This window comes from Streptomyces sp. NPDC036813 (assembly GCF_055609245.1).
Genome location: NZ_JBVJPV010000002.1, coordinates 1 through 56752 on the forward strand (window position 1 = coordinate 1; position 56752 = coordinate 56752).

Annotated in this window: 46 protein-coding genes and 2 pseudogenes (1 of these 48 cut by a window edge); 29 read left to right on the forward strand and 19 right to left on the reverse strand. The window is 73.5% G+C overall.

Features of this window, described 5'->3' with window-relative positions; genetic code table 11:
• Positions 1–181: 181 nt before the first annotated feature.
• Positions 182–1768, reverse strand: a complete 1587-nt coding sequence (locus tag ACZ67Q_RS04060) for an acyl-CoA mutase large subunit family protein (RefSeq protein WP_471176074.1) — start codon at positions 1766–1768, stop codon at positions 182–184.
• Positions 1769–1870: 102 nt separating this feature from the next.
• Here ACZ67Q_RS04060 and ACZ67Q_RS04065 point away from each other — a divergent pair, with 102 nt between their 5' ends.
• Positions 1871–2557 (forward strand): TetR/AcrR family transcriptional regulator, encoded by a 687-nt coding sequence (locus tag ACZ67Q_RS04065; protein WP_471176076.1) that lies wholly within the window; start codon positions 1871–1873, stop codon positions 2555–2557.
• Between the two features lie 204 nt (positions 2558–2761).
• Complete coding sequence (locus ACZ67Q_RS04070; protein ID WP_471176079.1) at positions 2762–3157, forward strand: VOC family protein; 396 nt, start codon at positions 2762–2764, stop codon at positions 3155–3157.
• Here the strand turns inward: ACZ67Q_RS04070 and ACZ67Q_RS04075 are convergent.
• Positions 3154–4776, reverse strand: coding sequence for an amidohydrolase (locus tag ACZ67Q_RS04075; protein WP_471176082.1), 1623 nt, complete (start codon positions 4774–4776; stop codon positions 3154–3156). The genes ACZ67Q_RS04070 and ACZ67Q_RS04075 overlap by 4 nt on opposite strands.
• A 113-nt stretch (positions 4777–4889) precedes the next feature.
• Positions 4890–5513, reverse strand: a complete 624-nt coding sequence (locus ACZ67Q_RS04080) for a TetR/AcrR family transcriptional regulator (RefSeq protein ID WP_471176084.1) — start codon at positions 5511–5513, stop codon at positions 4890–4892.
• A 150-nt stretch (positions 5514–5663) separates the two neighbouring features.
• Here ACZ67Q_RS04080 and ACZ67Q_RS04085 point away from each other — a divergent pair, with 150 nt between their 5' ends.
• From ACZ67Q_RS04085 to ACZ67Q_RS04100, 4 genes are all read left to right on the forward strand, one after another.
• A complete protein-coding gene (locus ACZ67Q_RS04085; RefSeq protein WP_471176087.1) occupies positions 5664–7112 on the forward strand; it encodes a purine-cytosine permease family protein in 1449 nt (482 codons plus the stop codon).
• Positions 7109–8194 (forward strand): C45 family autoproteolytic acyltransferase/hydolase, encoded by a 1086-nt coding sequence (locus tag ACZ67Q_RS04090; protein WP_471176089.1) that lies wholly within the window; start codon positions 7109–7111, stop codon positions 8192–8194. Before ACZ67Q_RS04085 ends, ACZ67Q_RS04090 begins: the two co-directional genes overlap by 4 nt.
• A gap of 308 nt (positions 8195–8502) precedes the next feature.
• The gene (locus ACZ67Q_RS04095) at positions 8503–9561 is read left to right on the forward strand and encodes a right-handed parallel beta-helix repeat-containing protein (protein WP_471176091.1); all 1059 of its coding nucleotides are present in this window, start codon (positions 8503–8505) and stop codon (positions 9559–9561) included.
• A 48-nt stretch (positions 9562–9609) separates the two neighbouring features.
• A complete protein-coding gene (locus ACZ67Q_RS04100) occupies positions 9610–10638 on the forward strand; it encodes a methyltransferase (protein WP_471176094.1) in 1029 nt (342 codons plus the stop codon).
• Positions 10639–10711: 73 nt separating this feature from the next.
• Here ACZ67Q_RS04100 and ACZ67Q_RS04105 read toward each other — a convergent pair whose 3' ends face one another.
• Entirely contained in the window at positions 10712–11848 is a 1137-nt protein-coding gene (locus tag ACZ67Q_RS04105; protein ID WP_469931196.1) for a SchA/CurD-like domain-containing protein, read from the reverse strand.
• A gap of 190 nt (positions 11849–12038) precedes the next feature.
• Between ACZ67Q_RS04105 and ACZ67Q_RS04110 the strand changes: the two genes are divergently transcribed.
• Together ACZ67Q_RS04110 and ACZ67Q_RS04115 are read left to right on the forward strand one after the other, a co-directional pair.
• A complete protein-coding gene (locus ACZ67Q_RS04110) occupies positions 12039–14423 on the forward strand; it encodes a molybdopterin oxidoreductase family protein (protein ID WP_471176098.1) in 2385 nt (794 codons plus the stop codon).
• Positions 14420–14911, forward strand: coding sequence for a hypothetical protein (locus ACZ67Q_RS04115; RefSeq protein ID WP_471176101.1), 492 nt, complete (start codon positions 14420–14422; stop codon positions 14909–14911). The genes ACZ67Q_RS04110 and ACZ67Q_RS04115 overlap by 4 nt, the downstream gene beginning before the upstream one ends.
• Here ACZ67Q_RS04115 and ACZ67Q_RS04120 read toward each other — a convergent pair.
• The 5 genes from ACZ67Q_RS04120 to ACZ67Q_RS04140 all read right to left on the reverse strand — a co-directional run bounded on the left by ACZ67Q_RS04120 (position 14908) and on the right by ACZ67Q_RS04140 (position 18909).
• Entirely contained in the window at positions 14908–15426 is a 519-nt protein-coding gene (locus tag ACZ67Q_RS04120) for a hypothetical protein (protein ID WP_471176103.1), read from the reverse strand. The genes ACZ67Q_RS04115 and ACZ67Q_RS04120 overlap by 4 nt on opposite strands.
• Complete coding sequence (locus tag ACZ67Q_RS04125; RefSeq protein WP_471176106.1) at positions 15423–16229, reverse strand: SDR family NAD(P)-dependent oxidoreductase; 807 nt, start codon at positions 16227–16229, stop codon at positions 15423–15425. Before ACZ67Q_RS04125 ends, ACZ67Q_RS04120 begins: the two co-directional genes overlap by 4 nt.
• Positions 16222–16989 carry a polysaccharide deacetylase family protein gene (locus tag ACZ67Q_RS04130; RefSeq protein ID WP_471176109.1) on the reverse strand — a complete coding sequence of 256 codons (768 nt, stop codon included), beginning with the start codon at positions 16987–16989 and terminating at the stop codon, positions 16222–16224. The genes ACZ67Q_RS04125 and ACZ67Q_RS04130 overlap by 8 nt, the downstream gene beginning before the upstream one ends.
• Complete coding sequence (locus tag ACZ67Q_RS04135; protein ID WP_471176112.1) at positions 16986–17885, reverse strand: DMT family transporter; 900 nt, start codon at positions 17883–17885, stop codon at positions 16986–16988. Before ACZ67Q_RS04135 ends, ACZ67Q_RS04130 begins: the two co-directional genes overlap by 4 nt.
• 172 nt (positions 17886–18057) lie before the next feature.
• Complete coding sequence (locus ACZ67Q_RS04140; RefSeq protein ID WP_471176115.1) at positions 18058–18909, reverse strand: SDR family NAD(P)-dependent oxidoreductase; 852 nt, start codon at positions 18907–18909, stop codon at positions 18058–18060.
• A gap of 307 nt (positions 18910–19216) precedes the next feature.
• Here ACZ67Q_RS04140 and ACZ67Q_RS04145 point away from each other — a divergent pair, with 307 nt between their 5' ends.
• On the forward strand, positions 19217–20317 hold the full coding sequence (locus ACZ67Q_RS04145) for an MGDG synthase family glycosyltransferase (protein WP_471177661.1): 1101 nt from the start codon (positions 19217–19219) through the stop codon (positions 20315–20317).
• Between the two features lie 70 nt (positions 20318–20387).
• Positions 20388–21662 (forward strand): cytochrome P450, encoded by a 1275-nt coding sequence (locus ACZ67Q_RS04150; RefSeq protein WP_471176118.1) that lies wholly within the window; start codon positions 20388–20390, stop codon positions 21660–21662.
• A 163-nt stretch (positions 21663–21825) separates the two neighbouring features.
• Here ACZ67Q_RS04150 and ACZ67Q_RS04155 read toward each other — a convergent pair.
• A pseudogene (locus ACZ67Q_RS04155) lies at positions 21826–22221 on the reverse strand (AAA family ATPase); the annotation flags it as partial.
• Positions 22140–22625, reverse strand: a complete 486-nt coding sequence (locus ACZ67Q_RS04160; RefSeq protein WP_471176121.1) for a DUF1360 domain-containing protein — start codon at positions 22623–22625, stop codon at positions 22140–22142. The pseudogene ACZ67Q_RS04155 and the gene ACZ67Q_RS04160, both read right to left, overlap by 82 nt.
• A gap of 214 nt (positions 22626–22839) precedes the next feature.
• Between ACZ67Q_RS04160 and ACZ67Q_RS04165 the strand changes: the two genes are divergently transcribed.
• The gene (locus tag ACZ67Q_RS04165; RefSeq protein ID WP_471176123.1) at positions 22840–24075 is read left to right on the forward strand and encodes a polysaccharide pyruvyl transferase family protein; all 1236 of its coding nucleotides are present in this window, start codon (positions 22840–22842) and stop codon (positions 24073–24075) included.
• Between the two features lie 58 nt (positions 24076–24133).
• Positions 24134–25588 carry an FAD-dependent oxidoreductase gene (locus ACZ67Q_RS04170; protein WP_471176126.1) on the forward strand — a complete coding sequence of 485 codons (1455 nt, stop codon included), beginning with the start codon at positions 24134–24136 and terminating at the stop codon, positions 25586–25588.
• A 94-nt stretch (positions 25589–25682) separates the two neighbouring features.
• On the opposite strand, the gene ACZ67Q_RS04175 is transcribed toward ACZ67Q_RS04170, so the two are convergent.
• A complete protein-coding gene (locus tag ACZ67Q_RS04175) occupies positions 25683–27296 on the reverse strand; it encodes a right-handed parallel beta-helix repeat-containing protein (RefSeq protein WP_471176129.1) in 1614 nt (537 codons plus the stop codon).
• A gap of 218 nt (positions 27297–27514) precedes the next feature.
• On the opposite strand from ACZ67Q_RS04175, the gene ACZ67Q_RS04180 reads away from it, so the two are divergent.
• The 6 genes from ACZ67Q_RS04180 to ACZ67Q_RS04205 all read left to right on the forward strand — a co-directional run bounded on the left by ACZ67Q_RS04180 (position 27515) and on the right by ACZ67Q_RS04205 (position 34241).
• Positions 27515–28534, forward strand: a complete 1020-nt coding sequence (locus tag ACZ67Q_RS04180) for a sigma-70 family RNA polymerase sigma factor (protein ID WP_471176131.1) — start codon at positions 27515–27517, stop codon at positions 28532–28534.
• A 126-nt stretch (positions 28535–28660) separates the two neighbouring features.
• The gene (locus tag ACZ67Q_RS04185) at positions 28661–31012 is read left to right on the forward strand and encodes an MFS transporter (protein ID WP_471176134.1); all 2352 of its coding nucleotides are present in this window, start codon (positions 28661–28663) and stop codon (positions 31010–31012) included.
• A 366-nt stretch (positions 31013–31378) separates the two neighbouring features.
• Complete coding sequence (locus tag ACZ67Q_RS04190) at positions 31379–31621, forward strand: DUF397 domain-containing protein (protein WP_361638029.1); 243 nt, start codon at positions 31379–31381, stop codon at positions 31619–31621.
• A 548-nt stretch (positions 31622–32169) separates the two neighbouring features.
• On the forward strand, positions 32170–33069 hold the full coding sequence (locus ACZ67Q_RS04195) for a universal stress protein (RefSeq protein ID WP_471176139.1): 900 nt from the start codon (positions 32170–32172) through the stop codon (positions 33067–33069).
• A gap of 39 nt (positions 33070–33108) precedes the next feature.
• Positions 33109–33693 carry a CGNR zinc finger domain-containing protein gene (locus ACZ67Q_RS04200; RefSeq protein ID WP_471176141.1) on the forward strand — a complete coding sequence of 195 codons (585 nt, stop codon included), beginning with the start codon at positions 33109–33111 and terminating at the stop codon, positions 33691–33693.
• 50 nt (positions 33694–33743) lie between these two features.
• Positions 33744–34241, forward strand: coding sequence for a hypothetical protein (locus ACZ67Q_RS04205; protein WP_361638024.1), 498 nt, complete (start codon positions 33744–33746; stop codon positions 34239–34241).
• A 12-nt stretch (positions 34242–34253) separates the two neighbouring features.
• On the opposite strand, the gene ACZ67Q_RS04210 is transcribed toward ACZ67Q_RS04205, so the two are convergent.
• Together ACZ67Q_RS04210 and ACZ67Q_RS04215 are read right to left on the reverse strand one after the other, a co-directional pair.
• A complete protein-coding gene (locus tag ACZ67Q_RS04210) occupies positions 34254–36221 on the reverse strand; it encodes an N-acetylmuramoyl-L-alanine amidase (protein ID WP_471176143.1) in 1968 nt (655 codons plus the stop codon).
• Between the two features lie 425 nt (positions 36222–36646).
• A complete protein-coding gene (locus ACZ67Q_RS04215) occupies positions 36647–37792 on the reverse strand; it encodes an aminoglycoside phosphotransferase family protein (RefSeq protein ID WP_471176146.1) in 1146 nt (381 codons plus the stop codon).
• A gap of 253 nt (positions 37793–38045) precedes the next feature.
• Here ACZ67Q_RS04215 and ACZ67Q_RS04220 point away from each other — a divergent pair, with 253 nt between their 5' ends.
• Positions 38046–39542: a DNA-binding protein NsdB gene (locus ACZ67Q_RS04220; protein ID WP_471176148.1), complete on the forward strand. Its 1497-nt coding sequence runs from the start codon at positions 38046–38048 to the stop codon at positions 39540–39542.
• 100 nt (positions 39543–39642) lie between these two features.
• Here ACZ67Q_RS04220 and ACZ67Q_RS04225 read toward each other — a convergent pair whose 3' ends face one another.
• The gene (locus ACZ67Q_RS04225) at positions 39643–41067 is read right to left on the reverse strand and encodes a PP2C family protein-serine/threonine phosphatase (RefSeq protein ID WP_471176151.1); all 1425 of its coding nucleotides are present in this window, start codon (positions 41065–41067) and stop codon (positions 39643–39645) included.
• Between the two features lie 386 nt (positions 41068–41453).
• Between ACZ67Q_RS04225 and ACZ67Q_RS04230 the strand changes: the two genes are divergently transcribed.
• Positions 41454–43478, forward strand: coding sequence for a phosphocholine-specific phospholipase C (locus ACZ67Q_RS04230; RefSeq protein ID WP_471176154.1), 2025 nt, complete (start codon positions 41454–41456; stop codon positions 43476–43478).
• Here the strand turns inward: ACZ67Q_RS04230 and ACZ67Q_RS04235 are convergent.
• Together ACZ67Q_RS04235 and ACZ67Q_RS04240 are read right to left on the reverse strand one after the other, a co-directional pair.
• A complete protein-coding gene (locus ACZ67Q_RS04235; protein WP_471177663.1) occupies positions 43468–44493 on the reverse strand; it encodes a Gfo/Idh/MocA family protein in 1026 nt (341 codons plus the stop codon). The two genes, ACZ67Q_RS04230 and ACZ67Q_RS04235, sit on opposite strands and share 11 nt — an antisense overlap.
• Before the next feature lie 113 nt (positions 44494–44606).
• Positions 44607–45701, reverse strand: coding sequence for a baeRF3 domain-containing protein (locus tag ACZ67Q_RS04240; protein WP_471176156.1), 1095 nt, complete (start codon positions 45699–45701; stop codon positions 44607–44609).
• 148 nt (positions 45702–45849) lie between these two features.
• Here ACZ67Q_RS04240 and ACZ67Q_RS04245 point away from each other — a divergent pair, with 148 nt between their 5' ends.
• Positions 45850–46629: an alpha/beta fold hydrolase gene (locus ACZ67Q_RS04245; protein WP_471176158.1), complete on the forward strand. Its 780-nt coding sequence runs from the start codon at positions 45850–45852 to the stop codon at positions 46627–46629.
• Between the two features lie 33 nt (positions 46630–46662).
• On the opposite strand, the gene ACZ67Q_RS04250 is transcribed toward ACZ67Q_RS04245, so the two are convergent.
• Positions 46663–48258, reverse strand: a complete 1596-nt coding sequence (locus tag ACZ67Q_RS04250; RefSeq protein ID WP_471176161.1) for an alpha/beta hydrolase — start codon at positions 48256–48258, stop codon at positions 46663–46665.
• Positions 48259–48588: 330 nt separating this feature from the next.
• Between ACZ67Q_RS04250 and ACZ67Q_RS04255 the strand changes: the two are divergent.
• A pseudogene (locus ACZ67Q_RS04255) lies at positions 48589–49286 on the forward strand (chaplin).
• A gap of 773 nt (positions 49287–50059) precedes the next feature.
• On the forward strand, positions 50060–51520 hold the full coding sequence (locus ACZ67Q_RS04260; RefSeq protein ID WP_471176164.1) for a hydrolase: 1461 nt from the start codon (positions 50060–50062) through the stop codon (positions 51518–51520).
• A gap of 441 nt (positions 51521–51961) precedes the next feature.
• On the opposite strand, the gene ACZ67Q_RS04265 is transcribed toward ACZ67Q_RS04260, so the two are convergent.
• A complete protein-coding gene (locus ACZ67Q_RS04265; protein ID WP_471176166.1) occupies positions 51962–52402 on the reverse strand; it encodes an SPW repeat protein in 441 nt (146 codons plus the stop codon).
• Between the two features lie 197 nt (positions 52403–52599).
• Here ACZ67Q_RS04265 and ACZ67Q_RS04270 point away from each other — a divergent pair, with 197 nt between their 5' ends.
• From ACZ67Q_RS04270 to ACZ67Q_RS04295, 6 genes are all read left to right on the forward strand, one after another.
• On the forward strand, positions 52600–52677 hold the full coding sequence (locus tag ACZ67Q_RS04270) for a putative leader peptide (protein WP_352346049.1): 78 nt from the start codon (positions 52600–52602) through the stop codon (positions 52675–52677).
• Between the two features lie 218 nt (positions 52678–52895).
• On the forward strand, positions 52896–53450 hold the full coding sequence (ssuE, locus tag ACZ67Q_RS04275; RefSeq protein ID WP_471176169.1) for an NADPH-dependent FMN reductase: 555 nt from the start codon (positions 52896–52898) through the stop codon (positions 53448–53450).
• Between the two features lie 68 nt (positions 53451–53518).
• Positions 53519–54661 carry an LLM class flavin-dependent oxidoreductase gene (locus tag ACZ67Q_RS04280; RefSeq protein WP_471176172.1) on the forward strand — a complete coding sequence of 381 codons (1143 nt, stop codon included), beginning with the start codon at positions 53519–53521 and terminating at the stop codon, positions 54659–54661.
• Positions 54662–54805: 144 nt separating this feature from the next.
• Entirely contained in the window at positions 54806–55159 is a 354-nt protein-coding gene (locus ACZ67Q_RS04285; protein ID WP_471177668.1) for a YciI family protein, read from the forward strand.
• The gene (locus ACZ67Q_RS04290) at positions 55156–56343 is read left to right on the forward strand and encodes an RNA polymerase sigma factor (protein WP_471176174.1); all 1188 of its coding nucleotides are present in this window, start codon (positions 55156–55158) and stop codon (positions 56341–56343) included. The genes ACZ67Q_RS04285 and ACZ67Q_RS04290 overlap by 4 nt, the downstream gene beginning before the upstream one ends.
• A 69-nt stretch (positions 56344–56412) precedes the next feature.
• Positions 56413–56752, forward strand: the 5' portion of a protein-coding gene (locus tag ACZ67Q_RS04295; RefSeq protein WP_471176177.1) for an aldehyde dehydrogenase family protein. The gene runs 980 nt beyond the window's last position; 340 of the gene's 1320 nt are visible here — the first part of the coding sequence; it begins with the start codon at positions 56413–56415; its stop codon lies beyond the right edge, outside the window.

A 56752-nucleotide genomic window follows, 5' to 3' on the forward strand; every position in this document is an offset into this window, starting at 1 on the left:
CCCTTGGCGTGCTGTTTTTCGACGGCGCGCTGCGAGCCGGCGTGCGTCGCTTCCTCGATACGGCGCTGCAGATCCGCGAGCTTGCCCGCGGTCGTACGGATGTCGATGTCGTTCACTTCTCGCTCCACCAGGACTTTCTCTCGCTCCACCGGGTGCTCTCGCCGCACCGGGACTTCGCTGATCAGAACGTGTCGTGCGGGACGTGCACGCCCCACACGTCACGCAGGGCGTGCGACACCTCGCCGACGGTGGCGCGCAGCCGCAGCGCCTCACGCATCGGGGGCAGCACGTTGTCCGTGCCCCGTGCGGCCTCCCGCAGGTCGTCGAGGGCGCGCTCGACGGCGTCCTTGTCGCGCTCCGCGCGCAGCACCGCGAGGCGTTCGCACTGGTCGATCTCGATCTGCGGGTCGACGCGGAGCGGTTCGTAGGGCTCTTCCTCGTCGAGGACGTACTTGTTGACCCCGACGACGGTGCGCTCCTGGTGGTCGATCTCCAGCGCGATGCGGTACGCCGACTTCTCGATCTCCGACTTCTGGAAGCCCTGCTCGATCGCGGCGACCGCACCGCCGCGGTCCTCCACGGCCTGGATCAGCTCCAGGGCGGCGGCTTCGATGTCGTCCGTCATCGACTCCACGACGTAGGACCCGGCGAAGGGGTCCACCGTCTTGGTCACGTCGGTCTCGTAGGCGATGACCTGCTGCGTGCGCAGGGCGAGGCGCGCCGCCTTCTGCGTGGGCAGGGCGATGGCCTCGTCGTAGGAGTTGGTATGCAGGGACTGGGTGCCGCCGAGGACCGCGCCGAGGCCCTGGAGGGCGACCCGGACCAGGTTCACCTCGGGCTGCTGGGCGGTGAGCTGCACACCGGCGGTCTGGGTGTGGAAGCGCAGCATCTGCGACTTGGGGTTCTTCGCGCCGAACTCGTCCCGCATGATCCGCGCCCAGATGCGGCGGGCGGCGCGGAACTTGGCGATCTCCTCCAGCAGCGTCGTCCGGGCGACGAAGAAGAAGGACAGGCGGGGCGCGAAGTCGTCCACGTCCAGACCGGCCGCGAGCGCGGCGCGCACGTACTCCTTGGCGTTGGCCAGGGTGAAGGCGATCTCCTGCACGGGCGTCGCCCCGGCCTCAGCCATGTGGTAACCGGAGATGGAGATGGTGTTCCAGCGCGGCAGCTCCCTGTGGCAGTAGCCGAAGATGTCGCTGATCAGCCGCAGGGACTGCTTCGGCGGGAAGATGTAGGTGCCGCGGGCGATGTACTCCTTGAGCACGTCGTTCTGGATCGTGCCGGTCAACTGGTCTCCGGAGACGCCCTGTTCGGCCGCGACGAGCTGGTACAGCAGGAGCAGGGTGGAGGCGGGGGCGTTGATCGTCATGGACGTCGACACCTTGCCGAGCGGCAGGCCCTGGAACAGGGTGCGCATGTCGTCGAGGGAGTCGATGGCCACGCCGACCTTGCCGACCTCGCCGCGGGCGATCGCCTCGTCGGAGTCGTAGCCCATCTGGGTCGGCAGGTCGAAGGCCACGCTCAGGCCGCCCGTGCCCGCCGCCACCAGCTCGTGGTAGCGCTCGTTCGACTCCTTCGCCGTGCCGAACCCGGCGTACTGCCGCATGGTCCACGGGCGGCCGGTGTACATCGTCGGATACACGCCCCGGGTGAACGGGAACCGGCCCGGCGCGCCGAGCCTGTCGTCCGCGTCGGCCTGCGACAGGGCCGGTCCGTCGTAGACCGGCCGGATCGGCAGACCGGACTCGCTCTGTGCCACGGAATCCACGCCGGGACCTCCTCTGGTACTCGATATACATTAAACGGTACTCAGTACCGTTCCCGGGGGCAAGAGCCGTCCGGCCCCCGGGACGGGAGAGGATGTGGGGTCATGAGCAAGCCACCCGCGCGGATCCGACTCGCGGACGCCGCCTTCGCCCTCTTCGACGAGCGCGGATACGAGCAGACCACCGTCGACGACATCGCCGAACGGGCCGGACTGGGACGCACGACGTTCTTCCGGCACTACCGGTCGAAGGAAGCGGTGATCTTCCCCGACCACGACCGGCTGCTCGACCTGATCCGGGAACGGCTGGCGACCTCCAGCCACCGCACGGCGCTCGTCGCCGTCTCCGACGCGGTGCGCCTGGTGCTGCTGCACTACATCGAGGAAGGGGACCTCGCGCGGCGGCGATATGCCCTGACCAGCAAGGTATCCGCGCTGCGGGACCGGGAGATCGCCAGTGTGGCGCGCTATCAGCGGCTGTTCCGCGAGTTCATCGCGGACTGGATGGGCGACCCCACGACGGCGGCGTCACTGCGGGCGGAACTGATGGCGGCGGCCGTCGTCGCGGCCCACAACCACGTGCTGCGCCGCTGGCTGCGCGGCGAGTCGGCCGACCCCGTCGCGGAGATCGACGAGGCGATGGGCGAGGTGCTCGCCCTGTTCCCGGCACCCGCGACGGACGGGAACGGCCCCGAGGCGGGTACGACGGTCGTCGCCTTCCGCAGCGGACAGGACCTCGACGCGCTGCTGCCCGCGCTGCGGCGACTGGTCGAGGGCGGCCCGGTGAACTGACGAGGGGCCGTACCGCGCACACGGCAGCAGGCCGTCGGATCCGGCGCGATGAGCGGCCCGGTGCCATCGTGAGGCGCCGGAGCCGCTGCGCGGCGCCGGACGGTTGCTTCCCGATCAAGTCACTTCGATGTACTGGTCGAAAGGGTCCCGGAGGTGTGAGCGGGCGGCCTACGCTGAGCCCCGTCCGTACGATCTGGGGGAAGCATGACAAGCAGGTTCACCGAGTTGGTCGTCGACTGCCACGATCCGGAGAGGCTCGCGGCCTTCTGGTGCGAGGTCCTGGACTTCACAGTGATCGACCGGAGCGAGGACAAAGTCGAGATCGGCTCCTGGGTGCCCACCGCCGAGGATGTCCGGGCCCGCCAGATGCCGCCCACCCTGGTGTTCATCCGTGTGCCCGAGGGCAAGACCGTCAAGAACCGGCTTCATCTCGACGTCAGCCCGATCGACGGCAGCACCGAGGACGAGGTCACCAGATTGCTCGGCCTCGGCGCCACCAGGACGGACGTTGGTCAGGGTCCGGACCGGAACTGGGTGGTCATGGCCGACCCCGAGGGCAACGAGTTCGACGTCGTGCGCACCCTGATGCCGCTGGACTAGAGGTGCGTGCTCCGGTGCGTCGGACGGCCGTCCAGCACCGTGAGGACGACCGGCAGCTCCGGCAGGTCCGTGGCGGCCGTGGTGAGGGGGCTGTCGGCGAAGACCGTCAGGTCGGCGCGGTGGCCCACGGCGAGCAGACCGGCACTGTCCTCCTCGCCGGCCGCGTAGGCGGCGTTGACCGTCATCGCCTGGAGCGCCTCCAGAGCGGTGAGCGCCTGCTCCGGGCCGTGCGGCGGCTGGGTCAGGTCGCGGGTGGGGCGCCGGTGGCGGGCGCCGGCCATTACGGTCAGCGGGGGATAGGGGGCGATGGGCCAGTCGGAGCCGAGGACGACCCGCGCGCCGGCGTCCCACAGGTCGCGGCAGCGCCAGGCGCGGGCGGCGCGTTGCTCGCCGAGCCGGCGCGACCAGTTGTCGGTGTGGTCGGCGCGGGTGAAGTCGCAGCAGTGGGTGGGCTGCATGGAGGCGATGACGCCCAGCTCGGCGAAGCGGCGCACGGTGTCGTCCGGGACCGTCTCGATGTGCTCGACGCGGTGCCGTACGGCGGGGCCCCCGGCGGTGCGCGCCTCGCCGACGGCGTCCAGGACGTGCCGGACGGCGGCGTCGCCGATGGCGTGGGTGGCCACCGGCACCCCGGCGCGGTGCAGCTCGCCGACGACCCGGGTGTAGGCGGCGGGGTCCGGCCAGAACGCGTGCGTCGACTCGCCGTGGCAGTCGGGCTTCTCCAGCCAGGCGGTGCCGTTGTCGATGGTGCCGTCCATGAAGATCTTCACGCCGTCGACCCGCCACAGCCGGCCGCCGGTGCCCTGTTGTGCGATCAGCGCGCGCACCCCGTCCTCGTCCGTGCCGGGTTGGCACCAGGGCGCCACCCGCAGCCGCAGTGGCAGCTCACCGGACTCGTCCAGTTCGCGGTAGAGGTCCAGGCTGTCACCGCCCGCGTCCATGGCGTGGCCGCCGGTCAGTCCGGTTGCGGCCATCGCGCGCAGGGTGGCCGCGAGGCGGGCGCGGCGCTCTGGACGGGTGGGCTGCGGGGCGGCGCGCTCGACGAGTTCGCAGGCGGCGTCCTCCAGCAGTAGTCCGGTGGGGCGGCCCGAGGCATCGCAGACGACCTCGGAGGCCTGGTCGAAGGTTCGCGGCCCGTCGACGCCCGCGAGCTCCAGCGCGCGGCGGCTGGCCAGCGCGGAGTGCGCGTCGAAGAGCAGCAGCAGGGCGGGTACGCCGTCGAGGACGGGGTCGAGCGCGGCGGCCTCGACCGGACGGTCGCCGAAGACGTTCGGGTCCAGGCCCCAGGCGTGCAGCCAGGCCCCGGGCGCGAGACGGGGCACCTCACGGGCCAGGGCCGCGCGCACCTCGGTGAGGTCCGTGCAGCCGGACAGGTCCAGGCCGTGGGTGAGTTCGGCGCCGGAGACCGGGTGCAGGTGGCCGTCGGTGAGGCCGGGCGTGACCACGGCGCCCTTGAGGTCGATCACCGTGGTGGTGGAGTCCGCGAGGGCGCGGATCTCCCGGTCGTCCCCCAGGGCGGTGATGCGCCCGTCGGCCGCGGCGAGCGCGGTCTGCGGCAGGAAGGCGCCGGTGACCGGGTCGAGCAGACGACCGGAGAGCAGGACGAGGGACGTGCGCACAGCGGCTCCAGGGAGTACGACGGGCAGGCCGCCCCGGGGGCGGCGGACGGGGGATCGGGTTGCGGCCCGGAGCCGCGGTGGGACAGGACTGCGGGGTCCCGCAGACGCCAGGTTCAGCTCAACGCGCCGTGCGGGAGCCCGAGTTCGCGTTCCGCGGTCGTCGCGGCCAGGCGCACGATCGCGGCGGGCCGGTTCGTGGTGTCGGTGTTGGCGTGGGCGCCCAGGCCGTCGAGCACGACCAGGATCTGGATGGTGGCGACCAGGGGGTCGTCGGTGCGGAACTCGTCCGCGTCCACGCCCTGCCGGATCAGGCCGGCCAGCCGTTCGCGCCACGCGGCCTCCTGCACGGCGACCTGTTCGCGCAGCGGGGGCCGGTAGCGGCTGAGGTGGCGGGCGTTGATCCACAGGCGGCTGATGGAGTCGTAGTCCTCGCCCCTGGTGCGGGAGAGGAAGCGCGCCAGCCGCTCGGTGGGGGTGCCGTCCTGCGGCCCGTCGGGCAGCAGTGCGTCCAGTTCACCGGTCGCGGCGCCGGCGAACGCCTCGGCGACCAGGTCCTCCACAGCGGGGAAGTAGTGGCTGATCAGTCCGGGCCGGACGTCGAGCTCCTCGGCGATCCGGCGCAGCGTGATGGCCTCCAGCCCCTCGGACAGGGCGACCTCGGCGGCCGCCGTGACGATCTCCGCGCGCCGGGCGGCGGGGTCCTTGCGAACTCGTGTGCGCTGAACGCTTGACGGCATACCCCGGATGCTATTGAGTGTGCGACCAATAAGCAAGCGGTGGCCGGGCGAACAGGCCGCCGCACCTTCCGAGCGGTACCCGCGGCCTCGAAGCGGGCCCGCCCACGGCCCGACGAGCGGGCCCCGCACCCCAGCACGTGGAGTGACCTGATGGCCTCACTGACTCCCAGACCGTCCACGGACACCGACGACCGTCCCCACGACCCGGCCCCGTCCACCGGCCGCGTCGAGGCGCACGGCGTCGACCACATCCCCGACAGCGAGCGCCGCGGTCGCCCGCGCGAGCTGTTCCCGGTGTGGGCCGCGGCCAACGTCAACTACCTGTCCCTGCTGGTCGGCGGCGCCCTGGTGCTGATGGGACTGACCCTGTGGCAGGCCCTGGCCGTGATCGTCGTCGGCAACCTGTTCTGGGCCCTCACCGGCCTGCTCGCGGTGTCCGGGCCGGCCGCCGGCGCCCCCAGCGAGGTGATCACCCGCGCCCTGTTCGGTGTGCTCGGCAACCGCGTGAACAACGCGGTCACCGGCTGGATGATCTCGGTCTGCTACTTCGCGCTGAACCTTTCCTCCGCCGCCGTGGCCGCCTTCGCCCTCATCGAGAAGGCCGGCCTCACCGCGACCACCCCCGTCAAGATCGTGACCGTGATCGTCATCGCCGCGCTCACCCTCGCGATCAGCATCTACGGCCACGCCTTCATCCTGCGCGTGTATCTGCCGATCACCCTGGCCCTGAGTGCCGTCTTCGCCGTCGTGGCCGTCGGGGTCGTGCGACACACCGACTTCGCGTACACACCGCAGCAACCCCTCACCGGCACCGCCCTGTGGGCCACCCTCATAGGCGGTGTCACGATCATCGCCTCGGGCCCGCTGTCGTACACCACCAGCGCCGACTTCTCCCGCTACCTGCCGCGGGCCACCTCGGCCCGGGCCGTCGCCGGCTGGACCGCCCTCGGAGGCTTCCTGCCGAGCGTCGTGGTGTGCTCGCTCGGCGCGTTCGCCGCGACCGCCGTCGACATGAGCGACCCGCAGACGGGCCTGGAGGCGGTCCTGCCGGGCTGGTTCACGCCGGTCTTCCTGTGCGCCCTGGTGCTCGGCACCATCGCCATCAACGCCCTGACCGGCTACAGCGCCGGCCTCGCCCTGCAGGCGGTCGGCCTGCGCATCCGCCGGACCATCAGCGTCCTTTTCGACGGCACCGCCGCCGTCGCCCTCACCCTGTACGCGCTGCTGGTCTCCGACTTCCTCGACACCGTCAGCCAGGTCCTGCAGCTGACCGTCATCCTGCTCGGCCCCAGCATGGCCGTCTACGCCACCGACATCGTCCTGCGCCGCAACCGCTACGACGGGCTAGCGCTGATGGACGAGACCCCGGCGAGCCCCTTCTGGTACCGGGGCGGCGTCAACCGGGCCGGGGCCGGCGCCCTCGCCGCCGGCGTCACCGCCGGGGCCCTGTGCGTCGACACCCTGTACACCGGTCCCGTGGCCGGCGCCCTCGGCGGCATCGACCTGTCCCTGCCGGCCGGCATGATCGTCGCCGCCGTCGTCTACGGACTCGCCATGCGCCGCTCCGCCGGCGTGCGCGCCGCCCGGGAGGTGGCATGAACCGCCCCGAGGTCATGGACATCACCGGGGACACCCCCAAGCAGCGCGGTCATGACCGCGGTCGGCTGGCCCGCGCCGGGATCGCCCGCTCCTGGGTCGTCTACGACCGGCTCTTCACCACCGTCGCGGCACAGCACGGGCGCACGATCGACGTCCCGGCCCTCGCCGAACGCTCGGCCGAGGCGACCCGGGCCTGGGCGCCCGGCCTCGTCGAGGAGATGGAAGGCGTCGCCGAGGGCGCCGGAGTGCCGTTCCGGGTCGTCGCAGCGCTCAACGCGCGCACCGAGATCCTCGCCGAGGCCGGCGCCCCGCGCACCGGAGAGTGCTCCACGCTCGTCCGCACCGGCACGCCCACCACCGGAGGCCAGTGCTGGGACTGGCACGAGGAGCTGGCCGACGCCTGGCACGTCCAGACCGTCACCGGCGGCGCACACGGCTTCGCCGGCATCACCGAGCACGGCATCCTGGCCAAGATCGGCGTCAACGACGCAGGGGTCGGCGTGCTGTTCAACATCCTCGGCCACCACGACGACGGGGTCGGCGGCGTGCCCGTCCACCTGGTCGCCCGGCAGGTGCTGGGGGAGGCGGGCTCCTTCGAGGAGGCCCTCGCCCTGCTCGCGGACGCGCCCGTCTCCGCCTCCACCGCCCTCACCGTGGTCACCGCCGACCGGGCGGCATCCGTCGAGCTGAGCCCGGCCGGCTGCGCGGTCGTCCACCCCGACGCGGAAGGGTGGCTGGTGCGCACCAACCACTTCCTCGCGCCCGGCCCCGCCGAGGGCGAACTCCGCGGCCGACGGGAGCCGGAGACGTACGACCGCCACCGCGTCCTCAGCCGGCGCGTGCGCGGACGTGCGGCCCCCGCCGGCCGAGGCGAACTGGCCGAGCTGCTCACCGTGCACGGTGACGACGACGGCGCCCAGGTGTGCTGCCACGCCCCGGACGGCGGGGAGCTGGGCACCCGCTGGGCGACGCTGGCCACGGTCGCGCTCGACGTCGCCGGGCGGCGGCTGGCGGTGCACAAGGGCGGACCGTGCGGTGCGGGACCCGTCACCTGGACGTCGGTCACCGTGGCGACACGCTGACCGCAAGCCCCCCGGGTCGGCACGGGACGGGGGCGGCGCGACAGACGGCGTGGACGGGCGGCGGCGCGGGAACGGGCGGGCGGCGGCGCGGGAAACGGTCTGGGCGGGGACGGCGCAAGAAGCCGCGCCGGACGAACGTGGGCGTGACCGGCGGTGTCGGACGGACGGGAGGGGCCGGGAGACACGCCACCGGACGGGTGAACGGTGGTGCGGGACACGCCACCGGACGGGCGATCGGCGGGGCGGGACACGCCACCGGACGGACGAACGACCGGTCCCGCGCCCAAGTCGGTCATACCGTGCCACATATGATGAAACGCCACTTCTCCTACCTGGCCTGCACCGCCGTGCTCGCCGGTGCCGGAATCGGCGCGGCCCCGCCCGCGCCCCAGCCGCACACGCACGTGGTGCATCCCGGGCAGTCCATCCAGAAGGCCGTGGACACCGCGCGTGCCGGGGACACCGTGCTGATCGCCCCCGGCACCTACCACGAGAGCGTCACGGTGCGCACGGCCGACCTGACCCTGCGTGGCATGGGCCGCGACACGGTGATCAAGCCGGCCACCAAGAAGGCGACGACCAGCTGCGCCGCCAACGGCAACGGCATCTGCGTCATCGGCAACAAGAACCACAACCTCAAGGGCGTCACCGTCGCCTCCCTCACCGTGACCGGCTTCCCCAAGAGCGGTGTCTTCGCCATGGCCACCGACGGGCTGACGGTGCGCCGGGTCAGCGCCGTGAAGAACGGCGTCTGGGGCATCGCCCAGGAGCGTTCCGTGCGCGGCGTGTTCGTGCACAACACCGCCCGGGGCAACGGCGACGCCGGCCTGTTCCTCGCCAACACCATCACGCGTGAGGCAGGTGCGACGAACACCCAGGGCACGGTCGTCGAGTACAACCGGCTGCAGGACAACCGGATCGGCGTCACCGTGCGCCGGCTGCGCAACCTGACCGTCGCGCACAACGGCATCAGCGGCAACTGCGCGGGCGTCTTCGTCGTCGGCGACGAGAACAAGCCCAAGGCCGGCGACCTGACGGTGGCCGACAACCGCATCGCGCAGAACAACAAGTCCTGCCCCAAGACCGAGCGGCTGCCCGCCCTGCAGGGCTCCGGCATCGTGCTGACCGGCGCCGAGAAGGTCCTGGTGACCGGCAACGAGGTCACCGACAACTCGGGCGCCTCGCCGCTGTCCGGCGGCATCGTGCTGTTCAAGAGCATGGTGGGCGCCACCAGCGAGCGGAACACGATCCGGGACAACAAGCTGTCGGGCAACTCCCCGGCCGACCTGGTCAACGCCGACACCGCCAAGAACAACACCTTCACGGGCAACACGTGCGCGGCCTCCCGGCCCGCGGGCCTGTGCTGATCCCTGGACGCGACGCCCGGTGAATCCGGACAGGAAGGAAGGCGGCGCATGACGACCGCACAGACCGCCCCACCGCCGCCCATGCGGCTGAGGGAGCTCGTGTTCGGGGCGGCGTGCGCCGCCGCCCTCCGCGCGGCCGCCCGGCTGGGCGTCGCCGACGCGCTGGGGGACACCCCGACGGCCGTGGAGGACCTCGCGGCCGCCGTGAAGACCGAGCCCAAGCCGCTGCGGCGCCTGCTGCGGGCCCTGACCTGCTACGGCGTCTTCGCCGAGCAGGCCGACGGCACCTTCGCGCACACCGAGATGTCCCGGCTGCTGCGCGAGGACGACCCGCACAGCCTGCGGGCCATCACCCTGTGGTGCACCGAACCGTGGACCTGGGACGCCTGGCCCCTGCTCGACGAGGCCGTGCGCACCGGCCACAACGTCGTCGAGGAGCTGTACGGCAAGGAGTTCTTCACCTATCTCCACGAGGACGCGCCGGAGTCGGCGGCCGTCTTCAACCAGGCCATGACGACCTCCAGCCGCCAGTCGGCGCAGGACGTCACGCGACTCCTCGACCTGTCGGGGAGCACGTCGGTGGCCGACATCGGCGGGGGCCAGGGACACGTGGTCGCCGGCTTCCTGGAGAAGTACCCGGCGATGCGGGGCACCCTGCTCGACCTGCCGGGCGTGGTGGAGAACGCCGACCCGCGGCTGCGCAAGGGCGGCGCCCTCGCCGACCGGGTGGAGATCGTCGCCGGCGACTGCCGGGTCGCCATCCCGGTGAAGGCGGACGTCTACATCATCAAGAACATCCTGGAGTGGGACGACGAGAGCACCGCGCGGTGCCTGCGCAACGTCGTCGAGGCGGGCGGTCCGGGCGCCCGGGTCGTGGCGATCGAGAACCTCGTCGACGACACCCCGTCGATGCGGTTCAGCACCGCCATGGACCTGCTCCTGCTGCTGAACGTCGGCGGCGCCAAGCACACCACCGACAGCATGGTGCGCCGGCTGACGGCCGCGGGGCTCGTCATCGACGACATCAGCCCCGTCAACCCCTATCTGCACGCCTTCGACTGCACCGTGGCCGGCTGACCGGCGGGCCACCCGGCACACGACGGAGGCGGGACCGCTCGGGTCCCGCCTCCGTCGTCTGCGTCGGCCCGCGTCACTCCTGCGGCGAGCGGCGGTCCGTGATCGGCTCCATCCGGGCCAGCGCCACGACGTGCCGCAGGTCCACGCCGTCGGCCACGGCGCCCTCGCCGTCCAGCAGCGTCGTCAGATCCGCGACCTGCCGGGCGTCGGTGAGGCCGAGGACCCGGGCGGGGTCGGCGTCCAGACCGCCGCGCACGTCGAGCAGCCGTACCACGATCTCGTCGCGCTGGAAGATCGTGCTGCGCAGGACCGGGCTCTTCGGGTCCTCCGCCGCCGCCTCGTCCCGCTGCGCGAGCAGCTCGGCCAGCCGCATGCCCTCGCCGGGCCGCGCCGGGTAGTACAGCGCGTGCCGCTCACCCTCCGCCTCGCGCAGCCCCTGGTCCGTGGTGACATGATGGACGGCCGGCAGTCCGGCGCGGGTGAAGAACACCCGCGCGGAGTCCGGGTCGTCCAGGTCCCGGTCCTGCTCCAGATGCGGGTTGATGGCCTCCTCCACCGCGCGCACCTGCGGCTGGCGTGCCACGTGCCGCAGCGCCGCGAGCAGGTCGCCGCGCACCTCGATGGCGCGCACGACCCGGTTGCCGTGCATGAACAGGGACGTGCGGCACAGCCGGGTGGTGTCGTCCACGCGCGGCTCCGGCGAGGCGTAGTCGGCGAGGATCTTCGCGACGACCTCCTCGGTGCCCGGCTTGACCGTGAAGGTCAGCGCGTGCCGGATGATGCCGTCGCCGATCCGGGGCGAGGCCTGCAGCGTGGCCGTGGGGGCCGCGACGGCCGGCTCGGACCCGGTCTCGCGTACGACGTGGAAGCGCAGCGAGCGGGTGTCCCGGACGCAGCCGTGCAGCGGCCGCACCATCCGCACGTGCTCCTCGCTGTTGACCCAGGCGAGGAAGGGCGGGGCGCTCTCCCACTCGCTCGTGATGAGCCACTGCGAGGGGTTCTCGATCGACTGGCACAGCTGCTCGCTGACGTGCCCCGGCACGGACGCGACATGGCTGCACAGCTGCTCGTAGGCCTCCAGGAACTGCTGCTGGGCGCCGTCGTTGACGTCCACCAGCAGGACGACCCGCAGTCTGGAGCCGTCGAACACGGACTGGGAGACCCGCTGCGACACCTGCCGCGCCGGCGGTCGTTCTGAGGTGGTGGTCATCCTGCGCACGTCTCCTTCGCGGGACAGCGGAAAACGGGGAACCTGCGTCCGATCCTGGGCCGCTCCCACCGCCGCCGCGACTCGTGCGGACCACGCGGGTGAGTGCCCGGGGCGGCGTTGATCCCAAAGGTTGAGGAGAAGGTCCCGCAGGGTACTCGCCGCCCGTCCCACCCGCCCGCGGAGGTGTGCCGTGTCCCGACCCGCAGACCGTGTCCAGGACCCCTGGGGGGCCCGGACCCCCTACGCGCCCGGCAGCCCCTGGCCGCAGCGCACCGACCAGCACCTGGCCGACGGGGTCACCGAGGACCAGGTGGAACGCTGGGTGCCCGCGGCCTCGGTGCTGCACTCCAACGGCGACGCCATGGACATCGCCGTGGCCCGGGGCAGGATCGTCGGAGTGCGGGGCCGGACCGGTGACCGGGTCAACCGCGGCCGCCTCGGCCCCAAGGACCTGTACGGCTGGCAGGCCAACAACTCCGCGGACCGGCTCACCCGCCCCCTGGTACGTCAGGGCGGGCGGCTCGTGGAGTGCGACTGGGGCGCCGCGATGGAGCGCATCGTCGCCCGCAGCAAGGAGCTTCTGGACGACAAGGGGCCCGGTTCGATCGGCTTCTACACCACCGGCCAGCTGTTCCTTGAGGAGTACTACACCCTCACCGTGCTGGCCCGTGCCGGGATCGGCACCAACCACCTCGACGGCAACACCCGGCTGTGCACCGCCACCGCCGGAGAGGCTCTGAAGGAGACCTTCGGCTGCGACGGCCAGCCCGGCTCGTACGAGGACATCGACCACTGCGACACGCTCGCGCTGTTCGGGCACAACATGGCCGAGACGCAGACCGTGCTGTGGGCGCGGGTCCTGGACCGCCTGGACGGTTCGGCGCCGCCCCGCCTGGTCTGCGTCGACCCCCGCCACACGGCGGTGGCCCGGCGGGCCGAGATCCACCTCGCCCCGCGCCCCGGCACCAACGTGGCCCTGCTCAACGCCCTGCTGCACGAGATCATCCGCACCGGCCGCATCGACCGCGACCACCTCGAACGCCACACCGTCGGCTTCGAGGAACTGGCCGCCGTGGTCGAGCCGTGCACCCCGCGCTGGGCCGCCGGCATCTGCGACGTACCGGCCGCCGCCATCCAGGGCGCCGCCGAGATCCTCGGCGGCGCCGAACGCCTCACCTCCACCGTCCTGCAGGGCGTCTACCAGTCCCACCAGGCCACCGCGGCCGCCGTCCAGGTGAACAACCTCCACCTGATCCGCGGCATGCTGGGCCGCCCCGGCTGCGGGCTGCTGCAGATGAACGGCCAGCCCAGCGCCGAGAACACCCGCGAGTGCGGTGCCAACGGCGACCTGCCGGGCTTCCGCAACTGGCAGAACGACGAGCACGTCGCCGAGCTGGCCCGGCTGTGGAACGTCACCCCCGAGACGATCCCGCACTACGGGCCGCCCACCCACGCGATGCAGATGTTCCGCTACGCCGAGCAGGGTTCGATCCGGATGCTGTGGATCTCCGGCACCAACCCCGCCGTCTCCCTGCCCGAACTCGCCCGCATCCGCTCGATCCTCGGCCAGGAGCGGCTGTTCGTGGTCGTGCAGGACCTCTTCCTCACCGAGACCGCCCAGCTCGCCGACGTCGTCCTGCCCGCGGCGACCTGGGGCGAGAAGACCGGCACCCTCACCAACGCCGACCGCACGGTCCACCTCGCCGAGAAGGCCGTCGAACCGCCCGGCGAGGCCCGCCCCGACCTCGACATCTTCCTCGAGTACGCCCGCCGCATGGACTTCCGGGACAAGGACGGCGGCCCGCTGATCACCTGGCACGACCCCGAGTCGGCCTTCGCGGCCTGGCAGCGGTGCAGCGCCGGACGGCTGTGCGACTACACCGGCCTGAGCTACGACCGGCTGCGCGACGGGGGCATCCAGTGGCCGTGCACCTCCGACGCCCCCGACGGCACCGCCCGCCTCTACACCGACGGCTTCCCGTACGCCCACCCCGACGCCTGCGAGAGCTACGGCAAGGACCTGGTCACCGGAGCGTCCCAGGAGCCCGTCGAGTACCGCTCCCTCAACCCGGACGGCAAGGCGATGCTCAAGGCCGCCGAGTACGTCCCGCCGCACGAGGGCACCTCGCCGGAGCACCCGCTGCTCCTGATCACCGGGCGGACGGTCTACCACTTCCACACGCGCACCAAGACCGGCCGCGCCCCCGAACTCAACGCCGCCGCCCCCGACGTATGGGCCGAGATGAGCCCCGAGGAGGCGTCCCGGCAGGGCCTGGCCGACGGCGACCTCGTCCAGGTCACCACCCCGCGCGGCGCGATCCGCGCCCGGCTGCGCACCACCGCCATGCGCGACGGCACCGTCTTCGTGCCGTTCCACTACGGCTACTGGGACACCCCGCAGGGCCACCGCCCGCCGGACGACGGACCCGGCCGGGCCGCCAACGAGACGACGATCACCGACTGGGACCCCGTCTCCAAGCAACCGCTGTTCAAGACCGCCGCGGCCCGCGTCACCCTGGTCGCCCGCCGCGCCACCGCGGAGCGCGCCCGCACCGAGGCAGGGAGCAGGACATGACCGGCATCAGCGTGACGCTGCGCACCCTGCACAACGGGGAGCGCGACCTGGAAGAGGCCCTGCTGGCCGCCGCCGAACGGCACCGCACGGACCACGAGTTCCACCATGTCGCCATCGACTGCGCCCGCTGGTCGCGCGAGCACAGCACCCGGCTGGCCGCCCTCGGCCACCACTACGGCCTGGACCTGCCCGGCCCGCACGACCACCCCACACCCGGCGCCCTTGCCACACTGCGCGAGAAGGCCGCCGAAGCGCTCGGCCGGCGCCCCGAGACCGGGCTGCTGCTCCTGCACGACCTGCGCGACCTGCACCTGGCCGCCGGCCGCAACTCCGTCCACTGGGAAATGCTCGGGCAGGCCGCACAGGCAGCCCGGGACGAGCGGCTGCTCGAACTCGTCTCCTCCTGCCATCCCCAGACGCTGCGTCAGATGCGGTGGACAAACACAATGATCAAGGTGCTGTCCCCACAGCTGCTGCTGAGCACCTAGTCGGTACGTCCACGCGTGAAGGTCTCCCCGGTCTGCCGGGCGCGGAGGTCCTCCAGGGTGCGCTGCTGGCGGGCGGCGCGTTCCAGGAGTTCGTCGAGCCGGGCGGCGTCCAGGCGCGGTTCGACGTCCGTGAGGCGGCGCAGCGACTGCCAGCCGGACGCCTTGCCCTCCACCGCCAGCCGCAGCAACTCCAGCTCCAGCAGGGTGCTCAGCGGGGAGCGGCGCACCAGGCGGCCGTTGGTCTTGAGCCGGCCCGCCTTCTCGCCGAGCCAGCCCGCGTACGCCTTGTACCGGCGCACCGGCACGTCCACCGCCCGCATGATGTCCACGAGGCTGCGGCGGTCCTGGTCGATCTCGGCGGCGACCGGACGCAGCGCCGCGCCGAGCGTGGTGCCCCGCTGAGCACGCGTCAGGTAGCGCACGCGCTCCACCCCGGCCGTGGCGCCCGCGAGGTGGTCGTTGAGGTAGATGCCGAGCAGATCCCTGTCCACGGCTTCGGACGGTCGGTCGTTCATCGCTCCTCCTCACGAGCGCCGGTCCCGTGCCCCGGTTCGGCCATCCTGCGGTGCACCGCGGCCTTGGCCGCGTCGGGCAGGACCTTGTCGGCCACGCCCTGCGCCTTCGTCTTCACAGAACCGGTGACCACCTTCCTGCGGCCCTTCATCACCGCCTCGAACGCCTGCTCGGCGACCTGCGCGGGATCGTCCTTGCCGGCGCTGCCCACCCGCGTGTCCGCCATACCGGCGCGGCGGAAGAAGTCGGTCTCCGTGGGCCCGGGCAGGAACGACGTGACGGTGACACCGGTGTCCTTCAGCTCCTCCTGCAGCGCCTGGGCGAAGGACTGCACGAACGACTTCGAGGCGTTGTACACCGGCTGGAACGCGCCCGGCATCATCGCCGCGATCGACGACGTGAACAGCATCCGGCCCACCCCGCGCGCCACCATCTGCCGCAGCAGCGGCTTGGCCAGCCTGACCGTCGACGTCACGTTCAGGTCGATCACCGCCTGGTCGGCGGCCAGGTCCGTGTCCACGAACGCGCCGCCCTGCCCCACCCCGGCGTTCAGCGCCGCCACGTCCACCTCAAGACCGGTCGTGGCGGCGACGAGCCGGTCCACGCCGGCCGGGTCCCGCAGATCCGCGCGCACGGCCCGCACCGAGGCACCCGTCTCCCGCAGCCGCTGCGCCGCGTGGTCGAGACGGTCGTCCTCGGCGTTCACCAGCAGATCGAAGCCGGCCTGCGCGAACTGCCGGGCGAGTTCGAACCCGATGCCGCTGGAGGCCCCGGTGACCAGGGCGAGCGGCCGTGTGTCAGTCATGCCGACCAAGTAACCGTGCCCCGCCGCGCCAACCGTCCGGCACTCCGTGTTCGGCCAGCGGCCCCACCGTCAGGCCCGCCTGCCGGCAGCCGGTGACGATGTCCGGGAGCGCGTCGAGCGCGGCGCGCCAGCAACCGGGGGCGGAGGTGACGTCGGAGTCGTGCAGCAGGATCGTGCCCCCGCCGCGCACCTGCGCCGTCACCGTCGCCCGCACCGAGGCGGCCGTCGCGTCGGCGGTCCAGTCCCGGCCCCAGGCGCTCCACAGCACCGGCCGCAGCCCGGCGGCGCGGGCGGCCGCCCAGCGCCCGGAGGTGAGGATCCCGTACGGCGGGCGGTACCAGCGCGGACGGCATCCCGTCAGCTCCCGCACCGCCGCGACGGCGGCCCGCACGTCCCGGGCGTCGCGCACCGGGGTCGGCAGCCAGGGGCGGGCGTGGGCCCAGCCGTGCACGGCGACCTCGTGCCCGCGGCGGACGGTCTCGCGCAGCACAGTCGGGTGCGCCGCCGCCCGCGCGCCCAGCACGAAGAACGTCGCCCGCACTCCCAGCTGGTCCAGCGCGTCCAGGAAGCGCGGGGTGGACACCGGGTCGGGCCCGTCGTCGAAGGTGAGGGCGACGTGCCCCGGACGGCCCACCCCGGCCAGCCCCGGCAGCCAGCGTCGTCGCGGCCCCGGCAGCCAGGTGCCGGCGGGTCCGATGTGCCCGAGCGCCAGTCCGACGGCGCCCAGGACGGCCGTACGGCGGAGGGCGGCGGGGTTCATCGGCGCTTCGCCTCCTCGTTCGGTTGCCGGGGGCTGTCCCAGGCGCCGGAGACCGATGGTGCCCGTGCCAGGCCCACGCTGCCCAGGCCGATCAGCGTCACGCCGATCAGTTCCGGCACGATCCGCACGCCGAGCAGGATGTGCTCCTGGAACAGGGCCCAGCCCAGTGCCACGCTGGTCAGCGCGTCGCCCAGGGTCAGCGCGGGCTGCGACGCCGCCAGCGTGCCCGCCCGCAGCGCCCCCTGCAACAGCACGAACGCCGTGAGCCCGGCGACGACGGTCGCGTACGGCGGCCACTGCTGCAGGACGGTGCCCACCCCCTGGGACAGCCGGCCCATGACCTCCTTCAGCAGGGCGGCCGTACACGCGAACGACACCGCCGACGCGAGACCCAGCAGGGCGGCGCGCGGCGCGCCCACCACCGTGCGGGCCACCAGGCCCAGCGCCACCACGACGCCGAGGGCGACCAACCCGGCCAGCAGCCAGCGCCCCGGCGAGGCGGTGGTGCGTGCCCCGGACGGCGCCGCCGTGGCCAGGAACAGAGCCAGGCCGGCCGCGAGCGCCGAGAAGGCGAGCCAGGTGCGCCGGTCGGGCCGGTGCCCGAAGACCATGCTGCCCACCGCCAGGGTGAACAGCAGCTCCGCGGTCAGCAGCGGCTGCACCAGGGACAGGCTGCCCTCGGCCAGCGCCGCCGCCTGCAACACCGTCGACGCGAGCAGCAGCAGCGCGCCGGCCAGCCAGTACGGCCGGCGCAGCAGCCGGGCGAACAGGCGCAGCGCCCCGCGGGCCCCGACGCCGTCCGCGGGCTCCTCGGCCGCGGCGCGCCGCTGGAACACGGACGCCGAGGCGTTGGACAGCGCGGCGAGCAGCGCGAGGACGACGGTGAGCGCGGTCACCCGGCGGTCTCCCACAGGCTCGGGCGGCGGCGCGGCCGGCGGCGCGTGCGCCGGCTCATCTGCTCATCCGAGTTCTGCGGCTCGTCCGAGGTCCGCGGCCCGCCGGAATTCCCTGGCTCGAGCGAATCCCACGGCTCATCCGAATGCCGTCGGCTCATCCGCGTCCCACGGCTCATCCGAACCGGGCCGCGAGCCGCCGGTACAGGCCGGGTGCCATGCCGTGCACCCGCACGGGCAGCCGGAGCCAGCCGGGCACGTACACCTCGTCCAGGTCCCGGCGCACGGCCCGCCACACCGCGTCCGCCACCCGCTCCGGCGGGACCGGCCTGGGCCGCGCACGCCGGTAGGGCTCTCCCCGGCGTTCGAAGAACGGGGTGTCCACGACCCCGGGGATCACATGGCTGACGCGCACCCCGCTGCCGTCCAGCTCGTAGCGCAGCGCGTCGGCGAAGACGCCGAGCGCGGCCTTCGCGGCCGAGTAGACCGCCTCGCCGCGCACCCCGACGGCGCCCGCCAGGGAGCCGACGAGCACCACCCGTCCGGACCCCGCCCGGACCATGTGCGGCACCATCTGCCGCACCAGGCCGATGGTCGCGGTGAGGTCCACGTCGATCACGTCCTGGATGGCGCGCGGGGGCATGGTGCGGAAGTCGCCGGCCCAGCCGATGCCCGCGCCCGCCACCAGCAGGTCCACCCGGCCGGTGCGGTCCAGCACGAAGTCGGCCAGTCGCCGGTCGCTGCCGGGCGCGGTCAGATCCGCGGGGAAGACGGCACCGGACGCCTGCCCGGCGACGCGCTCCAGACGCAGCATGTCGCGGCCGTTGAGCACCAGGTACCAGCCGCCCGCGGCGGCCAGCCGGCGGGCGACGGCCGCGCCGATACCGGACGACGCGCCGGTCACCACCGCCACGCCCCGGTGCGCGCGCCTGCCGTCGGCGCCGAGCAGCCCGGGATCGGCGACCCGGCCCGGCACGCCCGCGGGCGTCTGGTGGGTGGATCGGGCGCTGAGCGGGGCACGGGGCATGTCAGGTGACCTCGAAGTGCGACGGAGAACGCCGGAGAGGAGTATCCCGTCTCAAGCCCGCCGAAACGCCCACCAACCGGGGCGCTCCGGGTGACACCGGGCCGTGAAGGCCCCCCCGACATGGCCGTTCGGGTAGCGGTGACCGCAGGGCGCCGGCGCGTGGCTGTCACGTGGCCGGGGCCCGCGGGTGGCCGGAGCTGCCCGGCCGTTTGGGTGTGGGCGGTGCGGGGGACAGCCGGAAGACGTGAACGACACCTCCAGCGCCGCCACGGGCGGACCCCGGCGCATCCTGGTCGTCAGCGCGAGCATGGGTGAGGGCCACGACACCGTGGCCGCCGAGCTCGTCCGCCGCGCCCGCGAGCGCGGCCACCGGGCCGACGCCGTGGACGTCCTCGCCCTGCTGCCGCACCCGCTGGGCGGGGTGGTGCGCCGGGGTTACCGGTCGTCCGTCCTGCACGCCCCGTGGGCCTACGAGGGCGTCTACCGCGCCCTGCTGCGCCGCGGCGACGGGCCCCGCCCCAGCGGGGTGCCGCTGGCCCGGCTCGCCGCCGGACGGTTCGTGAAGCGGGTGGAGCGCAGCGGCGCCGACGTGGTGGTGCCGGTGTTCCATCTCGCGGCGCAACTGACCGGCCATCTGCGCGAGCGCGGCCTGCTGCGGGTGCCGAGCACCGTGTGCCTCGTCGACTTCGCGGTCCACCGCCAGTGGCTGCACCCCGGAAACGACCGCTACTTCTGCCTCACCGAGCAGGCAGCCCGCGAGGTCAGCGCCGACATCGGCACCCCGGCCGAGGCGACCGGCCCCGTCGTGTCCCCCGACTTCTTCGCACCCGAGAACGACCGCCGAGCCGCCGCCCGGGACGGCACGCCGGCCCGTGCGGCCGGCTGGCGCGCGCGCTTCGCCCGGCACGCCCACGGCGACCGGCCCGTCGTGCTGTCCGCGGGCGCCTGGGGAGCCGCCTCCGGGCTGCCCGGCACCGCCCGGCTGCTCGCCCGGACGGGCTTCCTCCCCGTCGTTCTGTGCGGCCGCAACGAACGCCTGCGTGCCCGCTGCGCCGAGCTGCCGGGCGTGTTGACCCCGGGCTGGGTCGAGGACATGCCGGGGCTGCTGCACGCGGCCCGCGCGCTCGTCGACAACGCGGCGGGCCAGACCGCCGTCCAGGCCCTCGCCGCCGGGCTGCCCGTCGTCGCCCACCGGCCCGTACCCGGCCATGGCGCGGAGGGTGTGGCCCGGATGGCGGCGCTCGGCCTGTCCGACGCGGCCGCCGACGAAACGGCCCTGCTCGCTTCACTCGAACGGCTCACCGCCGACGGCCCGGAACGCGCCGAGCGCATCGCGCGCGGACGGGCGCTGTTCCGGCAGGACGTACTGGCCCGGGTGGCCGAGAGCGCCCGCCCGATACCGGCATGAGCCGCCGCGAGACACCGGTGTGATCACCGGGACGCGTGTTCCGGCGCGGCCACCGGGGCACCCGGCCGGCATGGACGTCAGCGACCGCCTCCGGTCCGACCGCTCGCTCACAGCCCTCACCCAGGGCTACACCTGGCTTCCCGGCCTGCTCCGCCACGCCCCCGGCGGCGCGGCGGCGACCCGCGTGCTGGGCCGCCCCGCGCTCGTCCTGCGCGGGCCGCAGGCGGTGCGGTTCTTCTACGACGAGGACCACGTCCACCGCTCCGGCGCGCTGCCGGGCCCCGTGCTCAGCGCCCTGTTCGGGCACGGCGCCGTCCACACCCTCGACGGTGACGCCCATCGCGCGCGAAAGCGGCTGTTCCTGCCCCTGTCGCACGGCGACCGGATCGCCGCCCTCGTCGAGCACGTGGTTCCCGCCTGGGACGACGCCGTACGGGACTGGAGCGCCGCGGAACAGGTGGTGCTGTTCGACGGGGCGGCCGAGGTGCTGACCCGCGGCGTGTGCCGCTGGGCGGGTGTTCCGCTCGACGAGGACGGTGGCGGCGCCCAGCGGCTCGCACCCGACCTGGTGGCGATGGTCGACGGCTTCGCCACCGCCGGCCCCCGGCACTGGCGGGCCCGCCGCGCCCGCAGCCGGCAGGAGAAGCGGTTCACCCGGCTGGTCGAGGACGTGCGCGCCGGACGCGCCGACGCCCCCGCGGGCTCCCTGCTGGCGGCCGTGTGCCGGCACCGCGAGGCCACCGGGGAGGAGCTGGACGCGCGCACGGCCGCCGTCGAGCTGCTGAACATCGTCCGCCCCACCGCCGCGGTCGCCTGGTTCGTGGCGTACACCGCGCACGCCCTGCACCGCTGGCCGCAGCACCGCGCGCGGCTGCGCGGCGGCGATCTCTCCGACGCGGCCGCCTTCGTCAACGAGGTGCGCCGCTTCTACCCCTTCGCGCCCTACCTCGCCGGCGTGGCCGTGCGTGACCTGACCTGGCAGGGGGCGGCGGTACCGGCCGGCGGGCTCGTCCTGCTCGACGTCTTCGGCCAGAACCACGACGCCGGGCTGTGGGGCGATCCCTACGTCTTCCGCCCCGAGCGGTTCCGCCGGCACGTCGTCGACCGCGACGAGCTGATCCCGCAGGGCGGGGGCGATCCCGCCACCGGTCACCGCTGCCCCGGCGAGGGCCTGACCATCGGGCTGCTCGAAGCGCTCGCCCAGCGGCTGGCCGCCCTCGAATACACGGTGCCGCCGCAGGATCTCCGGATCTCCCTGCGCCGCCTCCCCGCGAAGGTCGCCGACGGCTTCGTGATGCGGGACGTCCGTCTCCCGGTGGCACCGCGCCCGGTGCACGCCGCCTGAACTCACACGAAGCGTCCGCCGGCCGCCCCACCACGAACCCGCCCCGACCGTCGAAGCGCACGATGTACACGGCGTCGAAGCCGTCGGCGGCCCCCGCCCGGCTCGACCGCCGCAGCGGGGCGTGGACACCGATGCCGGGCACCCGCGCGCCGCCCGTGCGCGCGTCGTTGCGGCGCAGCGAGCCCGCGAGGTCCTGCGGGAACCAGTACGCGACGGCCCGTGCCCCGTGCGTCCGTGCCGCGGCCACCAGTGGACGCCACTCCTCGGGCGAGGGGTCGGTGTGGTCCACCACCACCGACCGCCCGGCGGCCGGCGCCTCCTCGACCAGCCGCATCCGCCGGGCCTGCTTGTGCCGGGCGGAGCGCGGGAAGCGGTCCTTGCTCACCAGTACACGGCCGTCGCTCAGATGCCCCTCGCAGAACGTCGTCTTCCCCGACGCCCGCAGCCCGACGAGCACGGCCGGCTCGGCCACCGCCCTCAGCCCTCGGCGTTCTGCTGCGCCCAGGTCCAGGCGTACTGCAGCCAGTCCGCGGCCGTGACGGCGGTCAGCCCCGCGCACACCAGCCGGGTGCCGCGCGGGGCGACGGCGTAGGAGCACACGAGCGCGCCCGCCACCCACGCCGAGGTGCAGAACGGGCAGGACACCAGGTCGCCCACGGCCCGCTGCGCGCCACCGCCGCGCGGCTCGTCCATCACCTCACCGGCCTCGCCCTGGCGGGTGCGCCGGGTGAACGGCGCCCGCAGAAAACTCGTGATCTTGTCCCGGGTGAGCAGCCTGGACGCCTTGAACACCGCCGTGCCCATGAGGGCCACGTCCCACGGCGGCACCCGCTCGGGCGGCCGCACACCCCGGCGGTGCGCGACGGCCGCGAAGAGTGCGACCCCCGCGGTGAAGGTCGTCGCGAGCGCGGCGTACCCCCCGAGGGGGACCTCGCCCTCTTCGTCGTAGCGGGGTGCCGTCATGAAAATCCTCCCTGGTCGGCCGGTCGGGCCGGGCCCGAGTGCCCCGCCGCGCGCGCGGCCACACGCGACCGCACACTGAACACATCGCCACGCCCTCGGGGTACCCGTGCGCGCGGGTGTGTTGTCCCCGGACGGCGCAGGCAACCCGGGGCCGACGGCACGACCCAGTACGCCCGGCGGCCTGTGCCCGCCGTCGCGTTCCGAGGAGGTCCGGATGACCATCACCGAGCCCTCAGCGCCCGGCCGGGGCGGCCCACGCATCGGCGTGCTCGGCTCCTACGGTGGCTTCAACACCGGCGACGAAGCCATCCTCACCTGTGTCCTGAGCTGTCTGCGCGCCCACCGTCCGCAGGCGAGGCTCGTCGTGTTCAGCCGCGACGCCGAGCACACCCGCGCCCACCAGAGCCAGGCCGACGAGGTCGTCGACTGGGAGGGCGTCCCGCAGAAGCCGGTCCTCGACGTGCTGGCCGGCCTGGATCTGCTGGTGCTGGGCGGCGGCGGCATCCTGTACGACGGTGAGGCCCGCCGGTATCTGCGTCTGGTCGGCGCGGCCCAGGCCCGGGGCGTGCCCACGTTCGCCTACGCGATCGGCGCCGGGCCGCTGCGCGAGGCCGACGACCGGGCGGCGGTGCGCACGGTGCTGCCGGCCATGGCGGACGTGGTGGTGCGCGACGAGGAGTCCCGGCTGGTCCTGGAGGAGGTCGGCATCGACCGCGACCTCACCGTCACCGCCGATCCGGCCCTGCTGCTGCCCCCCGAGCCGTTCACCGAACAGATGATGCGGCAGGAGGGCGTCCCGGCCGGTGTCCGGCTGGTGGGGATGTCGGTGCGCGAGCCGGGCCGGGCGGCGGAGAAACTCGACGAGGGCGACTACCACGCCCTGCTCGCCGACGTCGCCGACTTCCTGGTCCGCCGGCTCGACGCGCACGTGGTGTTCGTACCGATGGAGCGCCAGGACGTCCGGCACGCCCACGGCGTACTGTCCCGGATGACCGCGCCCGACCGAGGGCGTATCCTGCACAACTCCTACAGCCCCGGCCAGGTCCTCGGCTTCATGAGCCACCTCGACCTGGTGGTCGGCATGCGCCTGCACTTCCTGATCTTCGCGGCGCTGACCGGGCTGCCCGTGCTGCCGCTGCCGTACTCCGGCAAGGTCTTCGACTTCGCCCGCCGCCTGGGCGCGCCCGCGCTGGTCGGCGTGGCCCGCGAACAGGCCGGGCTGCTGCTGGCCGAGGTGGACCGGCTGTGGGACGAGTTCCCGCAGCGGCGCCCCGACTTCGACGAGCGGGTCCGGCAACTGCGGGAACGCTCACGCGAGACCTGTGCGCGCTGCGGCGCGCTCCTCGACACCCTCCAGGCCCTCCCGGCCGACCCGGCCGGCCTCGCCGGCGACGACCGCCTGGGCGCGGGCGACCCGCCGCCGCGGGCCCACACGGCCTTCCCGGTCTGATCTCCCGCCAGGCCGCCGCCCTGCCGAGCACCCCGGAACCAGCCGACGGGAAGAGGACATGCCCCTCCTGGAACCGCCCCGTGAACCCCGCACCGTCACCCTGCCCGCGCGCCCGGCACGGCACGGGGGCCGCACGGACGTCCTCGTCGTCGGCGGCGGGCCGTCCGGCACGGCCGCAGCCCACGCCGCCGCGGAGGCCGGCGCCGACGTCGTCCTGGTGGAGCGCTACGGCTTCCTCGGCGGCAACGCCACCGCCGCCCTGGTGATGCCGCTGATGTCGTTCCACAACGAGCAGAAGCAGGCCGTCTTCGACGAGGCCGGGCTGGACGGCCGGCTGCTGCCCTCCGACCACGGCGAGGGCGAGGCGGTCGTGGCCGGGTTCCTGTGGCGGCTGCTGGACCGGCTCACCGCACGCGGCGGCTGCATCCCGCCCTCCCTCGACACCGGCTACACCGTGCCCTTCGACCCGGAGACCTTCAAACTCGTCCTCCTCGACCTGCTCGACGAGGCCGGCGTACGGCTGCTGCTGCACTCCTTCGCCTCCGCCGCGCTGCCCCTGGACGACGGCTGGCGGGTGGTGTTCGAGACCAAGTCCGGGCCGGTGGTGATCGACGCCGACGTGGTCGTCGACGGCACCGGGGACGGCGACGTGGCGGCCGCGGCGGGGGCGCCGTTCGAGGTCGGGCGGCCCGAGGACGGGCGGGTGCAGCCGATGACGCTGATGTTCCGCGTCGCCGACTTCGACCCGGAGGGCTTCGCCGGGTACGTGCACGCCCACCCCGACCAGTGGCGCGGCGTGCACGGACTGTGGGACCTCGTGGAGGAGGCCACCAAGGACGGCGAACTGCGCCTCGCCCGCGAGGACATGCTCTTCTTCGCCACCCCGCACCCGCACGAGCTGAGCGTCAACAGCACGCGCGTCACCAGGGCCCTCGGCATCGACGTCTGGGACCTGACCCGCGCCGAGTGCGTCGCCCGCCGCCAGATGGAACAGATCGACCGCTTCCTGCGCACGCGGGTGCCGGGCTTCGAGAAGGCGTACACCGTGCAGAGCGGCACCCAGATCGGGGTCCGCGAGACCCGCCGGATCCTCGGCGACTACCACCTCACCGGCCACGACATCCTCGGCGCCCGCTCGTTCCCGGACGTCGTGGCGCACGGCGCCTACCCGATCGACATCCACAACCCGCGCGGCACCGGCACGGTGCTCAAACGCGTGCCGCGCGGCCGCTTCTACGACATCCCGCTGCGCTGCCTGCTGCCCCAGGGCACCGAACGCCTCCTGGTCGCCGGGCGCTGCATCTCCGGCTCCCACGTGGCGCACTCCTCGTACCGCGTCATGCCGATCGCCATGGCGACGGGCCAGGCCGCGGGCGCCTGCGCCGCCCTCGCCGTACGCCTCGGCCGCTCCCCGCGCAGGGTCCCCGCCGCCCTCGTCCAGCAGGAACTCCTCCGCCAGGGCGCCCGCCTGCAACTCCCGCAGGAAGGACGCGTCCAGGCGGCGGGAGGCTAGCGGCAAGGCCGGGCACACATCCGGGCAGGGGCTGCCGGGCCCACGGCGCCGTCGAGACGGTCACCACCCGGCGCCCGGCACACCCGCGGGGTGTTCACGCCTCGTTGTCCCTCCAGCGGCCGCCCTGGGGTGCCGTGTCGAAGCGGGTGGAACGGTCGGCGTTGCCGGTGAAGTCGTTGTCGGTGACGCGTCCGCCCTCCCAATGGCCGTCGGGTGTGATCCACAGGGCGTGGCTCTGGGTGCGCGGCTCCTGGTCGTCCCAGAAGCGGTTGCCGTGCACATGGGGGCGGGTCAGCGCAGCCGCCACGGTGAGCCCGGCGCGCGGCGCGGGACGGTCCGGCAGCCGGTAGGCGCTGCCCGCGGGAGGTGTGCCGTCGCTCCAGGCCGTGTCCGCGCCGGGTCGGCACGGCGCCAGGGTGAGCTCCGTCGACGTGTTGCGCAGCACCACCGCGCTCAGCCCGCGCACCGTCACCCGCTTGCCCCGGTGGCCGTCGGCCGGCCAGTCGGCGTGCTCGTCGATCGCCGAACGCGCCAGGTACCGGACCCCGTCCCCGCCGCCCTCCGCCGCGGGTGCGGCCCGCCGCCCGTTGTCGCGGAACCGGTTGCCGAGGAACGCCGGCTCCCGCAGCCCGGCGTCCACCCGCACCCCGTCCAGCCCGTTGCCGCGGATGTCGTTGGACTCCAGGACGACGTCCGTCGCCGGCTCCTGGTCGCCGCCCGCCAGATTGTGCTCCCAGTACCCGTAGCGCCCGTTGTCGCTGATCCGGTTGCCGCGGAAGGCATACGGCCCCGGCGTGTTCCCGAACCCGATCCCGTCGCGCACGTTGCCGTCGATGACGCAGCCCGTGACGATCCCGCCCCGCCCGCCGATCCCGGACGTGCCCTGCGAGGACACGTCGAACCCGGCCTGGTGGTTGCCGAGCATCGTGCAGTTGGCGACAAGGAGCCCGTCCGCACCCCAGTCGGAGATGCCGAACCGGTTGTCCTCGGTGTGGCACGCGGTGATCCGGATGCCCCGCGGTGACGTCCAGTGCGCCTGCTGCAACTCCAGGAAGATCCCGTTCGTCCCGTTGCCGGTCGCCGTGCACGCCGTCACCGTCAGCCGCTCCACGTCCCCCCAGCCGCCGATGCCGATCCCGATGCCGGCGCCGCCCATCTTCATCCCCGGGTCCTGCGCCCCGCAGCGCTCGGCGAGCACCCCCTCCACCACCGTGTCCTGCAGGAAATCGCAGCCGAAGCCGGTCGCGGCGGCATCGTGGACGTACAGGTCGCTGAACCGGCCGCGCAGCACGTACTGCAGCCCGAGGCCCTTGGCCAGCGGGTGGTAGTCCGTCGTCCGCGCCCCCGACGCGTCGATCTCGAAGTGCGCGAAGGTCACGTCGGCCAGATGGTTCTCCGGCCCGGCGTCGTGCTGCTGCGCGGTGAACCAGGCCAGCGGCACCGGTTCGGAAGGACGGCCGGGGTTGCGCAGCACGAAGCAGGTGGCGCCGCTTCCGGCACCGATCAGCGACACTCCGCTGCGCCACACCACCGGCTCGTCGAGGATCGTGTAGCGGCCCGGCGGGACCAGGATCCGGCGCGGCAGCCGGTCCGCCGCGCAGGCCGAGCCCAGCTCGTCCACCAGGGCGGCGAGCGCCGGCCGGTCGTCGGTGGTGCCGTCGCCGGCCAGCCCGTAGGCGCGTGCGTCGACCGTCAGGGGAGTGGACATCGGCTCCTCCTCTCCGCCGGGGTGCGGGAGCCGAGTACCGGAGTTCACCACCTCGCATGCGTGCCCCGCCCTGCGCACCTCGCACGTGTGCCCGGCCTTTGCACCTCGCGCAGCTGCCGGGCCCTGCGCACCGCTCATGCGTGCGCGGACCCGTGGTTCGCCCGGTGCCCGCCGGGTACCCGGGCGCCCGGACACGCCCAGAGTGCGAGGAGCGAACGATGCCTCCGCAGGGACGCACGGCCCCCTCCGGCCCCCGCCGCGACGGCCCGGCACGGGCCCGCACGTCACGGCGCCGCGACCCGGTCGGCGGACTCGACGACGAGCCGGATCTGCTCGGGCAGTACCTGGCGCAGATCGCGGCCACCCCCCTCCTGGACGCCGGGCAGGAGGTGCGGCTCGCCCAGCGCATCGAGGCCGGCGTCGAGGCCCTGGAGGAACTGGAGCAGGCCGACGCCGGGGAGCGCGAGCCGGCCCCGCGGCGGCGGGCCGCACTGGAGGCCACCGTGCGCGACGGACAGGCGGCCAAGGACCACATGGTCCGCGCCAACCTGCGCCTGGTGGTCTCGATGGCCAAACGGCACGCCCATCGCGGGCTGCCGCTGCTGGACGTCATCCAGGAGGGCAACCTCGGCCTGATCCGGGCGGTGGAGAAGTTCGACCACACCAAGGGCTTCAAGTTCTCCACGTACGCCACCTGGTGGATCCGTCAGGCCATCGAGCGGGGCCTGGCCAACCACGCCCGGACGGTACGGCTGCCGATGCACGTCGTCGAGCAGCTGCAGAAACTCGCCAAGGTGGAACGGCGTCTGCAACTGGCCCTCGGGAGGGAACCGACCCCCGAGGAGGTGGCCGAGGAGGGCAAGCTCGCCCGGGACAAGGTGGTGTGGCTGCGCCGTGTGGGGCGGCAGTCGGTCAGCCTGGACACCCCGGTCGACGAGACCGGCGAGACGGTGGTCGGCGACCTCATCCCGGACACGGACGTCCTGCAGGCCCCGGAGGTCGCCGAGTACCAGGCGCTGGCGGAGGAACTGCGCGACGCCGTCGGCACTCTCGCACCCCGCGAGGCGATGATCCTCAGCCTGCGCTACGGCCTCCACGACGGCCGGCCGCGCACCCTGGACGAGGTGGCCCGGCACGTGGGGCTGACCCGTGAGCGGGTGCGGCAGCTGGAGAAGCAGTCGCTGGCCCTGCTCCGCGAGCACGAAACGGGCGAACGCCTTGTGGGGTGGGCGAGTTGACCCTCCGCCCCGGCCGGATTCTCACGGGACGATCACACTTCCCCCATCTCCTTGCCTAAGTCAATCAATTGTCCTACCTTCGTGGGCCGTATCGATGCGCGCTGCCCTCACGGAGGCCCGACAGTCATGTCTCACGCTCATCCCCGGCCCGCCGAGGAGGTGACCGCTCCCGGGCGGACCAACCTCGTGGTGGCGGTGCTGGCCTTCGGCGGGATCGTCGTCTCGCTGATGCAGACCCTGGTGATCCCGATCGTGCCCGAGCTGCCGAAGCTGCTCGACGCGTCCGCCTCCGACGCGGCGTGGGCGGTCACCGCGACGCTCCTCGCGGCCGCCGTGGCGACGCCGGTGATGGGGCGCCTCGGGGACATGTTCGGCAAGCGGCGGCTGCTGCTGGCGAGTGTGGTGCTGCTGGTGGCGGGGTCGGTGACGGCCGCGCTCAGCGACAGCCTGGCGCCGATGGTCGTGGGCCGGGCGCTGCAGGGCCTGGCCTCCGGTGTGATCCCGCTCGGCATCAGCATCATGCGCGACGAACTGCCCGCCGAGCGCCTGGGCTCGGCGACGGCGCTGATGAGCGCCTCGCTCGGCGTCGGCGGCGCACTCGGCCTGCCCGCCGCGGCCCTGATCGCCGACCACTTCGACTGGCACGTGCTGTTCTGGACCTCCGCCGCGCTGGGCGCGGTGGCGTTCACGCTGGTCCTGGCGCTGGTGCCGGAATCGGCGGTGCGCACGGGCGGCCGCTTCGACGGCGTCGGCGCGCTGGGCATGGCGACCGGACTGATCTGCCTGCTCCTGGCCATCTCCAAGGGGGCGGACTGGGGCTGGGGCAGCGGCACCACGCTCGGCCTCTTCGCCGCGGCGGTCGTGGTCCTGCTGCTGTGGGGCGTCTACGAACTGCGCACCAGTCAACCGCTGGTCGACCTGCGCACCACCGCCCGCCGCCAGGTGCTGGTCACCAACCTCGCCTCGATCGCGTTCGGTTTCTCGATGTTCGCCATGTCGCTGGTGCTGCCGCAACTGCTCCAGCTCCCCGAGGCGACCGGCTACGGCCTCGGCAGGTCGATGCTCGACGCCGGTCTCGTCCTGGCGCCGACGGGCCTGGTGATGATGGCGATGGCGCCCGTCTCCGCCGCCGTCTCCCGCGCCAGGGGCCCCAAGGTGACGCTGATGCTCGGCGCGGTGATCGTCGCGGCCGGCTACGGGCTGAACATCTGGCTGATGAGCGCCGTCTGGCAGCTCGTCCTCGTCTCCTGCGTGATCGGCGCAGGCGTCGGCTTCGCCTACGGTGCGATGCCCGCCCTGATCATGGGCGCGGTGGAGCCGTCCGAGACGGCCGCCGCGAACAGCCTCAACACCCTCATGCGCTCCATCGGCACCTCGACTGCCAGCGCGATCGCCGGGGTCGTCCTGGCCCACCTGACGACGAACCTCGGATCGGTGGCGCTGCCCAGTGAGAACGGGTTCAAGGTGGTGATGGCCACCGGCTGCGGCGCGGCGCTCCTCGCCCTGCTGGTCGCCGCCTTCATCCCGGGCCGGCGCCCGGCCGCGGCGCCCGGCCCCGCGCCGGAACCGGCACCCGCGCCGGCGGAGGAACCCGCACCGGCCGCCGCCGAGGTGGACGAGGAGGCCGTCGGCGCGGCGGTCGCCGTCCCGCTGGCCCGGGCGGTCGCCGAGCTGGTGGCGACGGTCCCCGGCCTGCGGGGCGACGAGCCGGCGCCCGGTGGAGCCGAGGTGCGGGGCCGGGTGCGCGGTGCCGAATCCGCGCCGGTCCCGGGCGCCGCACTGACCCTGATCTCCCTCGAAGGACGGCAGTTGGGCCGCGCGGTCACGGACACCGACGGCTCCTACGCCCTGCCTGCGCCCGGGCCGGGGACGTATGTGCTGATCGCGGCGGCCGACGGCTGCCGGCCGCAGGCCACCACCCTCGTCGTCACCGGCCGGGAGGTCGCCCATGACGTGCTGCTCGACGGCTCCGGCGGGCTGAGCGGCGTGGTGCGGTCCGCGGACAGCGGGGCGCCCGTCGCCGACGCGGTCGTCATCGTCACCGACGTCCGCGGCGACGTCCTGGCCACCGGACGCACCGACGCCCTCGGCGAGTTCGCCCTCACCGACCTGGTGCCCGGTCCCGTCACCCTCGCCGTCAACGCGCCCAAGCACCGCCCGCTGGCCCTGCACGCCGAGATATCGGCCACCGGCGTCACCCGCGTCGACGTCGACCTCACCGCCGGCGCGTACGTCCGGGGCACCGTGCGCGGCGCCGGCGCACCGCTCGGTGACGCCCGGGTCACGCTGGTGGACGCCGCGGGCAACGTCGTCGGCACGACCACGACCGGCGCGGACGGGGCGTACGCCTTCTCCGACCTGGACAGCGGCGCGTACACGGTGATCGCGACCGGCTATCCGCCCAAGGCGACCGGGATCACCGTCGCCGGCGGGGGAGACGGGGAGCACGACATCGAACTGGCCCACCCGGTGTCGTAGCCGACCCGCCCGCCCAGGGCGGAAGACGGTGCCCGGTCCGCCCCCCCCGCGGACCGGGCACCGTGCTGCTGGACGCCGGTCAGTGCTCCATACGCGGGAAATACACCGACGGTCCCCCAAGTGGCCCGGATGAGCAGCGAGTTGCGTGCGCTGCGGGACGCAGCCGGTGCAGAGCGCGCGGCCCCGGCCCCGAACGCGAACCGGCGCCGCCCCCGACCCGGGCGTTCTCCACGGCCTCCCCGGCACCCGTGTGACGGGTGGGAACCGATCCCCCAGGCTCCCGAAAGGTCCCCCTCACGTGGCCTGTTGGGGTCCCCCGTCGATCGCTAGGCTGACCGCGGACGACGAGTCGGGAGGAGCACGGACGTGGCCGAGAGCACCATCCAGCAGCAGCCGCTCACGGGCTGGGACAAGCCGGAGCTGGACCTCAGCAACGCCCAGTGGCAGTCGGGCAGCCGAGGCCTGGGAGATGTCCAGATCGCTTTTGTCGAGGGGTTCATCGCGATGCGCAACAGCCGCCGCCCCGCGAGCCCGTCCCTGATCTTCACGCCCGCGGAGTGGGGCGCCTTCGTCTCCGGCGCACGGGAGGGTGAGTTCGATCTGACCTGAGCCGCACCCCGCCCGTACGGCACCTACGACTGGCGCGGCGACCCCACCGACGACGTGGCCGACGGCCTGCACGCGGAGAGTTTCGGGCACCCGCCCCTCGGAGCCGAGTGGCGGGCCCGCCTCCTCGGGCACGGCCTCGGCCGGGTCTGCGCCCGGCGGGACGGCGTGCTCGTCGGCTTCGTGAACCTCGCCCGGGACGGCGGCGCCGACGCCTTCGCCCCGGACACCATGATGGCCGCGCCCGAACGCGAGCCGGCGTCGGCGCCGCGCTCGTCGCCGAGGCCGCCCGCAGGGCCCACGTGGCCGGCTGCGCATGGCCGCACGTCGACCACGAGCCGGAGCCGGCGACCTTCTGCCTCACCGCGTGTGACTTCAAGACGATCAGCGCGGGCCTGCTCGCCCTGTGACGGCCGACGTCCCGCGAGGGCCGCCCGCGTGCTTTTCACCCCCTTTTCCGGACACGCGACCACACAAGCCCCTCCCGGGGCGCCGCCTGCGCCAGGCTGGCCCCAGGATGAGGAAGGTCTTGTTCCGGAGGTGAGAGACGCATGAGCACCCTGCCGGTCATCGCGGCGGTCGACGGCTCCGAGGACAGCCTGCGCGCCCTGGACTGGGCCGCCGAAGCGGCCCAGGCGCGCACGGCTCCCCTGCAGGTGGTCCATGTGCGGCAGTACGTCGCCTGGGCGCAGCCCGGCGCGCCCGTGGTCCTGCCGCCCCCGCCGGAGGAGGACCCGGTGCTCACCGACGCCCGCGCCCGCCTCGAGACGTGCGGGCAGGCCCCGGCGGCGGCGTACATCGGCATCGACGGCGCACCGGCCGCCGCCCTGCCGGAACTGGCCGCCGACGCCCAGCTGCTCGTGCTCGGCTCCCGGGGCCGCGGCGGCTTCACGAGCCTGCTGCTCGGCTCCAACGGCATGACCGCGGCGCGGGAGGCCCCGTGCCCGGTCGTCATCGTGCCCCGGCCGGACCGGACGGTCGAGGGCGCGCTGCCGGGCGAGCCGGGCCCCCGTGTGGTCGTGGGCCTCAACGCCGACGGCCCCGACGAGGCCACCCTGGAGTTCGCGTTCACGGAGGCCGAGCTGCGCCGGGCCCGTCTCCAGGTGGTCGCCGCCTACCCGTGGCCCGCCCAGACCTGGACCACCCACGGGGAGATCCTGCCGCCGGCCGTCGACCAGGCGGCCGTCGAGGCCGAGACCCGCGCCCTGACCGACGGCTTCCTCGCCCCCCACCGCGAACGCCACCCGGAGGTACGGGCCGAGCCGTCCGTGCTCCCCGGCGACGCGGCGGGCAACCTCGTCGCCGCCTCCCAGGGCGCCGACCTGGTCGTCGTCGGCCGCCACCGCCGCCGGCTCCTCGCCCCGCGGCTGCTGGGCTCCGTCACCCATGCGGTCCTGTTGCACGCGGTGTGCCCGATCGCGGTCGTACCCCCGCATCCGCCGGAGGAGTGACCCGCGGCCCGTGCGCCGGGCGCCCCTATCATCGGCCGCATGCAGGACCCGATCAGCCCGGACACCCGGATCGCACTCGACCTCGCGCTGACGCTGCGGCCCGACGGACACGGCGGCGTCAGCGACGACCTCGCCGACCCGGCGGGGCTCACCGCGTGGCTGCGGGCCCACCCCGAGCTGACGCCCGACGCCGACGAGACCACCCTGGCCGCGGTGCGCGAGCTGCGCGCCGCCGTCCGGGCCCTCTTCGCCCGCGCCGTACGCCCCGCCGCGCCCAGCCCGGCCGACGCCTCCCGGCTGCCGCCCGTGGAGCAGGCGCTGCGCACACTGAACGCGGCGGCCGCCCGCCGGCCGGTCGTACCCGTGCTCACCTGGGCGGAGGACACCGAACCCGTACGCCGGCACCTGCCCGCCGCGGGCCCAGACGACCTGGTCGCCCGCCTCGCCCGCGCCGTCATCGCTTTCCTCGCCGGTCCCGACCGGCCACGGCTGCGGGCCTGCCACGCCCCGCGGTGCGTGCGCTACTTCCTCAAGGAGCACCCCCGCCAGGAATGGTGCAAGCCCTCCTGCGGCAACCGGGCCCGCGTCGCCCGCCACCACGAACGCCACCGCAAGATCACCTAGCCGGCGGCCCGCACGACGCCAAGGGGCGCCGGGCACGTACCATTGGCCGCATGTCGTTCCTCCGTCGCCGCAGCGCCACCCCCGCCGGCCCCGACTTCGACGTGCTGGCCATGGACCCGGGTGACTGGCCCGGAAACCTGGGCGCCGGCCTGCTGCCCGCCCCCGACGGCACCTGCCAGGGCGTCTACCTGCGCTACGACCTCTTCGGCGGCCGCGGCCCCGCCATGATCATCGGCAATCTCCCCGAGGGCTCACCGGCCCGGGAGGTCGACGAGGGAGAGGTCCCCTTCGAGGTGGCGCAGCTGCTGCTGGCACTGGAGAACGACGAGGAGGTGACCGTGGTCGGCACCGAGGACGTGCCCGTGCTGCAGGGCGACAACCTCCTCATCGTGCGCCGGCTGAAGCTGTCGGAGTCCCGCATCTCCTGCGTGCAGTTCGACCGCAGCGACAACGTCCTGGTCACCATCGCCGCCTGGGACCGCCCCATCACGGACGACCTGTACGCCCTGCTGAAGCCGCTCCCGGCGGAGCTGTTCCAGCAGGGCTGAGGCCCGCCGCCGCTACTCGGCCGACTGCGCCACCTGCACGTCGGCCGCCCGCACGAACGCCACGCGGTGGCCGTACTGGATCTCGTAGTACAGGTCCTTGCCGACCACCACCCGGTGCGAGGCCTCGTCGAAGGTCACCGCGTAGTAGTACTCACCCGGAACCTTGTCCCCGACCACGTAACTCTGGCCCGCCGGCACCTTGTACGGCAGCGGGGACACCGACTGCGCGGGGACGCCCGCCGGGTAGGCGGAGGCCTCCGGGTACGCCCTGCCGTACACCGGGATGCTCGTCGCACCGGCCTTCGGGGTCACCACCAGGCCCGCCGCGGGCACGGCCGCCGGCTTGTCCTCGGGGTTCTTGAACCAGGCCTTCTGGCCCAGGTACCAGATCGCCGTCCAGTCGCCGCTCTGCCCGGCCACCGCGAACTGCTGTCCGGTGGAGACCCGTGACGACAGGTCGTTGACGTCGGTCGTCGGCGTCGTCCCCGTCCCGATGTCCTTGATCAGCGGGGAGCTCTCGTCCGGCTGCGAGTACAGCCGCACCTCGCTGGAGCCGTGCGCCGGGCACCGCTGGCCGCTCTTGGCGCAGCCCGTGTACACCGGCTGGTTCGCGGCATAGTCCGGCCGGATCGTCACCAGACCGCCGCCGCTGCGCGCGGTCCGCTTCACCGGGTGGCCCAGCAGCTCGAAGTAGTGCCGCCAGTCCCAGTACGGGCCCGGGTCGGTGTGCATGCCCGGGATCGTGCCCGTCGTCGGACCGGGCACCGTGTCGTGGCCCAGGATGTGCTGCCGGTCCAGCGGGATGCCGTACCGGTCGGACAGGTACTTCACCAGACGGGCGGAGGCCCGGTACATCGCCTCGGTGTACCAGGCGTCCGGGCTGGCGAGGAAGCCCTCGTGCTCGAGGCCGACCGACGCGCCGTTGATGTACCAGTTGCCCGCGTGCCAGGCCACGTCCTTGGCCTTCACGTGCTGGGCGATGTGTCCGTCGGTGGAGCGCAGCGTGTAGTTCCACGACACATACGTCGGGTCCTTGATCAGGTTGAGGACGCCCTCCCAGCCGCCCTCGGTGTCATGGACGACGATGTAGCGGATGCGCTGCGAGGCGGGCCGGTCGCCCAGATCGTGGTTGCCGTAGTCGTTGTCGCCGAACTCCTCGTACGGCGCCGGCACCCACTCGCACGACACCGACGCCGGGCACTCGGTGTTCGCCGCCGACGTCCGGCGCAGGCCCGTGCGCGTCAGCTGCCGGGTGTCGGGGGCCACGCCGGGCTGTGCCGCGAGCGCCACCAGCTGGCCCGAGTCCGTGAAACGTTCCTGCCCGGTGTGGATCACGTCGAACACGTCGTTCGCGTACGCCGCGGCCGTCGCCGTGTCGTCGGCGCCGGAGAAGCGGGCGACCGCGCCGTACCACTCGGCCGGGTCGGCGCTGAGCGGCTCGCCCAGGTCCTTCTGCGCGGCGGCCAGCAGCGCGGCACCGCCCGCGATGTTCGCGGCCGCGTCGGAGCGCAGCTCCCCGTCGGGGATGCCGGTCAGCTCGGCGGCCCGCGTGAGGGTCTTCAGCCGCGCGGGCAGCGCGCTCTCCTCGGGGAGCCTCGGCTCGGGGCGCAGCGCCGGGCGGGTCTCGTCGCCGCGGGCGTCCTCGGTGCCGTCGCTGTGGTGCGGCGAGGTCGCCAGGGCGGTGCGGGCGTCGGTGAGGTGCATGGGGCCGTAGCCGCCGGTCACGCTCGGCGCGCCCGCGTGCGCGTCCCAGCGGGACTGCAGATAGGAGACGCCGAGGAGCACGCTCTGCGGCACGTGGTACTCGGCCGCCGCGGCGGCGAAGGCCCGCTGGAGCGCGCCCGCCGAGTCGTCGGCGTGGGACGGTCCGGCGCCGAGCAGCGGCAGCAGCAGTGCGCCGGAGGCCATGGCGACGGCGCCCCGGCGGGCGAGGCGTCTCGGGCCGGGGGAGAGGTGGGGGTCGGTGACGGAACCGCGCAAAGCTGCCTCCAGAGACGGGCGGTCATGACGGGGCGTGCGGGGCCGAACCCGGTCAGTGGTACCGGTTGGCCGACGATCCGTCAATCATGCGGTCGTGGAGGCGATTTCCCACGTCAAGCGGTGGGTTGGGCGGGTTTCGCGGCGGGCGGTTCACCCGCCTGCGCGGCGTCAGTGGCCCATACCAGTGGTTGCGGTCCGCCACCCGGCGGCCGTCCGCGGTGCGCCGCCGCTGCGAGCGCACCGCGGACCACGGCCCCGGCCCGGGAGCACCGACCGGCGTGGGAGGGTGCCGGTGCTCGGCGGCCGGGGTATCGGGCGGCCGGCCCACGGCGGCCGGCCGGGCCGCTGGAGGACCGCCTTCGGTGAGTGCCGCGTCCTCGCCCGCACGGGCCGTCGGCGCGCGGCACCCTCCCCCGGGCCGTCCGTCAGCGCGTGCCGACCGCCGCGCGTACCGCTCGGCGGACCAGTTGGCAGTCGTCGTGCAGGCGGCGCAATAGCAGGCGCAGTTCCTCGCCGGAGGGCGCGGCGCCCGGATGGGCCGCTCCCGCGGCGGCCGGGGGAGCGTCGTGCATCGAACGCTGCACGGCCGTCTCGTAGGTGCGGATCTCCCGGGTGAGGACCAGCATCAGGTTCACCAGGAACGCGTCCCGGGCCGCCGGTCCCGTCTGCTGCGCGAGCTGGCTGATCTGCCGCCGGGCCACGGGCGCGTCTCCGAGCACGGACCACAGCGTCGCCAGGTCGTAGCCCGGCAGGTACCAGCCCGCGTGCTCCCAGTCCACCAGCACTGGACCGGCCGGTGAGAGCAGGAGGTTCGACAGCAGGGCGTCGCCGTGACAGAACTGGCCCATGCCGCCCCGGCCCGCCGCGTGCGCGATGCCGTGCAGCAGCTTCTGCAGGTCACCCAGGTCGCGGTCGGTGAGCAGGCCCAGTTCGTGGTAGCGGTTGATGCGGGCCGCGTAGTCCAGCGGAGCGCCGAAGGTCCCGGCCGGCGGCCGCCAGGCGTTCAGCCGGCAGATCGCCGACAGGGCCGCCCGTACGTCCGCCCGCGGCGGTGCCTCCACCGGGTGCCGCTGGAGTGCCGCCACCCGTCCCGGCATGCGCTCCACGATCAGCGTGCAGTTGTCCGGATCCGCCGCGATCAGCCTCGGCACCCGCACCGGGGGGCGGTGCCGGACGAACGTGCGGTATGCGGCTATCTCCTGCCGGTACCGCTCGGCCCACTCGGGTGAGTGATCCAGTAAGCACTTGGCGACGGCCGTGCTGCGACCGGTCGTGCCGACCAGGAGCACGGAACGTCCGCTGCGGCGCAGTACCTGCACCGGGGAGAACTCCGGGCAGATCCGGTGCACCGACGCGATCGCCGAGCGCAGCTGCGCTCCCTGGGGGCCGGACAAGTCGAGTCTCCCGCTGAGCGGTTGCGTGCCGGCCCCCGGGCCGCGCCGGCCGCGGCCGGCGCCGAGCACGGGGGCCGCCCCACGCGCGGGGGCGAGGTAGGGGCCGCTGCCGCCCACCGCGGGGCGGGGGATCAGCGGCCGGGGCGGGGCGGACACGGAGGACGATGCTGCGTACATGGGCGAAACAGATCCCTTCGTGTGCCTGCGACGTCAAAGCGCCGTCCGGCCCGGCCGCCGTGGTGCACCCTGGGGAGTGCGCCCGTCGCGATGGCTGCGAGCGGGTGGCGACCGGGTCGGGGTGGCGCATATCTACCTGACACCCGACGGCCACTGGCACACCATCTGGCGGACCCTGGCGAACCCTGGCGAATAGTCGCTCGGCACCTCCCACCGGGCTAGTGTCAACTCAGCCGAGAACCTGGGGGCTTGAGTGAGCGGACAACCCAACACCCGTCTTTCCGACCTGTTCGGCATGGCCGGCTGGTCCAAGGGAGAACTCGCGAGGCTGGTCAACAAGCAGGCGGCGGCCATGGGCCACCCCCAGCTGTCGACCGACACCTCCCGGGTGCGGCGGTGGATCGAGACGGGAGAGATCCCGCGCGATCCGGTGCCGCGGGTGCTGGCGGCCCTGTTCACCGAGCGTCTCGGCCGTGTCGTGACCATCGAGGACCTCGGTCTGGTCAGGCACGGGCGCGCGGGGAAACGGCAGGGCGACGGGAGCGTGGAGCATCCCGACGGTGTGCCGTGGGCGCCCGAGCGGACCGCGGCGGTCCTCACCGAATTCACGGGAATGGACCTCATGCTCAACCGACGCGGCTTGGTGGGCGCGGGTGCCGCGCTCGCCGCGGGTTCCGCACTCAGCGGAGCCATGCACGACTGGCTGCACACCGACCCGACCCTTTCCGCCGACGCCCCCCACATCGACCCCCCCCTGCACGCCGACCCCGCTGGGTTCGACCGCTACGAGGCCGCCCCCATCGGGACGCAGGAGGTCGAGGAACTCGAACGCTCGGTCGAGGTCTTCCGCGCCTGGGACGCGGCCCGCGGCGGCGGGCTCCAGCGCAAGGCCGTGGTGGGCCAGCTCAACGAGGTGGGTGGCATCCTCTCCTACCACCACTCGCCCCACATCCAGCGACGCCTGTGGGGCGTCGCCGCCAACCTCGCCGTCCTGGCCGGCTGGATGTCGCACGACGTGGGCCTGGAGCCCACCGCGCAGAAGTACTTCGTCATCGCCGCCCACGCGGCACGCGAGGGCGGGGACCGTCCGCGCGCGGGCGAGGCGCTGTCCCGGGCGGCCCGGCAGATGGTGCACCTGGGCCGGCCCGACGACGCGCTGGACCTGATGAAACTCGCCCAGTCAGGCTCCGGCGACCGGCTGCTGCCCCGGACCAAGGCGATGTTCCACACCATCGAGGCCTGGGCGCAGGCGTCCATGGGCAAAGGCCAGGCGATGCGCCGCACCCTGGGCCAGGCCGAGGACCTCTTCGTCTCCGACAAGGCCGACGAGGAGACGCCGGACTGGATGCAGACCTTCAAGGCCGAGGACCTGTACGGCATGCAGGCGCTCGCCTACCGCACCCTGGCGGAGTTCGACCCCGATGCCGCCGTGCACGCCCAGTACTACGCGCAGAAGGCGCTGGATCTGCGGATCGACGGGCGGGAGCGCTCGAAGATCTTCGACCACCTGTCCATGGCGTCGGCCTGCTTCATCGCCGACGACCCCGAACAGGCCGACCGCTACGCCCGGCTGGCCCTGATGTCGATGGGCTCGAACTCCTCCCGCCGTACCTGGGACCGGCTGCGCCAGATGTACCGGCTCACCGCCGAGTACGCCGGCTACCCGGGGATCCAGCAGCTGCGCGAGGAGATCATGCAAGCCCTGCCCAAGAGCAAGAGCGACAGGGCGGGGGGCAGCGCACGGGCGTAAGAAGCGGGCGACCGCGGTGACACCGAGCGGACGCTCGGGGCGTGTGGCGCTGGCGACCCCGGGTGCAGGAAACCGGCGCCCCCGGCGTGAGAAAACGGGGCTACGACTCCACCCGGGCCACCAGGACGCACGCACCGTCCTGGCGCTCCGCGGCGTCGAACTCGGCCACGACCGCGCGCACGCAGTCCTGCGCGTCGGCGCCTTCCGCGAACCGCGCGGCCAGGCCGAGCAGGGCGTCGGAGTCGTCGTCCGTCCCGGCGTGTGAGGGCAGCAGGCCGGCGGTGTGCAGCAGGAGCACGTCGCCGACCTCGAGCGTCTCCTCGGCCTGGCCGTAACCTGCCGTCGGGGTGGCGCCGAGCAGGACGCCGTCCGGGGGCACCAGCCTGCGCCCCGTCCCGGCGCGGTACAGCACAGGGGCGGGGTGCCCGGCCTGCGCCCACGTCAGGGTGCGGTCGGCCGGCCGGTAGCGGCAGCAGACGGCGCTGCCCAGGGCCGGTCGCCCGGCGGTGTCCAGTAACTGGTTGAGCAGCGCCATGAGCCGCCCGGGCGCGGTGCCCGCCATCGCCATGCCGCGCACGGCGCCGAGCAGCATGGCCATGGTGGACGTCACGACGGGACCGCGGCCGGTGAGGTCGCCGACGCCCAGCAGGCTCTCGCCCGCGGGCAGTTCCAGGGCGTCGTACCAGTCGCCGCCGATCAGCTCGCTCGCCGAGGCGGGCAGGTAGTGGGCGGCGATGTCGAGGGAGCCGGTGCCGCGGCGCGGGAGCCGCAGGGAGCCGTGCCACGGGGGGAGCACGGCCTCCTGCAGCTCGACCGCGACCCGGTGCTCGGTCTGCGCCCGCTGCCGGCGGCGCCGGAGCGAGTCACGGGTCTCGCTCACCGCCCGCTCACTGCGCCGCAGTTCACTGACGTCGCGCAGCACCGCCCACATGGAGGTGGTGCTGCCGTCGGTGTCGAGCACCGGCTCGCCCATCATGTGCACGGTGCGGACCTCGCGGTCCGGGCGCACGATGCGGAACTCGCCGTCGATCGGTTTGGCGTCGATCAGGCAGTCCGTGACCATCGCCGTCAGCTGCGGCCGGTCCTCCTCCAGCACCAGGGAGGGCAGTTCGTCCAGGGTGAGCGCCGGGCCCGACGGGTCGCGGCCGAGGATCCGGTACAGCTCGCCGGACCAGGTGGCCTCGTCGGTCAGCAGGTTCCACTCCGCGCTGCCGACCCGGCTGAGCAGCGAACCGCTCGGTGCCTGCTCGGCCTCGGCGGCCGGCTCCTCGGGCGCGGGCCCGGCGGGCAGCGGACCGTCCCGCAGTTGCGCCAAGTGCTCGTCGAGGTCGTCGAGCTGGTGCAGAGCCAGGTCGTACAGGGCGCGCTGCCAGCGCTCGGCGGGGTCGCTGCCGTCGCCCTGGGTGCCGCGCCGGACCGCGTCCACGTCGCCCTTGAGCCGTCGCGTCTGCGATATCAGCGCGTCCACCGAGCCGCGGGAGGGCGGCTGGGCGGAAGAGCGGTCCGCAGAGACATGGGACGGCATGACGCACTCCGATGCGGGACGGTACGGCCAGGCGGACGGGTGGGACCGGTTACGACTGTTGCACAGCCCGCGATGCCGTGTAAGGGATTTGGCACCACACGATACGGTGGTGCTTCTGGCATATGCCACAGTCTTCCCGGACCGACGGCGCACTACGATCGAAGTAGTCACCGCCAGGAGTAAATCGTAGTCGCTGTACGCGACTTGACGGACCGTCGGACGTTCGGGGCGGACAATCAGGCGGGTGTTCGACGGGCGTGTGTTCGCCCCGGCCGTCGTCTCCTGTTCACTTCCCTCTCACCGCACGGGTATGGACCTCGCCGATCACCGGGTGCACCCTTGCGCGCGGTGTGCCGCGGGGGCACTCCGTGACGAGGACGGGGCCAATGACACCGATCAGCCGAAGAGGTTTCGTGGGTCTGGGCGCCACCGTGGCGGCGGGCCTGGCGACGGGCGCGGCGGCGCGGCCCGCGGCCGCGGCGGGGTCCGCGGCGACGGGCACGATCTCCGACGTACGCCACGTGGTGATCCTGATGCAGGAGAACCGCAGCTTCGACCACTACTTCGGCCGCCTCAAGGGCGTCCGCGGTTTCGACGACCGGGCGACGATCACACTCGCCGGTGGCCATGCGGTCTTCGACCAGCCGAACGGCACCGGCCGCCAGTACCCCTGGAAGCTCAGCGCCACGCCCGCCGCGGGCGGCACCGACGGCGAGACCCTCGCCCAGTGCTCGGGCGACCTGCCGCACTCGTGGACCTCGCAGCACGCGGCGTGGAACAAGGGCCGCCTGGACAACTGGGTCGCCGGCGTCGGAAACGTCCGCTCGCTCGGCTACCTGGACCGGGCCGACATCCCCTTCCACTACGCGCTCGCGGACAACTACACCGTCTGCGACGCCTACTTCTGTTCCGCCCTCAGCGCCACCGGACCCAATCGCACCTACCTGTGGAGCGGCAAGGTCGACTCCACCAGCTACGACGGCGGCGAGGAGTCCGGCCTGACCTGGCAGACCTACGCCGAATCCCTCCAGGCCGCCGGGGTGAGCTGGAAGGTCTACCAGAACGCGGCGGACAACTACGGCGACAACGGCTGCGCCTACTTCAAGAACTTCACCGCGGCGGCGCCCGGCACCCCGCTGCACGACCTGGGCATGTCCTCCGTCCCGAAGGTCACCGGCTCCACCCCCGACGACATCGCCGCCGCGATCAAGGCCGACGTCCTCGCGGGCACCCTGCCGCAGGTGTCCTGGGTGGTCCCCAACCAGGCCTTCTCCGAGCACCCCTACGCCCCGCCCGGCGACGGCGCGCACTTCGTCAACCTGGTCTACCAGGCACTCGCCGCCGACCCGGACGTCTTCGACTCGACGGTGCTGTTCCTCAACTACGACGAGAACGACGGCTACTTCGACCACGTACCGCCCCCGGCACCGCCCGCCGGCACCGCCGGGGAGTTCCTCAACGGGGTGCCGTTCGGCTTCGGCTTCCGCGTCCCGATGATCGTCATCTCGCCCTGGACGCGCGGCGGCTGGGTCTCCTCGGAGGTGTTCGAGCACACCTCGGTGCTGCGCTTCCTGGAGACCTGGACGACCGCGCTGGGCAAGCCCGCCAAATGCCCCAACATCAGCGACTGGCGGCGCAGGGTGAGCGGCGACCTGACCGGCGTCTTCGACTTCGCCCGTCCGGTGTACGGCCCCGTCACACTGCCCGCGACCAAGGTGATCGGCTACTCCACCTGCGGCCCGCTGCCCAACCCGGTCCCGACCGGCAACGCCCTGCCCGCTCAGGAGACCGGCACCCGCCCGGCCCGTGCCCTGCCCTATCAGCCCAACGGTTACCTGGACCGGCTGGAGTTCGGCAGCGCCGGCAAGATCCTCGCCTGGTTCACCCTGGCCAACCAGGGCACGCCCGCCACCCGGGCCGCCCACTTCTCCCTGCACCCGGCCGCCTACCGGGACACCACGCCCTGGCAGTACACGGTCGACCCGGGCGGCACGACCGCCGACTCCTTCAACATCGGTACCGGGTACGGCGACGGGAAGTACGACTTCACCATGGTCGGCCCGAACCGCTTCCTGCGCCGCGTCACCGGAGACGCCACCAAGGCCGGCAAGGCGGCCGAGGTCCACAGCCGTTACGCGGTGGAGCCGGGCACCGGCAAGCTCGCCGTCTACCTGAAGATGACCAACACGGGGACGGTGGCGGTGAAGTTCACCGTCGCCGCGAACCACTACCGCGGCGACGGCCCGTGGACCTACACCGTCGCCGCCGGTTCGTCGACGGAGGACTTCTTCAACGCCGTCGCCTACAGCGACGGCTGGTACGACCTGACGGTGACCGTCGACCTGGATCCGTCCTGGTCGCGCCGGTTCACCGGGCACCTGGAGACCGGAGCGCCCAGCGTCAGCGGCTGACCCCGGCGTACAGCGGCGGGCGCGGGGCCGGCTCCACGGCCACCCGTCCGCCGTTCTCCAGCGAGCGCACCCCGGCCTCGGCGACCAGGGACGCCGCGTAGCCGTCCCACGCGCCGGGACCGGTGACCCGGCCCTCGCGGGTGGCGTCGACCCAGGACTGCACCTCACGGTCGTAGGCATCCGCGAACCGCACCAGATAGTCCTGGGACACCTCCACGCCCGCGCCGCCGCGCGCGGTGACCGCCATGCCGTGCTCCTCGCCGATCCGCGCGCTGCCCGCCTCGCAGACGGCCTCGCAGCGCACCTGGTAGCCGAAGCCGCAGTTGACGAACACCTCCACGTCGACCAGGGTGCCCCGCTCGGTCTCGAACAGCACGAACTGCGGGTCGGCCAGACCCTCGGGGGCGCCGGAGGAGGAACGCGGACGCAGCACGGTCACCGCGGTCAGTTCCTGCCCGAGCAGCCAGCGCGCGGCGTCGATCTCGTGCGAGACGGAGCTGTTGACCAGCATCGCGCTGGTGAAGCCGGGCGGGGAGGAGACGTTGCGGTGCACGCAGTGCAGCATCAGCGGCCGGCCCAGCGCACCGCCGTCCAGCAGCGCCTTGAGCCGTCGGTACTCGGCGTCGTAGCGGCGCATGAAGCCGATCTGTGCCAGGCGCCGGCCGAGCCGAGCCTCCGCCTCGACGACCCGCAGGGCACCTTCGGAGTCCGGCACCATCGGCTTCTCGCACAGCACCGGCAGTCCGCGCGCGAACGCCGCGAGCAGCGCCTCCTCGTGCGCCGGGCCGGGGGAGGCGATCAGCACCGCCGCCACGCCCGGCGCGTCCAGCGCGGCCTCGGCGTCCGCGTGCACGCTCACCCCGTCGATCCCGGCGGCCGCCTCCTTCGCTCGCCCGGTGTCCGGGTCGGCCACGGCGGCGACCCGCGCCCCGCTCACCACCCGGTCCAGGCGGCGTATGTGGTCGGCACCCATGTGTCCGGCGCCCAGCACGGCCACGCCCAGCGGCTCGGTCACGTCAGCCACGGCTCCTTCCCCGGTCGCGTGCGCATGCCCGGCGGCGCACGCGACCCAGGGTGCCACGGCCGTCAAGACCGCCCCGGGAACGGTCGGGGAGCGGTGCGGGCGGGTCAGAACCGCAGCACGCCCGCGATGCCCTCCGCGTCGCGCAGTGAGCCGTCGGGGACGAACCGGACGTCCGCGCCGGTCTCCAGGCACTGCTCGACGATCTCGTCGACGATGTCCTCCCGGGCGTCGAGCTCACCGTCCGCGGCGGGTTCCAGATGGTCGCCGACGTCGCGGACCGTCACCTGGTAGTTCTCCTCGACGGCGAGCAGCCGCACCCGGGCCTCGCGGGCGCTGCGCCAGATCTCGTCGAGGCCGGCCGCGAACGCGCGTCGTCCGCGGGCCGCTTCGAGTTCCTCGGCGACGGTGTCGGCCGTCCTGCGCTGCTGTTCGGCCACGACGGGCCGTACGGCCTGCCACACCGCCTCGGGCGAGGCGTGGGTGAGTCCGCCGTGGCGTATGTGCACCGCGCACTTGGCGACCGTGCCGACGTCGTCGAACACGGACAGGGCGGCCTGGTCGCCGGTGACGTAGACGGGCCGGGAGTCCTGGCGCAGCACCTCGGCCATCGCCGTGTCGGCCTCGCGCAGGAACTGGCGGGTGCCCTCGTCACGGAACGTGCTCGGCAGGTCGCCGACCTGCATCATGCGTTCGGCGTCGAAGTTGTCCCGGCTGCGGATCCGGGGGAAGCCGCCGGTGTGTTCCTCGGCCACCCGGTCGTGGCCGCCGCTCCACAGCGCGACGCGGTCGGCGGAGACCGACAGCACCCAGAACGGCCGGTCGGCCGCCTGGGCGGAGACCAGGTTGCGGGTCAGGAAGGTGTCCGACAGCACCACCCGCTCCGGCACGGAGCGGGCCAGCGACCACACCTGGTGCTCACCGGGGGCGGCGAAGATCACCAGCCCGTCCTCGGCGTGGGCGAGGTCCACCTCCGAAAGGGCCCGGTCGAGCTCGTGCGCGACCTCGGCGCGCCGCTCCCGGCTGACGGCCGGATCGGCCTCCAGCCGGCGCTTGGCCTCGGCCACGACATTGCGCAGCCGGACCCGGTCCTGGGAGTTGTCGGGTTCGCGGCGGTGCGTCGGCGTCAGCACGGACACCGCCGGATAGGGCCGCGGCCGGCGCAGTTCGGCGAGAGTTGCAGGGCTCAGTGCATGCTCCATGACAGCACCATAGGGCCGATTCGCGTATCGGGCATTTGGGGTAATCGTGGCGGAGGCGGTGGGGATCTTCCGGGCTCCGCGACGGTGACGCGCGCCCTGCGGACGGTTACGCTACCCGCCAGTAACGCACTGCTCTCAGGAGACACCCATGCCGCAGCTCGAGGTCGACGGCGCGACCCTGACGTACGACGACGAGGGCCCCCGCGAGGGCGCGGCACCCCTGGTGTTCGTGCACGGCTGGACCGCCGACCGGCACCGCTGGGACCACCAGCTCGACCACTTCGCGCGGCGGCGCCGGGTGATCCGGCTCGACCTGCGCGGGCACGGCGAGAGCAGCGGCGCGGGCGTGCCCACCATCGCGGCGCTGGCCGACGACGTCCTCGCGCTGCTCGACCACCTCCAGGTCGAGCGGTGCGTCCTGGCCGGTCACTCCATGGGCGGGATGATCGCGCAGACCATCGCCCTGTCCCACCCCGCGCGCGTCGAGCGGCTCGTACTGGTGGGCACCATCGGCCGCATGACGTACAGCCGCGCCCGGGGCCTGCTGATGGCGGCGTCCACGCGCGTGCCGTACCGCCTCTTCATCGCCGCCAACATCCGGCGCGCCTTCGCCCCCGGACATCCGCGCGAGGAGATCCGCCGGTACATCGCGGCCTCCGCCGCCGTCCCGCGCGAGGTCGTCATGACCCTCTACGGCGCCATGCGGGCCTTCGACGTCCTCGACCGCGTCGGCGAGATCCACACCCCCACCCTGCTCGTCCACGGCACCCATGACGTCCAGCTGCCCCTCGCACAGATGCTGCGCATGGCCACCGCCTACCCCGACGCCGTGGTCCGGCTGATCGACGCCGGACACGAACTGCCCCTGGAGAAGCCGCGGGAGCTGACCCGGGCGATCGACCGGTTCCTCACCGGCCAGGCCGCCTGAACGCGAGGTGATCCGCGCGTAGGGTCCGCAGCGTCAGTCCTCCTCGTCCGGCCCGCACGAACTGCCGCTCACCGGCAGCGATCCGTACAGCAGGAAGTCGTCGACCTTGCGGTGCACGCACTTGGACGACCCGTAGCCCGTGTGACCGTCGCCCCGGTTGTCTAGGACCACCGCGGAGGAACCGAGGCGCTCGGCGGTCTCCTGCGTCCAGCGGTACGGCGTCGCCGGGTCGCCCCGCGTGCCCACGAGCAGGATCTTCGCCGTGTGCAGGTCCTTGACCTTCTCGCGGACGAAGTCGGTGCCCGGGGGCCGGCCATAGCACATCAGCACCTGCGTCAGCCGGAACCGGCCGAAGACGGGTGAGGCCTGCTCGTAGGCGGCGCGCAGCCGGCCCAGGTCCGCGGTGATCCGGTCGGCGGAGGGCCGGTCGGGGTCGTCGGCACAGTTGATCGCCATCAGCGCCGCCGGAGGGTTGTCCAGCGGGACGTCCTCGGCGTCCGTCAGCCCGCCGCCCCCGCGATCGCCCGGGTCGCGGCGCACCACGGGCACCGGCGGTGCGAAGCCGCCGGACGCGAAGCCCATCACGCCGCTGGTGTCGCCGTCCTGGACCAGCTCGGCCAGCGCCCGCTCCAGCGAGGGCCACAGCTGCTTGCTGTACAGCCCCTGCCCGATCGCGCCCACCAGGTCCTGGCCGGAGAACGGCTTGCCGAAACCGCCCGGCACCGGGTCCGCGTCCATCGAGTGGACCAGCTTCACGACCTGCTCGCGGGCCGAGCGCGCGTCCTGGCCGAGCGGGCACGCGATGTCCTGCACACACCAGTCGACGAAGTCGTCGAGCGCCACCTGCTGCCCCTGCGCCCCCGCGATGCCCTGCTCGGTGAGCGGCTCGGTGAGCGTGTCCACGCCGTCCAGCACCACCCGGCCCACCTTGTCCGGGAACTCGGCCGCGTAGACCGCGCCGAGCCGGGTGCCGTAGGAGAAGCCGAGGTAGTTGAGCTTGCCGTCGCCGAGCGCCGCGCGCATCACGTCCAGATCGCGGGCCGCGTCGACCGTGCCGATGTGCCGCAGCACCGGGCCCGAGTGCCGGGCGCAGGCCATGGCCGCCTGGCGCACCTGCTCCAGCGCGGCCCGCGGGTCGGCCAGTTCGTCCTGGCTCCCGGCGGCGGCGAACGCGTCGTCCTCTCCCTCGCCGCAGCTGACGGGAGAGGAGCGGCCGACGCCGCGGGGATCGAACGTCACCACGTCGTAGCCGTTGGTCAGCCCCATGAAGTCCTTGCCGCCTTCGGCCAGCTGGGGCACACCCGCACCGCCCGGCCCGCCGAAGTTGAGCACCACCGAGCCGCGCCGGTGGCCCGTCGCACGGTAGCGGGCCAGGGCCAGGTCGAGCTTGCCCGCCTGGGGGCGCGCGTAGTCGAGCGGGACGGTGATCTTCCCGCACTGCAGATCCCTGGGCATCCCGTCGCCCTGGCACCGGCCCCAGGTGATCTTCTGCTCGTAGAACCGGCTCAGGTCGGGCCCGGAACCGGCGTACGCCGCGGGCACCCCGGCACCCAGCAGGGCGAACCCGAGGGCTCCGGAGAGCGCGCAGCGGCGTATCGCCGCGGACCGCGTCGACCGCTCGGACAGCATCCTTGCCTCCCAGGGCGCCCCGTCGCGGACCGGAACCGGCGCCCTCGCTCACCATAAGCGGGCCGCGCGCACCCCGCCCGTCCGCGTCTCGGCCGTCCGCCTGTGCCCTCCCCGCGCGCGCACGGATCCGTGCGACGGCCCGCGCCGGGGTGTCCGGGGTGCGCCCGGGATGTCAGGGCCCGTGCGTCTTTACCGCTTGTTCGACAAACATGCCGCTCGATGGGGTGAAGAAACAATCAACGTCCGATACGCCCATAACCCGGGCCGCCGGGCCGCGTTCCAGTCGGTGCGGGCGAGCGCCCGCGTCCATGTCTGGAAGGCAGGGAACCTATGAAACGGGTTACCCGAAACGGTCTGATCGCCGTCGCCGCCGCCTCGGGGGCGATGGCCCTGACGGGGGCCGCGTACGCCGACTCCGCGGCGGACGGCACGGCCGCCGGCTCACCCGGGCTGATCTCCGGCAACACCCTCCAGCTCCCGGTGCACGTCCCCGTGAACGTGTGCGGGAACACCGTGAGCGTGGCCGGTGTGCTGAACCCGGCGGCGGGCAACCGCTGCGCGAACACGTCCGACGGCGCCGCCTCCGCACCTGGCGCCGGTGGCTCGGGCCACACCCGCTCGGGCGGTTCCGCCTCGGGAGCCTCCCGCTTTGGGACCTCCGGCGGGGCGCGAGCCGACGGCATCACGTCCGGCTCGCCGGGGGTCCTCTCGGCAACGGCGTCCAGCTCCCGGTCGACCTGCCGGTGAACGTCACCGGCAACAGCGTGAACGTCGTCGGTATCGGCAACCCGGCCACCGGCAACGCGTCCGTGAACCACTCCGGCGGCCACCCGGCTCCCGGCCCCGCCCGGCCCACGCCCCGCCCGGCCGCGCCCCCGAAGCGGCACCCCGCGCCGCACCAGCAGGCCGTCAGCTCCCTCGCCCACACCGGCGCGGACCTGGGCCTGCCGGCCGCCGCCGGCAGCGCGGCCCTCGTGCTCGGCGGCGCAGCCCTCTACCGGCGCTTCCGCCCGCAGGCCGAACGCTGATCCGGTAACTGCGGTCACGGCCGGGGCGCTGCTCCGGTCGTGGCGGCGAGGGGGGCTGCTCCGGTCGTGGCGGCGAGGGGAGGCTGTTCGCAAGCGGCGACCAGGGATGGGGCCTGATCCGATCGCGGCGGTGACGGATGGAGCGCTGGTCCGCCGCAGAGGTCACGGACGGCGTGCGGTGCCGGTGGAAGCGGCCGGTGGCGGGGTGCTGTTCCTTGCCCGGTGACCACGGGCGGGATGCCGATCCGGCCGCGGCAGCCAAGGACGTGTGCTGATCCGCCACAGGGGCCATGGAGAGCCGTTGGCAGAACCAGGGGCGGCACGCTGATCCGCCCGTAGCGGCCACGGACTGCACGCTTTCTGTGGCAGCGGCCGGGGCCTCGGTCATGCCGCCCGAGAGACCGCCGCGCCGCCGTCGACCGCGTCCTTTGCGGCGGACGCGGTCGGCGCGGCTTCCCCCCTCTGGAACCGGACGGACAGCGCCCGGAGCTCCTTCGCCCGCTCCGGCTCCGGGTCCTCCCCTCCGATGCCCCGGGGGGCGACACCTGGCTCCCGCGGTGCCCAACTGCACTGACGACACGGCGCGGACGACCATGACGTACGAAGGCTCGGCGACCTGATCCGCCGGACCGCGCGCTCTGTTCACCGCCCCGTCATGCCATGTACCTTTCAACTGTCTCCACGCGTGTAGAACACTCCCGCTCGGCTCTTCTCTACGCGCGGAGATCGGCGCCCCCACGCCTTCTCTCCCCCCTCACCCGGAGGTTCGCCGGATGTCCGGATCGACCAGACCCCGCCGCACGGTCACCACCGTCCTCGCCGCCCTCGGCCTGTGCCTCACCGGAGCAGCGCTGCAGACCGGTGCCACGGCCACCCCGGCCCACGCGGCCACCCCTCACCGCGTCCTGTTCGACAACGCCCACGCCGAGACGGCCGGCAACGCCGACTGGATCATCTCCACCAGCCAGCCCGACCCGCTGGGTCAGGACGCCACCCCGTCCGCCGAGACGGACTGGACGGGCGCCCTGTCCTCCTGGGGCGTGGCGCTGCAGAAGACCGGCGACTACAGCCTGAAGACGCTGCCGTCCGGCTCGAGCCTGAGCTACGGCGGCACCTCGGCGACGGACCTGTCCCAGTTCGACACCCTGGTCCTGCCCGAGCCCAACACGCTGTTCACCAGCGCCGAGAAGACGGCGATCATGAACTTCGTCAAGAACGGCGGCGGTCTGTTCATGATCTCGGACCACACCGGGGCCGACCGCAACAACGACGGCCAGGACGCCGTCGAGATCCTCAACGACCTGATGACGAACAACAGCGTCGACTCCACCGACCCGTTCGGCTTCTCCATCGACGCGCTGAGCATCAGCTCCGACCACCCGGCCGCGATCAGCGACGCCACCGACCCGGTGCTGCACGGTTCCTTCGGCACCGTCACCAAGAGCCTCATCGCCAGCGGCACCACCGCAACCCTGAAGCCCGCCGACAACCCGAGCGTCAAGGGCCTGCTCTACCGCACCGGTTACTCCGGCAACACCGGGGCGTTCTTCGCCACCAGCACCTTCGGCAGCGGCCGCGTCGCCTTCTGGGGCGACAGCTCGCCCATCGACGACGGCACCGGCCAGTCCGGCAACACGCTCTACGACGGCTGGAACGACACCAGCGCGACCGACGCCCCGCTCGCCCTGAACGCCACCGCCTGGCTCGCCGGCGCGGGTACCACCGGCGGGGGCGGCACCGGCGGGGGCGGGACCGGCACCTGCACGGCGGCCCAGCTGGTCGCCAACCCCGGCTTCGAGTCCGGCGCCACCGCCTGGACCGCCTCCAGCGGGGTCGTCACCAACGACACCGGCGAGGCCGCCCGCACGGGCTCCTACAAGGCATGGCTGAACGGCTACGGCGCCGCCCACACCGACACCCTCGCGCAGTCCGTGACCATCCCCGCCGGGTGCGCGAACGCCACCCTGAGCTTCTACCTCCACGTCGACACCGCCGAGACGACCACGACGACGGCCTACGACACGCTCAAGGCGCAGGTCGTCAACAGCAGCGGCACCGTGCTGTCGACCCTCGCGACCTACTCGAACCTGAACGCGGCGAGCGGCTACACCCAGCGCAGCTTCAGCCTCGCGGGCTACGCCGGGCAGACCGTCACGATCAGGTTCACCGGCACCGAGGGCTCCACGCTCCAGACCTCGTTCGTCCTCGACGACACCGCGCTCAACGTGAGCTGACACCAGAAAGGGCGGTCCCGTCGGACCGCCCTCCCGGTGGACATGCCCTCCCGCGCAGCGGGCCGGGCGTCGGGCGTGGCGCCCTGCTCCCGCTGGTCGCCGCCGTCAGGCTGCGGGACCTCCGCCGGCGCCTCGCCGACCCACGACCTCCACGCGCTTGACCCCGTGTGGACCGTGCGCGGGTGCGACCGAGGCGATGGCCCCGGCGCAGGTCCCGGCGGCGGGTGCCGGTTCGGCGGCGAAAGCGCCGGTGGCCGACGCGCCCAGGGCGGCGGTCAGGCCGGTACGCATCAAGAACTGTCCTTCGACAGGGGCCGTTCCGGGGTGTGCCCGGCGGCGCACGCGAAGGGCCGGTCCGCGTCGTGCGGACCGGCCCGTGTTTCCTTCACCTTCTTCTTCTGCGGTGCCTCACTTGATGGTCCGGTTGTCGCCGCCCGGACGTCACGGCCGGGGCGCGCTCCTCGCCGCCGTACCGGCGCACAGCATGCCGAGCACCAGCGCCAGGGCGCCGATGACGATGTTGTTCACCACCACGCCCGTGTCCGGGCTGCTGCCGACGACCCACGGGGCGATGATCATCCAGATGCCCAGGGCGCACATCGCCCAGCTCAGGCCGTACATGCGCTCGGGGGCGCGGGTGAAGCCGAGGGCCAGCAGGCCGATCGCGATCCCGATGATGAGGTTGTGTGTCACGAGCGGGGGCTGGCTGGCCGTGTAGTGGACGATCCACGGGGACACGGCGCAGTACAGCCCGAGCAGGAACACCGGTCCGTCCACGAGTGCCACATCACGACCGCCGAGCATGCGGGCGTAGCGTGCCTGCATCTCGGAGACGTCCGGGTGAGTGGTGATGTCACCCCTGCCGTGCGAGAGGTTGGCCATGACTCGTCTCCTTCGACTGGCCGGCCGACCGCGTCCGAGGCGGAGGGCGGTCGACGCCGCTCCGTCCATTTTGATCTTATTTCACCTTTATGTGTAGAGGTCGCAAGGGGTAGCGGCCCGCTCGGTCCGCGATGCGAGAACGACCGGGATTTCCTTGACGGTCCTCGTCCGCTGCTGCCACGATCCATGGCATGACCATGCGACTGGACCTCACGCGGCGACGCCACGTCGACCTCGCGCGCGTCTCCAGCGCCTCCTGTCGCCCCGCGGCCTGACTCTCCGCCGCGCCTCTTTTCCTCACCAGCCGGCTGAGCCCGGCTTCCCGCCGCCTGCCCTGATTCCGGCGTGTCCGCGTTTCCCTGTCACCGCCCCCTCGCGCACCCGCCCGAGCACCCCCGCGTACTCGGCGACCGGGCCGCCCGACACGCGTGCACGCCCGCCACCGCGCACCCGCGCAGCTCCGCCACCGGAGCTTTTGCACGAAAGAGGACCCATGGCCACCGTCCTGTCCGTCTCCGGCAGCCCCTCCGCCTCCTCCCGCACCGCCCGTCTGCTGCGCCATCTCGACCAGCGGCTGGCCGCGCAGGGCCACGACGTCATCCCGCTCGACGTGCGCACGGTCCCCGCCGATGCCCTCCTCGGCGCCGACTTCCGGCACCCGGCGATCGTCGAGGCCGCCGAACTGTTCGCCCGCGCCGACGGGGTCGTCGTCGGCACACCCGTCTACAAAGCGGCGTACTCCGGCGTGCTGAAGGCGCTGCTGGACCTGCTCCCGCAGTACGCGCTCACCGGCAAGACCGTCCTGCCCCTGGCGACCGGCGGCAGCACCGCACACGTCCTGGCGCTCGACTACGCGCTGCGCCCGGTGCTGAACTCCATGGGCGCCGCGCACATCGTCCCGGGCTGGTTCACCCTCGACAAGGACATCACCGTCCGCGAGGACGGCTCGGTGACCGTCGCCCCGGCCACCGCGGAGGCCCTGCAGCAGGTCGTCGACCAGTTCGGGGCGGCCCTGCACCGCATCCCCGTCCTGGCCGCGGCGAGCTGACCACCCCGCCCCACGGCCACCCTCAGCCCCGCCGCGCCGGTCCGGCTTTCGCGAACGGAGAAACCCCCGTGTCCCTCACCTTCCACTGGTTCCTGCCCACCAACGGCGACAGCCGCGATGTCGTCGGCGGTGGCCACGGCACCCCGGCGACCGCCTCCGGCCGGGACCGGCCGCCCACGGTCGGCTATCTGAGCCAGATCGCCCGCGCCGCCGAGGACCTCGGCTTCGTCGGTGCGCTCACCCCGACCGGTGCCTGGTGCGAGGACGCGTGGCTGACCACAGCGATGGTCAGCCAGAACACCGAACGGCTGAAGTTCCTCGTCGCCTTCCGGCCCGGCTTCGTCTCCCCGACGCTCGCCGCGCAGATGGCGTCCACCTTCCAACGGCACACCGGCGGACGGCTGTTGCTCAACGTCGTCACCGGCGGCGAGAGTCAGGAGCAGCGCGCCTACGGCGACTTCCTCGACAAGGACGCCCGCTACCGCCGTACCGGCGAGTTCCTGGAGATCGTGCGGGACGTGTGGGAGGGCAAGAGCGTCGATCTGCACGGCGAGCACTTGCGGGTCGAGGCCGCGTCGCTCGCCCGGCTGCCCGACCCCGTCCCGCAGGTGTACTTCGGCGGCTCCTCCCCGGTCGCGGGGGAGATCGCCGCCTGCCATGTGGACGTCTACCTCACCTGGGGCGAACCGCCCGCGCAGGTCGCCGAGAAGATCGCCTGGATCAGGAATCTCGCCGCCCGGCACGGCCGCACCCTGCGCTTCGGTATCCGGCTGCACGTCATCACCCGTGACACCGCAGCACAGGCGTGGGCCGAGGCGGACCGGCTGCTGTCCGGCTTCGACCCCGAGACCGTGCGCGCGGTGCAGAGCGGGCTCGCCCGCAGCGAGTCGGAGGGCCAGCGGCGGATGCTCGCGCTGCACGGCGGCGGCCGCGACGGCCTGGAGATCCACCCCAACCTGTGGGCCGGCATCGGCCTGGTGCGCGGCGGCGCCGGCACCGCGCTGGTCGGCAGCCACGACGAGGTCGCCGAACGCATCAAGGAGTACGCGGCCCTCGGCATCGAGGAGTTCGTGCTGTCCGGCTACCCACACCTGGAAGAGGCGTACTGGTTCGGTGAGGGCGTACTGCCGCGGCTGGCCGCACAGGGGCTGTGGCGCCACCCGTCCGCCCCGGCGTCGCCGCCTGCCGCGCGGGTGCCGTTCACGAGCTAGGCGACGCGCGGCACCGGCTCCGGTACCGGCACCGGCACCGGCACCGGCGTAAGTTTTTCGCGATTCCTTCGGCCCGGGTGTCGATCCGGGCCACGGTCGTTCGTGTAGGAGGTGAGACAACCCCACGAGGCCGAGGAGGCCGTCATGACGTACTACCTGCTCAGCGTGATGCAGCCGGGCGGCGAGCCGCCCGCGCCCGAGGTGCTCGCCGAGATCGGCGCGAACCTCGAGGCCTTCCACCAGGAACTGCGCCAGGCCGGCGCCTGGGTGTTCGCCGGGGGACTGCACGGACCGGAGTCCTCCACCGTGCTGCGCCCCAAGGGCGGCGACGTGCTGATCACCGACGGCCCGTACGCCGAGGGCAAGGAGCACCTGGGCGGCATCTGCCTGATCAAGGCGCCCGATCTGGACGCGGCCCTGGACTGGGGTCGCAAGGCCGCCCTCGCGACCACCCTGCCGATCGAGGTCCGGCCCTTCATGGGCGAAGCGGACCGATGACCGCAGACGTCGAGTCCGTCTTCCGCGCGGAGTACGGCCGCGCGGTCGCCGTCCTCGTCCGCTTCCTCGGCGACATCGACCTCGCCGAGGAAGCGGTGCAGGACGCCTTCACGGTGGCCCTGCGGACCTGGCCGGCCAAGGGCGTGCCGCCGAGTCCCGCCGGGTGGATCATCACCACCGCCCGCAACCGCGCCGTCGACCGGCTGCGGCGCGAGGCGACACGGGACGCCCGGCACGCCGAGGCGGCCCGGCTGTACGCCGCCGAACCGCCCGCCGAGGAGGGCCCCGTGCGCGACGACCGGCTCCGTCTGATCTTCACCTGCTGCCACCCCGCGCTCGCCACGTCCGCCCAGGTCGCGCTCACCCTGCGGCTGCTCGGCGGTCTCGGCACCGAGCAGATCGCGCGCGCGTTCCTGGTCCCCGAGCCGACGATGGCCCAGCGCCTCGTGCGCGCCAAGGCGAAGATCCGCAACGCCCGCATCCCGTACCGCGTGCCCCGCGACGCCGACCTGCCCGACCGCCTGCGCGGGGTGCTCGCCGTGGTCTATCTGATCTACAACGAGGGCCACGCCGGCGATCCGGGACTGTGCGCCGAAGCGGTACGGCTGGGCCGCCTGCTGGCCGACCTGATGCCGGACGAACCCGAGGTCACCGGCCTGCTCGCGCTGATGCTGCTCACCGAGTCGCGCCGTCCCGCGCGCACCGGCGCCACCGGCGCCCTGATCCCGCTGCCCGAGCAGGACCGCTCGCGCTGGGACCGCGCGCTGATCGCCGAGGGACAGGACCTGGTCCGCCGCTGCCTGCGCCGTAACCGGCCGGGGCCCTACCAGATCCAGGCCGCGATCAACGCCGTGCACAGCGACGCACGAACCGCCGAGGCCACCGACTGGGCTCAGATCCGGCAGTTGTACGACCACCTGATGACCCTCGCGCCGAGCCCGGTCGTCGCCCTCAACCGCGCGGTGGCCGTCGCCGAGACCGAGGGCGCCGAACCCGCGCTGGCGCTGGTGGACGCCCTGGACCTGGCCGGCTATCACGTATTCCACGCCGTACGCGCCGACCTGCTGCGCCGGCTGGGGCGTACGGCGGACGCCGTGCGGGCGTACGACCGGGCCCTCGCGCTCGCCGCGGACCCCGCCGAACGCGGCTACCTGGAGCGTCGCCGCGGGGAGCTGGTCCGGTGACCTCCGTCACCTGCGGGAATTCATTTCGGTACCTGAAAGGTTGGCAAATGCATCCACCGAGGAGGCATTGTGAACCAGACCCCCGAGCAGATCAGCGCCACCGTCGCCCGGCTGCGCGCCACCTTCCGTACCGGTCGCACCAAGCCCGTCGCCTGGCGCACCGCCCAGCTGCACGCCCTGCGCGCGATGCTCACCGACCAGGGCGCCGAACTGGCCGCCGCCCTTAACGCCGACCTCGGCAAGAGCGAGCCGGAGGCCTACCGCACGGAGATCGACTTCACGGTCCGGGAGATCGACCACACCCTCGACCACCTCGACGACTGGCTGCGCCCCGAACCGGCCCCCGTCCCTGCGCACCTCGGCGCCGACGCCACCGCCTGGACGCAGTACGACCCCCTCGGCGTGGTCC

What these genes read in the sequence shown, in the direction of transcription:
- ACZ67Q_RS04140 (WP_471176115.1), bottom strand. Translation starts at nt 18,909, where the DNA reads ATGCCCCGTGCCCCGCTCAGCGCCCGATCCACCCACCAGACGCCCGCG.
- ACZ67Q_RS04170 (WP_471176126.1), top strand. Translation starts at nt 24,134, where the DNA reads ATGCCCCTCCTGGAACCGCCCCGTGAACCCCGCACCGTCACCCTGCCC.
- ACZ67Q_RS04100 (WP_471176094.1), top strand. Translation starts at nt 9,610, where the DNA reads ATGACGACCGCACAGACCGCCCCACCGCCGCCCATGCGGCTGAGGGAG.
- ACZ67Q_RS04290 (WP_471176174.1), top strand. Translation starts at nt 55,156, where the DNA reads ATGACCGCAGACGTCGAGTCCGTCTTCCGCGCGGAGTACGGCCGCGCG.
- ACZ67Q_RS04205 (WP_361638024.1), top strand. Translation starts at nt 33,744, where the DNA reads ATGTCGTTCCTCCGTCGCCGCAGCGCCACCCCCGCCGGCCCCGACTTC.
- ACZ67Q_RS04240 (WP_471176156.1), bottom strand. Translation starts at nt 45,701, where the DNA reads ATGGAGCATGCACTGAGCCCTGCAACTCTCGCCGAACTGCGCCGGCCG.
- ACZ67Q_RS04125 (WP_471176106.1), bottom strand. Translation starts at nt 16,229, where the DNA reads ATGACTGACACACGGCCGCTCGCCCTGGTCACCGGGGCCTCCAGCGGC.
- ACZ67Q_RS04065 (WP_471176076.1), top strand. Translation starts at nt 1,871, where the DNA reads ATGAGCAAGCCACCCGCGCGGATCCGACTCGCGGACGCCGCCTTCGCC.
- ACZ67Q_RS04115 (WP_471176101.1), top strand. Translation starts at nt 14,420, where the DNA reads ATGACCGGCATCAGCGTGACGCTGCGCACCCTGCACAACGGGGAGCGC.
- ACZ67Q_RS04105 (WP_469931196.1), bottom strand. Translation starts at nt 11,848, where the DNA reads ATGACCACCACCTCAGAACGACCGCCGGCGCGGCAGGTGTCGCAGCGG.
- ACZ67Q_RS04180 (WP_471176131.1), top strand. Translation starts at nt 27,515, where the DNA reads ATGCCTCCGCAGGGACGCACGGCCCCCTCCGGCCCCCGCCGCGACGGC.
- ACZ67Q_RS04130 (WP_471176109.1), bottom strand. Translation starts at nt 16,989, where the DNA reads ATGAACCCCGCCGCCCTCCGCCGTACGGCCGTCCTGGGCGCCGTCGGA.
- ACZ67Q_RS04265 (WP_471176166.1), bottom strand. Translation starts at nt 52,402, where the DNA reads ATGGCCAACCTCTCGCACGGCAGGGGTGACATCACCACTCACCCGGAC.
- ACZ67Q_RS04230 (WP_471176154.1), top strand. Translation starts at nt 41,454, where the DNA reads ATGACACCGATCAGCCGAAGAGGTTTCGTGGGTCTGGGCGCCACCGTG.
- ACZ67Q_RS04070 (WP_471176079.1), top strand. Translation starts at nt 2,762, where the DNA reads ATGACAAGCAGGTTCACCGAGTTGGTCGTCGACTGCCACGATCCGGAG.
- ssuE (WP_471176169.1), top strand. Translation starts at nt 52,896, where the DNA reads ATGGCCACCGTCCTGTCCGTCTCCGGCAGCCCCTCCGCCTCCTCCCGC.
- ACZ67Q_RS04160 (WP_471176121.1), bottom strand. Translation starts at nt 22,625, where the DNA reads ATGACGGCACCCCGCTACGACGAAGAGGGCGAGGTCCCCCTCGGGGGG.
- ACZ67Q_RS04145 (WP_471177661.1), top strand. Translation starts at nt 19,217, where the DNA reads ATGGGTGAGGGCCACGACACCGTGGCCGCCGAGCTCGTCCGCCGCGCC.
- ACZ67Q_RS04175 (WP_471176129.1), bottom strand. Translation starts at nt 27,296, where the DNA reads ATGTCCACTCCCCTGACGGTCGACGCACGCGCCTACGGGCTGGCCGGC.
- ACZ67Q_RS04165 (WP_471176123.1), top strand. Translation starts at nt 22,840, where the DNA reads ATGACCATCACCGAGCCCTCAGCGCCCGGCCGGGGCGGCCCACGCATC.
- ACZ67Q_RS04150 (WP_471176118.1), top strand. Translation starts at nt 20,388, where the DNA reads ATGGACGTCAGCGACCGCCTCCGGTCCGACCGCTCGCTCACAGCCCTC.
- ACZ67Q_RS04200 (WP_471176141.1), top strand. Translation starts at nt 33,109, where the DNA reads ATGCAGGACCCGATCAGCCCGGACACCCGGATCGCACTCGACCTCGCG.
- ACZ67Q_RS04285 (WP_471177668.1), top strand. Translation starts at nt 54,806, where the DNA reads ATGACGTACTACCTGCTCAGCGTGATGCAGCCGGGCGGCGAGCCGCCC.
- ACZ67Q_RS04245 (WP_471176158.1), top strand. Translation starts at nt 45,850, where the DNA reads ATGCCGCAGCTCGAGGTCGACGGCGCGACCCTGACGTACGACGACGAG.
- ACZ67Q_RS04095 (WP_471176091.1), top strand. Translation starts at nt 8,503, where the DNA reads ATGATGAAACGCCACTTCTCCTACCTGGCCTGCACCGCCGTGCTCGCC.
- ACZ67Q_RS04085 (WP_471176087.1), top strand. Translation starts at nt 5,664, where the DNA reads ATGGCCTCACTGACTCCCAGACCGTCCACGGACACCGACGACCGTCCC.
- ACZ67Q_RS04250 (WP_471176161.1), bottom strand. Translation starts at nt 48,258, where the DNA reads ATGCTGTCCGAGCGGTCGACGCGGTCCGCGGCGATACGCCGCTGCGCG.
- ACZ67Q_RS04090 (WP_471176089.1), top strand. Translation starts at nt 7,109, where the DNA reads ATGAACCGCCCCGAGGTCATGGACATCACCGGGGACACCCCCAAGCAG.
- ACZ67Q_RS04185 (WP_471176134.1), top strand. Translation starts at nt 28,661, where the DNA reads ATGTCTCACGCTCATCCCCGGCCCGCCGAGGAGGTGACCGCTCCCGGG.
- ACZ67Q_RS04225 (WP_471176151.1), bottom strand. Translation starts at nt 41,067, where the DNA reads ATGCCGTCCCATGTCTCTGCGGACCGCTCTTCCGCCCAGCCGCCCTCC.
- ACZ67Q_RS04195 (WP_471176139.1), top strand. Translation starts at nt 32,170, where the DNA reads ATGAGCACCCTGCCGGTCATCGCGGCGGTCGACGGCTCCGAGGACAGC.
- ACZ67Q_RS04120 (WP_471176103.1), bottom strand. Translation starts at nt 15,426, where the DNA reads ATGAACGACCGACCGTCCGAAGCCGTGGACAGGGATCTGCTCGGCATC.
- ACZ67Q_RS04215 (WP_471176146.1), bottom strand. Translation starts at nt 37,792, where the DNA reads ATGTACGCAGCATCGTCCTCCGTGTCCGCCCCGCCCCGGCCGCTGATC.
- ACZ67Q_RS04270 (WP_352346049.1), top strand. Translation starts at nt 52,600, where the DNA reads ATGCGACTGGACCTCACGCGGCGACGCCACGTCGACCTCGCGCGCGTC.
- ACZ67Q_RS04080 (WP_471176084.1), bottom strand. Translation starts at nt 5,513, where the DNA reads ATGCCGTCAAGCGTTCAGCGCACACGAGTTCGCAAGGACCCCGCCGCC.
- ACZ67Q_RS04260 (WP_471176164.1), top strand. Translation starts at nt 50,060, where the DNA reads ATGTCCGGATCGACCAGACCCCGCCGCACGGTCACCACCGTCCTCGCC.